At 65.4% G+C, this 56264-nt stretch carries 62 protein-coding genes and 5 pseudogenes (2 of these 67 cut by a window edge); 7 read left to right on the forward strand and 60 right to left on the reverse strand.

Features of this window, described 5'->3' with window-relative positions; translation table 11 throughout:
- Window positions 1-75: the 3' end of a DsbA family protein gene (locus tag IPK85_04480; GenBank protein MBK8246640.1), read on the forward strand. It extends 579 nt beyond the left edge of the window; the window shows 75 of its 654 coding nt (coding positions 580-654); its start codon lies beyond the left edge, outside the window; the stop codon is at window positions 73-75.
- A 437-nt stretch (window positions 76-512) separates the two neighbouring features.
- Here IPK85_04480 and IPK85_04485 read toward each other — a convergent pair whose 3' ends face one another.
- The 8 genes from IPK85_04485 to IPK85_04520 all read right to left on the reverse strand — a co-directional run bounded on the left by IPK85_04485 (window position 513) and on the right by IPK85_04520 (window position 7987).
- Window positions 513-854 (reverse strand): nuclear transport factor 2 family protein, encoded by a 342-nt coding sequence (locus tag IPK85_04485; protein MBK8246641.1) that lies wholly within the window; start codon window positions 852-854, stop codon window positions 513-515.
- 325 nt (window positions 855-1179) lie between these two features.
- Window positions 1180-1827 (reverse strand): hypothetical protein, encoded by a 648-nt coding sequence (locus IPK85_04490; GenBank protein MBK8246642.1) that lies wholly within the window; start codon window positions 1825-1827, stop codon window positions 1180-1182.
- A 480-nt stretch (window positions 1828-2307) separates the two neighbouring features.
- A complete protein-coding gene (locus tag IPK85_04495; protein MBK8246643.1) occupies window positions 2308-4473 on the reverse strand; it encodes a phage infection protein in 2166 nt (721 codons plus the stop codon).
- Window positions 4474-4921: 448 nt separating this feature from the next.
- Entirely contained in the window at window positions 4922-5497 is a 576-nt protein-coding gene (locus tag IPK85_04500; GenBank protein ID MBK8246644.1) for a hypothetical protein, read from the reverse strand.
- Window positions 5494-5751 carry a hypothetical protein gene (locus IPK85_04505; protein ID MBK8246645.1) on the reverse strand — a complete coding sequence of 86 codons (258 nt, stop codon included), beginning with the start codon at window positions 5749-5751 and terminating at the stop codon, window positions 5494-5496. The genes IPK85_04500 and IPK85_04505 overlap by 4 nt, the downstream gene beginning before the upstream one ends.
- Before the next feature lie 50 nt (window positions 5752-5801).
- On the reverse strand, window positions 5802-6188 hold the full coding sequence (locus tag IPK85_04510; protein ID MBK8246646.1) for a DUF5343 domain-containing protein: 387 nt from the start codon (window positions 6186-6188) through the stop codon (window positions 5802-5804).
- Between the two features lie 305 nt (window positions 6189-6493).
- Window positions 6494-6748 (reverse strand): hypothetical protein, encoded by a 255-nt coding sequence (locus IPK85_04515; GenBank protein ID MBK8246647.1) that lies wholly within the window; start codon window positions 6746-6748, stop codon window positions 6494-6496.
- Between the two features lie 825 nt (window positions 6749-7573).
- Window positions 7574-7987 (reverse strand): hypothetical protein, encoded by a 414-nt coding sequence (locus IPK85_04520; protein ID MBK8246648.1) that lies wholly within the window; start codon window positions 7985-7987, stop codon window positions 7574-7576.
- A 1086-nt stretch (window positions 7988-9073) separates the two neighbouring features.
- Here IPK85_04520 and IPK85_04525 point away from each other — a divergent pair.
- Together IPK85_04525 and IPK85_04530 are read left to right on the forward strand one after the other, a co-directional pair.
- Complete coding sequence (locus IPK85_04525; GenBank protein ID MBK8246649.1) at window positions 9074-9538, forward strand: hypothetical protein; 465 nt, start codon at window positions 9074-9076, stop codon at window positions 9536-9538.
- Window positions 9539-9641: 103 nt separating this feature from the next.
- Entirely contained in the window at window positions 9642-10616 is a 975-nt protein-coding gene (locus IPK85_04530; protein ID MBK8246650.1) for a hypothetical protein, read from the forward strand.
- Between the two features lie 1508 nt (window positions 10617-12124).
- Here the strand turns inward: IPK85_04530 and IPK85_04535 are convergent.
- The 16 genes from IPK85_04535 to IPK85_04610 form a co-directional block, all read right to left on the reverse strand.
- On the reverse strand, window positions 12125-12547 hold the full coding sequence (locus tag IPK85_04535; GenBank protein ID MBK8246651.1) for a hypothetical protein: 423 nt from the start codon (window positions 12545-12547) through the stop codon (window positions 12125-12127).
- 279 nt (window positions 12548-12826) lie between these two features.
- A complete protein-coding gene (locus tag IPK85_04540) occupies window positions 12827-13714 on the reverse strand; it encodes an alpha/beta hydrolase (GenBank protein MBK8246652.1) in 888 nt (295 codons plus the stop codon).
- Between the two features lie 363 nt (window positions 13715-14077).
- Window positions 14078-14347 (reverse strand): hypothetical protein, encoded by a 270-nt coding sequence (locus IPK85_04545; protein ID MBK8246653.1) that lies wholly within the window; start codon window positions 14345-14347, stop codon window positions 14078-14080.
- A gap of 396 nt (window positions 14348-14743) precedes the next feature.
- On the reverse strand, window positions 14744-15418 hold the full coding sequence (locus IPK85_04550) for a hypothetical protein (protein MBK8246654.1): 675 nt from the start codon (window positions 15416-15418) through the stop codon (window positions 14744-14746).
- A 333-nt stretch (window positions 15419-15751) separates the two neighbouring features.
- Window positions 15752-16606, reverse strand: coding sequence for a DUF2971 domain-containing protein (locus IPK85_04555; GenBank protein ID MBK8246655.1), 855 nt, complete (start codon window positions 16604-16606; stop codon window positions 15752-15754).
- 141 nt (window positions 16607-16747) lie between these two features.
- Window positions 16748-17053 carry a DUF2442 domain-containing protein gene (locus IPK85_04560; GenBank protein MBK8246656.1) on the reverse strand — a complete coding sequence of 102 codons (306 nt, stop codon included), beginning with the start codon at window positions 17051-17053 and terminating at the stop codon, window positions 16748-16750.
- Window positions 17034-17270: a DUF4160 domain-containing protein gene (locus IPK85_04565; protein MBK8246657.1), complete on the reverse strand. Its 237-nt coding sequence runs from the start codon at window positions 17268-17270 to the stop codon at window positions 17034-17036. The genes IPK85_04560 and IPK85_04565 overlap by 20 nt, the downstream gene beginning before the upstream one ends.
- A 512-nt stretch (window positions 17271-17782) precedes the next feature.
- Window positions 17783-18400, reverse strand: coding sequence for a hypothetical protein (locus IPK85_04570; GenBank protein MBK8246658.1), 618 nt, complete (start codon window positions 18398-18400; stop codon window positions 17783-17785).
- A 28-nt stretch (window positions 18401-18428) separates the two neighbouring features.
- Complete coding sequence (locus IPK85_04575; GenBank protein ID MBK8246659.1) at window positions 18429-18758, reverse strand: DHCW motif cupin fold protein; 330 nt, start codon at window positions 18756-18758, stop codon at window positions 18429-18431.
- A gap of 147 nt (window positions 18759-18905) precedes the next feature.
- The gene (locus IPK85_04580) at window positions 18906-19277 is read right to left on the reverse strand and encodes a hypothetical protein (protein MBK8246660.1); all 372 of its coding nucleotides are present in this window, start codon (window positions 19275-19277) and stop codon (window positions 18906-18908) included.
- Window positions 19274-19738: a pyridoxamine 5'-phosphate oxidase family protein gene (locus IPK85_04585; GenBank protein ID MBK8246661.1), complete on the reverse strand. Its 465-nt coding sequence runs from the start codon at window positions 19736-19738 to the stop codon at window positions 19274-19276. Before IPK85_04585 ends, IPK85_04580 begins: the two co-directional genes overlap by 4 nt.
- Window positions 19739-19906: 168 nt before the next feature.
- Window positions 19907-20857, reverse strand: coding sequence for a hypothetical protein (locus IPK85_04590; protein MBK8246662.1), 951 nt, complete (start codon window positions 20855-20857; stop codon window positions 19907-19909).
- Between the two features lie 612 nt (window positions 20858-21469).
- Window positions 21470-21625 (reverse strand): hypothetical protein, encoded by a 156-nt coding sequence (locus IPK85_04595; GenBank protein MBK8246663.1) that lies wholly within the window; start codon window positions 21623-21625, stop codon window positions 21470-21472.
- Window positions 21626-22542: 917 nt separating this feature from the next.
- Window positions 22543-23193, reverse strand: coding sequence for a DUF3800 domain-containing protein (locus IPK85_04600; GenBank protein ID MBK8246664.1), 651 nt, complete (start codon window positions 23191-23193; stop codon window positions 22543-22545).
- Window positions 23194-23334: 141 nt separating this feature from the next.
- Window positions 23335-23574 carry a DUF2442 domain-containing protein gene (locus tag IPK85_04605; protein MBK8246665.1) on the reverse strand — a complete coding sequence of 80 codons (240 nt, stop codon included), beginning with the start codon at window positions 23572-23574 and terminating at the stop codon, window positions 23335-23337.
- Window positions 23549-23791 (reverse strand): DUF4160 domain-containing protein, encoded by a 243-nt coding sequence (locus IPK85_04610; protein ID MBK8246666.1) that lies wholly within the window; start codon window positions 23789-23791, stop codon window positions 23549-23551. The genes IPK85_04605 and IPK85_04610 overlap by 26 nt, the downstream gene beginning before the upstream one ends.
- Before the next feature lie 395 nt (window positions 23792-24186).
- Here IPK85_04610 and IPK85_04615 point away from each other — a divergent pair, with 395 nt between their 5' ends.
- A complete protein-coding gene (locus IPK85_04615; GenBank protein ID MBK8246667.1) occupies window positions 24187-25203 on the forward strand; it encodes an IS110 family transposase in 1017 nt (338 codons plus the stop codon).
- Window positions 25204-25683: 480 nt separating this feature from the next.
- On the opposite strand, the gene IPK85_04620 is transcribed toward IPK85_04615, so the two are convergent.
- From IPK85_04620 to IPK85_04710, 19 genes and pseudogenes are all read right to left on the reverse strand, one after another.
- A complete protein-coding gene (locus tag IPK85_04620; protein MBK8246668.1) occupies window positions 25684-25881 on the reverse strand; it encodes a hypothetical protein in 198 nt (65 codons plus the stop codon).
- Between the two features lie 355 nt (window positions 25882-26236).
- On the reverse strand, window positions 26237-27337 hold the full coding sequence (locus tag IPK85_04625; protein ID MBK8246669.1) for a hypothetical protein: 1101 nt from the start codon (window positions 27335-27337) through the stop codon (window positions 26237-26239).
- A gap of 636 nt (window positions 27338-27973) precedes the next feature.
- Window positions 27974-28696, reverse strand: coding sequence for a hypothetical protein (locus IPK85_04630; GenBank protein MBK8246670.1), 723 nt, complete (start codon window positions 28694-28696; stop codon window positions 27974-27976).
- A 587-nt stretch (window positions 28697-29283) separates the two neighbouring features.
- A complete protein-coding gene (locus tag IPK85_04635; GenBank protein MBK8246671.1) occupies window positions 29284-29595 on the reverse strand; it encodes a helix-turn-helix domain-containing protein in 312 nt (103 codons plus the stop codon).
- A 23-nt stretch (window positions 29596-29618) separates the two neighbouring features.
- Window positions 29619-30047, reverse strand: coding sequence for a hypothetical protein (locus IPK85_04640; GenBank protein MBK8246672.1), 429 nt, complete (start codon window positions 30045-30047; stop codon window positions 29619-29621).
- 207 nt (window positions 30048-30254) lie between these two features.
- Complete coding sequence (locus IPK85_04645) at window positions 30255-30818, reverse strand: hypothetical protein (GenBank protein ID MBK8246673.1); 564 nt, start codon at window positions 30816-30818, stop codon at window positions 30255-30257.
- The gene (locus IPK85_04650; GenBank protein ID MBK8246674.1) at window positions 30815-31255 is read right to left on the reverse strand and encodes a hypothetical protein; all 441 of its coding nucleotides are present in this window, start codon (window positions 31253-31255) and stop codon (window positions 30815-30817) included. The genes IPK85_04645 and IPK85_04650 overlap by 4 nt, the downstream gene beginning before the upstream one ends.
- 1244 nt (window positions 31256-32499) lie before the next feature.
- A complete protein-coding gene (locus IPK85_04655; GenBank protein ID MBK8246675.1) occupies window positions 32500-32856 on the reverse strand; it encodes a DUF5615 family PIN-like protein in 357 nt (118 codons plus the stop codon).
- Window positions 32857-33084: a DUF433 domain-containing protein gene (locus IPK85_04660; GenBank protein ID MBK8246676.1), complete on the reverse strand. Its 228-nt coding sequence runs from the start codon at window positions 33082-33084 to the stop codon at window positions 32857-32859.
- Between the two features lie 268 nt (window positions 33085-33352).
- Entirely contained in the window at window positions 33353-35023 is a 1671-nt protein-coding gene (locus IPK85_04665; GenBank protein ID MBK8246677.1) for an AAA family ATPase, read from the reverse strand.
- A gap of 155 nt (window positions 35024-35178) precedes the next feature.
- On the reverse strand, window positions 35179-35499 hold the full coding sequence (locus IPK85_04670) for a BrnA antitoxin family protein (protein MBK8246678.1): 321 nt from the start codon (window positions 35497-35499) through the stop codon (window positions 35179-35181).
- On the reverse strand, window positions 35468-35812 hold the full coding sequence (locus IPK85_04675; protein MBK8246679.1) for a BrnT family toxin: 345 nt from the start codon (window positions 35810-35812) through the stop codon (window positions 35468-35470). Before IPK85_04675 ends, IPK85_04670 begins: the two co-directional genes overlap by 32 nt.
- Window positions 35813-36068: 256 nt before the next feature.
- Window positions 36069-36314: a hypothetical protein gene (locus tag IPK85_04680; GenBank protein MBK8246680.1), complete on the reverse strand. Its 246-nt coding sequence runs from the start codon at window positions 36312-36314 to the stop codon at window positions 36069-36071.
- A gap of 151 nt (window positions 36315-36465) precedes the next feature.
- Window positions 36466-36822: a DUF5615 family PIN-like protein gene (locus IPK85_04685; GenBank protein MBK8246681.1), complete on the reverse strand. Its 357-nt coding sequence runs from the start codon at window positions 36820-36822 to the stop codon at window positions 36466-36468.
- A complete protein-coding gene (locus tag IPK85_04690) occupies window positions 36823-37050 on the reverse strand; it encodes a DUF433 domain-containing protein (protein ID MBK8246682.1) in 228 nt (75 codons plus the stop codon).
- Window positions 37051-37336: 286 nt separating this feature from the next.
- On the reverse strand, window positions 37337-37624 hold the full coding sequence (locus IPK85_04695; GenBank protein ID MBK8246683.1) for an XRE family transcriptional regulator: 288 nt from the start codon (window positions 37622-37624) through the stop codon (window positions 37337-37339).
- A 14-nt stretch (window positions 37625-37638) separates the two neighbouring features.
- On the reverse strand, window positions 37639-37983 hold the full coding sequence (locus IPK85_04700; GenBank protein MBK8246684.1) for a type II toxin-antitoxin system RelE/ParE family toxin: 345 nt from the start codon (window positions 37981-37983) through the stop codon (window positions 37639-37641).
- A gap of 292 nt (window positions 37984-38275) precedes the next feature.
- Complete coding sequence (locus IPK85_04705; protein MBK8246685.1) at window positions 38276-38632, reverse strand: hypothetical protein; 357 nt, start codon at window positions 38630-38632, stop codon at window positions 38276-38278.
- A gap of 675 nt (window positions 38633-39307) precedes the next feature.
- Window positions 39308-39523: pseudogene (locus IPK85_04710) on the reverse strand (hypothetical protein).
- Between the two features lie 719 nt (window positions 39524-40242).
- Here IPK85_04710 and IPK85_04715 point away from each other — a divergent pair.
- Together IPK85_04715 and IPK85_04720 are read left to right on the forward strand one after the other, a co-directional pair.
- The gene (locus tag IPK85_04715; GenBank protein ID MBK8246686.1) at window positions 40243-40461 is read left to right on the forward strand and encodes a hypothetical protein; all 219 of its coding nucleotides are present in this window, start codon (window positions 40243-40245) and stop codon (window positions 40459-40461) included.
- A complete protein-coding gene (locus IPK85_04720; GenBank protein MBK8246687.1) occupies window positions 40458-40898 on the forward strand; it encodes a type II toxin-antitoxin system VapC family toxin in 441 nt (146 codons plus the stop codon). The genes IPK85_04715 and IPK85_04720 overlap by 4 nt, the downstream gene beginning before the upstream one ends.
- A gap of 130 nt (window positions 40899-41028) precedes the next feature.
- On the opposite strand, the gene IPK85_04725 is transcribed toward IPK85_04720, so the two are convergent.
- The 17 genes and pseudogenes from IPK85_04725 to IPK85_04805 form a co-directional block, all read right to left on the reverse strand.
- The gene (locus IPK85_04725; protein ID MBK8246688.1) at window positions 41029-41775 is read right to left on the reverse strand and encodes a hypothetical protein; all 747 of its coding nucleotides are present in this window, start codon (window positions 41773-41775) and stop codon (window positions 41029-41031) included.
- Between the two features lie 630 nt (window positions 41776-42405).
- On the reverse strand, window positions 42406-42699 hold the full coding sequence (locus IPK85_04730; GenBank protein MBK8246689.1) for a hypothetical protein: 294 nt from the start codon (window positions 42697-42699) through the stop codon (window positions 42406-42408).
- Between the two features lie 1000 nt (window positions 42700-43699).
- Window positions 43700-43948, reverse strand: a complete 249-nt coding sequence (locus IPK85_04735) for a DUF4411 family protein (GenBank protein ID MBK8246690.1) — start codon at window positions 43946-43948, stop codon at window positions 43700-43702.
- A 31-nt stretch (window positions 43949-43979) separates the two neighbouring features.
- Window positions 43980-44165: pseudogene (locus tag IPK85_04740) on the reverse strand (DUF4411 family protein).
- 140 nt (window positions 44166-44305) lie between these two features.
- Window positions 44306-44803, reverse strand: a complete 498-nt coding sequence (locus IPK85_04745) for an ImmA/IrrE family metallo-endopeptidase (protein ID MBK8246691.1) — start codon at window positions 44801-44803, stop codon at window positions 44306-44308.
- Between the two features lie 83 nt (window positions 44804-44886).
- Window positions 44887-45333 carry a helix-turn-helix transcriptional regulator gene (locus tag IPK85_04750; protein MBK8246692.1) on the reverse strand — a complete coding sequence of 149 codons (447 nt, stop codon included), beginning with the start codon at window positions 45331-45333 and terminating at the stop codon, window positions 44887-44889.
- Between the two features lie 284 nt (window positions 45334-45617).
- Window positions 45618-46208, reverse strand: coding sequence for a hypothetical protein (locus IPK85_04755; GenBank protein ID MBK8246693.1), 591 nt, complete (start codon window positions 46206-46208; stop codon window positions 45618-45620).
- A 157-nt stretch (window positions 46209-46365) separates the two neighbouring features.
- The gene (locus IPK85_04760) at window positions 46366-46677 is read right to left on the reverse strand and encodes a helix-turn-helix domain-containing protein (protein MBK8246694.1); all 312 of its coding nucleotides are present in this window, start codon (window positions 46675-46677) and stop codon (window positions 46366-46368) included.
- A pseudogene (locus IPK85_04765) lies at window positions 46674-46992 on the reverse strand (hypothetical protein). The gene IPK85_04760 and the pseudogene IPK85_04765 overlap by 4 nt, the downstream one beginning before the upstream one ends.
- Before the next feature lie 1993 nt (window positions 46993-48985).
- Window positions 48986-49207 carry a DUF433 domain-containing protein gene (locus IPK85_04770; GenBank protein ID MBK8246695.1) on the reverse strand — a complete coding sequence of 74 codons (222 nt, stop codon included), beginning with the start codon at window positions 49205-49207 and terminating at the stop codon, window positions 48986-48988.
- Window positions 49208-49533: 326 nt separating this feature from the next.
- A complete protein-coding gene (locus IPK85_04775) occupies window positions 49534-49902 on the reverse strand; it encodes a hypothetical protein (GenBank protein ID MBK8246696.1) in 369 nt (122 codons plus the stop codon).
- Window positions 49903-51440: 1538 nt separating this feature from the next.
- Window positions 51441-52277 carry a hypothetical protein gene (locus IPK85_04780; protein MBK8246697.1) on the reverse strand — a complete coding sequence of 279 codons (837 nt, stop codon included), beginning with the start codon at window positions 52275-52277 and terminating at the stop codon, window positions 51441-51443.
- A gap of 669 nt (window positions 52278-52946) precedes the next feature.
- Window positions 52947-53485: pseudogene (locus IPK85_04785) on the reverse strand (hypothetical protein).
- A gap of 32 nt (window positions 53486-53517) precedes the next feature.
- Window positions 53518-54123 (reverse strand): DUF5343 domain-containing protein, encoded by a 606-nt coding sequence (locus tag IPK85_04790; GenBank protein MBK8246698.1) that lies wholly within the window; start codon window positions 54121-54123, stop codon window positions 53518-53520.
- Window positions 54124-54361: 238 nt separating this feature from the next.
- A complete protein-coding gene (locus IPK85_04795; protein ID MBK8246699.1) occupies window positions 54362-54811 on the reverse strand; it encodes a hypothetical protein in 450 nt (149 codons plus the stop codon).
- 267 nt (window positions 54812-55078) lie between these two features.
- Window positions 55079-55399: a BrnA antitoxin family protein gene (locus tag IPK85_04800; GenBank protein ID MBK8246700.1), complete on the reverse strand. Its 321-nt coding sequence runs from the start codon at window positions 55397-55399 to the stop codon at window positions 55079-55081.
- The gene (locus IPK85_04805) at window positions 55368-55691 is read right to left on the reverse strand and encodes a BrnT family toxin (protein MBK8246701.1); all 324 of its coding nucleotides are present in this window, start codon (window positions 55689-55691) and stop codon (window positions 55368-55370) included. The genes IPK85_04800 and IPK85_04805 overlap by 32 nt, the downstream gene beginning before the upstream one ends.
- A 302-nt stretch (window positions 55692-55993) precedes the next feature.
- Between IPK85_04805 and IPK85_04810 the strand changes: the two are divergent.
- Window positions 55994-56264, forward strand: a pseudogene (locus IPK85_04810) (type II toxin-antitoxin system RelE/ParE family toxin) (it continues 78 nt past the right edge of the window).

The following is a 56264-nucleotide window of genomic DNA, read 5'->3' on the forward strand; positions in this document are numbered from 1 at the left end:
AGGGAGGAGCTCGTGTTGGGGGCCCCTGGACTCGCAGCACTGGGGCGAATGGTCACACGATCTCTCGCCAAGTAGGGTGTCTCTTGGGCGCGGTCAGCGACTGGTGCAGCCCGCCAGCGCACACCTCGCAATGCATGTACGCGGGCGACACGACACTCCGACGCGGAGCCAGCCTTCAGGCGAGTCGTCGATATCAGCGGTACTCGTCTTCGGTTCTCGCCGTGCTGCGGTTGCTCGCGCTACCGGAGGCACCGGACCGCGGGCGGACTGGGCACGGGGTCATGCGAACCTACCGTCTCTTCTTCAGACAGCATAACGACCCGCGCTCACATGCGGGCCATCTAAATAGATGCCGGCCCGCCCGGGCCGTACCTTCATGATCTTACGGCGGCCCGGGCGGGACGGCCACCCTGAGCGGCCCGACTTGTGCAGCGCTTTGTTATGCGGCCCCCGCCGCCCACTGCAGCGCTTGAAGGACCGCCGTCACGGACACCGCGTGCGAGCACCCGACCTTACGGCTCCGCAGGGTAGTACCACGCGCGCTGCACCAACCCGGCCCGCACCTCATACACGACGACGCTCGACTGCCCACCCGCCCCAGCCGGCGGTGCACTCCAGCGCGTCCGCTCGTGCGTGGTGACCCACGGTCCAGTGGCGCGCACGACCAAGAGCTCCGACCGGGCGGTGGGTACTTCGCGAAAGTAGCCGGCCAGCAGGCGCCGAAAGGCGTCCACACCTCGTCCGCCGAGCGTGGCCGAGTCTCCCCCGACGTTCAGCCACACCAATCCTGGGGAGACGTGCGCCATCATCGCGTCGAGGTCCTTTGCGTTGAACGCCGCCACGTACGCGTTCACGACCGCGATCGGACTGGTGCTCGTGGCACGCCCACAGCGACGGCCTGGGCGGGCGTGTTCGTCGCGCCCAGCACCATCAGCATGAATCTCGTCGTGGCTCGGATCACGTAGACCGTATCAGAAGGATGGGGAGCAACGCACCGGTCCGCATAACGTCCCACGCTCTCAGGCGGGGCCTCTCATAAAGCCGCCGCACCCGGCGGCGGCCCTTGCTCTTACACTACTAGCCGCCGGGTGCGGCGGCCACCCCATCGGCCCCGACCTGAGCTGCGTGCTGTTAGCCCGCGCTGCTCGGCGTCCTGCCATCGCGCGTGCGCTGTTCGCTTCAGGGCGGCCGCACGGGCCGGTTTCGCAGGAAGACCTCCTGCGGAGTTGGTCCGGAGACCCGTCCGTGCTTGCGTGCCTCGCGGTCGATCCATGAACGGTGCGGAAGGTGCGGGCCATAGGCATACGAGATCTCAGCGACGTAGACGTCGAAGGTCGCACGTCCCGCACTCCAGAGCGAGTCGGGCCGTAGCTCCGCGACGTAGACACCTACTGAGTCGGGCGTACTCCACTGCGCCGATCCGCGCCAGAAGTAGGGGCCGCAACCGGCGTCGTAGCCCCAAGGCACCAGAACAACCTCCCTCGAGCCCCGTTCTTGGTTCGCTCGGCGGACGCGCTCCGCGCCGGCGCCCTCGATGCGCTCAAGTTGCATTGTCTGTCCGAAGATCTTCCGCGGGTCGCGACGCAACCACGCCGCTCGGTCGAAGACCAAGCCCGAACCCACCTCCACGGTATCTGCACCTGGGCGCGCGAGAATCAGTGCGGCGCTCGCTTCTGGCGTCAACAGGGGCGTTCCGGCGTTCGCAGGAATCGGCAGCCCGGGGCCAGGGGAAGCGAACGGCACGGTGGTCAGGCCGATCGTGCACAAGACGACCGGGTGGCTGGCGGCGGCGGTCGCCGGCTCACCCACTCGACCGAGGGCTCCCATGATGAGCAATCCAGCGAGCAACCTTCGCCAACGCCGATCTCGTTGGTGCATCAATGGGCCCGTGCTTGAAGGCAGCGGCAAGTTTGAACTTCTGCGCATCCCGGTTCGCCCTGGCGCCCTGTTTGTTCCGCACACGAAGGGTCGCCCAGGCGACGGGCTAACGCCACGGTTCAAATGCAGCCGCTTAAATAGTGCGAGCGCAGCGAGCCTTCAGCGGCGCGGCTGTCTTTTGCAACCGTTTGTTAGACCGAACCGCGCGCGATGAGGCCAGACCAGGCCCTCCTGGATCCGATGGGGAGCGACGCATGCCAGCGGCGGGCGTGATGGTCGCTGCACACGTGCGTGAGTTACTCCGAAACCTGAAGCACCACGCGCGATAGGGAATGAGTGGACTCTCTCCCGTGCTGCTTGATGGGTGACGCGCGTCGACTGATGACTTGCGGCCCCAGGCCCGACGTTGACTCTCGCGGCACCGGACCATCAGGTCAGCACCCGAATCCGCAGGTAGAGCGACCGGAGATGATCGTCGGCCATGTCTAGAATTGGCTCGTACATGAACGCATTGAGGTGGATGTTCTCAGGTGTGACCAGCACAACTTCGTCGAGGAGCTGAATCGCGTCGGAAGTCGCGGTCGGCTGCGTTTTGTACTTTGCCAACAAGCGCGCCGTCTGATTGGCCCCGATGGACATCAGAAACGCGGGGTCAGAGATGACGCCCGCCATGTGGCGTTCGGCATGCAACCGCGCGGCGATGGACAGCACGATCTTGTTCTCGAGATTGAGGCCCTCCGGGGCGTTCAAGCACAGTTCTGCTTCGGCGCGCACCGTATCGATGACGCATCCTGTTGGATCCGGCCAAGCTGTTCCCGCGCCGAAGAGTCGGCCGTAGATCTGATCGAGTTCGGCGTGTGTGATACTGGATGAGTCCGGACGCCAGTGAAGCAGCTTGGTAAGGGTCAGATAGTCCGCGTCATCCACCCCACGCGTGTATTCGATGATATTGCGGAGAAAGGACACGGCGGCCACGCGCTTCCGAGCGTTGTCGTGGAAATGTGGTTTCCAGTCGTTGACGAAGATGTTCTTGATTCCTACCGCCGGGACCAGGTCCAACCCCGCCGCTGTGCGCTGGACCATCAAGCAGTCCGAGTACCTGACGAAGCGACTCTGAACGGTTCGAAAGAAGTCAAAATTGTGCGTCAGGATGAGCTGGCGGAAACAGGTCTCATCAGCGATGTCCTTCAGGTACTGAATGATGGCATATTTGTTCTTGTAGTCGAATGAGTCGGCGATGTCGTCGACCACGAATAGGGTGTCCTGCCGCGCCTGGCGACGGACTTCCACCTGAAAGATCACATTCAGGATGTAAAGCGCCTTCCGTTCTCCCGTGCTCAGAACTCTCAGAAGGTCGACTCGTGAGAGATCTGCGGAGTCCTCGCCATCCCGAAAGGTGAAGCCGAGTGCTGGAACGGTCTCGTCCCCAAGGATGACGGACACGCGGTTGGTGACGCTGAGGCTGAAGGGCACGAAGAAGCGCCGGTTGAAAAGCTCAATCACGGCCTCCCACTGAGTGCGCTGGCGCGCTGCTTCTGCCTCGATTTCCTTGCTACGCTTCTCCGCAGACGTGTACCGCGTGAGCAAGTCCTCTAGCAGCTCGCTGTGTGCCCGTAGGTATGAAAGCAGCGTTTTCCGCTTAAGCCCGTTGAGATCGGCCATCAGAGTCAGAACCTCCTCATGTTCCGCGAGGAAGGCCTGAAGGTCACGAAGAAGCTCGTTCTTCGTTATTCGCTTCTCGACCTCATTGAATGCTTGGCGGAGCTGCGCATCCTTGAGGATCGCCTCCTTCTCCTTGGCAATCACCTCGTCAAGTTGCTTGGCGTTGGTCACCTCGACTCTTGTGTCGGACACGAGTGTGACGCTGTGCTTCGCCTCGAAAAAGCCACTCGTAGCCAACGTCTTGCCAACTGTGGAAGCGTTGTGGTATTCGAAGGTGCCCTTCTTAAAGTACTTCGAGGCGGCGAGCAACTTGTTGTACGTTTGGATGTACGTTTCGATGGTGGTCTTGATGTCTTGCGTAGCCAGAAGAGCGGCCACTCGCTCGTCTGAAATGAGATCGTACGGGACGTTGGCGAAGGACGGCCCCTCATACGACGCTATTTCGTTCCGTATGCGGTTGAGGAGCGCGTACAGGTCCGTCTCGCCGTCTCCGAGAGCGGTGGTGATTTCGACGGCCATATCCTTCTTGGTCGCGGCGGAAGTCGAGACGGCGCGAAGGAGCAGCGCCTTCGCCTTGTCGATGTCGGCGAACAGGCTCTCGTACTCCTTTCGGAGTCGTGCATCTACCAACAGTGTCGCGGTCTTGTCCGCGTCCCCAAACACCTCCTCGTAAGGAGGTAGCACGAGCACGCTCTCGGGGCCGAGTTCCCGACCATCCGGAAACGTGATCGTCCGAGTCGTGACGCGGTGGGGAAAGACCCGATCGCGGGAGTCATTGCCGTCCGCGATATCCTTGAACACCTGAGCCAGGGACGACTTCATGACGCCGTTCGGTGCGTAGATGGCGATGGCCGGCGACGTCGAAAAGGCAAGCTCCGTCCGAAGCCGCTTGATCCCGTAACAATGCTGAAGATTCAGAGTGAGAGAGTCCATCGGGTAAACGGTGCGACGCCTCGTGACGGTGCGGTATGGCCTGGGCCCCGGCAAGGTCGGCGGCGAGCTCGGTGCGAGGGAAAGGTGCGGTTTGTCTGAGTGCGAAGTGCTGATCGGCTGGCCGGGTGCCTATTCCACTATGGCGGTCACCAAAGTGCGAATCAACGGAAGGTCTCTCTTCAGGGTTGAGCGTCGCGCTCACCTCAGACGTGGACATCTGGGTGGCACGCCGGCGCGGCCGTGATGTCTCCCAGGCTTTCGGTCTAACGTCCGCGGCTCAGCTGCGGGCCACCTAAAACAAAGCTGTTCCGCCCGGGCCGCTCCCTTCCATGCTACCACGGCCCGGGCGGAACAGCCAGCCCCCAGGCCCGTCAGTCTGCAGCCGCTTGTTAGACGTCCTGCGCGCTGTACTGCCATCGAGCGACCCGGCAACTCGCGCGAAGGCACGTCACCCTACTTGCTTGATCCAGTCCGACACGATGAGCTCTAGCCGAGCTAGCTCTTCACTGCTGAGACGGTTGGTATGGGCAATGACGTTGCGGGTGCGCTCCGCGTCGCTCAGGCGACTCACTGCCCAAGCCTGAGTCGGCAGCAAGTCACGAAACTCGGCCCAGTGGTTCTGGATAAGGAGGCCCAGGTCGCCGAAGTCGACGTAGTTCACCGGATGGGTGTTTCTCCCTGCGTGCCACTGATTGCGCGTTTCAGTTTCCCTCCTGTCATCGACCTTCTTCATCATCGGCTGACTCGCTCTTCGCTCGAACCACTCGGGACCATCCTTCTCCTGCAGGACGTCTTGAACGAACTCTCGAACGAGGTTCTCTAACACAAACAGAAGTCGATAGCATCGCTGCATGTAGACGCTACCGCTCCTTATGGCTTCAGAGACAGACGAGAACAGCTCCGCGTCGTCGCGCTGCGTCGGATCTGCGCGCTTCGGCCTCAGTCGGCCCGTCGCCTCCATATCGCGAACCGCATGACTCGTGATCAGGCCACGGAACATGAAGTCCGAAAGGTCGCGGCTCACACCAGCTCCTCGCGAAGGGCGCGGAAGATTGCTCGGAACGTGTCAACATTCTGCGTGTCTGGCAGATGGATCTCGAAACGATACACAAGGCCAATTCCCGCACCCTTGGGCGAGAGGGCGGCAGCGTCGTCAAGTCGGCTGCTGCTGTCGGGAGCCTTGGACGGCTCCTCTGTGGGAGTCTCTGTCAGCGGCGCCGCTGGTGCCTCGCCGGTGAAGTCCGCGTAGCCGCTCAGAGTCTTGAAGGTCCGGGCCATCTTATCGGCCACCGAATCACCAACGCCGGTCTTCGTCTTGAACCACCCCTTTAGTTGCTCTGCGCTCCTCTCATTGGCCTTCTTGTCTGCGGTGAACAGGTCGTCAAAAGCCGTCCTGAGCGCGTCGCGAGCACCTTCCGCGCCTTCGTGTGATCCATGAACTCCTTGTAACTCGCGGTTGGATGACCGTTGCTGTCGAGTAAGCCGATGTATTTGAGGAGTTTCGGCGTTGGTCGGTCGTGGGAACTCGTGAAACCTAGATCTTTGAGGAAGTCTAGGTTGAACGTCTCCGGAGCCCCGGCGTTCTGGATCTTGTCGAGGATCTTTGGGAGGTTGCCAACCGCCATCAGGTAGGGCACATCAGTTTGCATCGACTCAGTCTCCGACAGGTACAGGTGAATCAGTAGGCGTCGCGTTTCGCCGACCGGCTTGTTCACCGCGCAAGATATGGTTAACCGCGAAGTCCTGAAGGACGTCTAACGACCACGCCTCTGTTGCGGACGCTCGTATAGAGCCCCCGCCCCGCGCGGCCCTCCCACCACAACCTGCCGCGCGGGGCGGGGGCACTCAAGGAGCGGCCGACGACAGCTGGCGATTGTTAGGCATCACATCACCCTGAGCCAGCTCACGCTACCCACTCAGTGGCATCCGCAAGTGAAGCGACAGCACGGCCGGGACAACGTTGCATCCGTCTGTGCCAATCTGCACCGACGTGGAGATGAGGCTGCATACGGCGGGCGGGTTACTCGCACCGTGTAGGTCCCTCCCGACCCGCAGAGTTCGGCGTGGCGAGCCGTTGGGCGTTGAGGTCAGGTCGGTTGGGTGGCACGGACACCGAGTCGCGAAACGCACCGTCTTGTAGCACGAGCGTCGCTCCGGAGCCGATGTACTCCTTCGTGACCCAGTCCTGCACAGTCACCACGACCGCCGGCCGGGGATCCAGCTCGCAGAGCGGCTGACGAAACCCGACGGCCTCATCCGAGGCACAGCCAGCCAACAGTAACCCGCTGAGTGCGGGTACGCAGCGACATCGCGAGGACAGCCAAAAGACGCACATGCGCATGGCTCCTTTCAAACACGGCCTGCCGTCAGGACACACTCGGATGGGCGCACTGCCACGCGCCCTTGATCAAGAGCAATACTGCCCTGACCGTGGGTTCGCGCAAGAGGGTACCGGCGCGCGGGCATCTTCCTTTCGGCCATTTGGGCGACCAACGGGTCAGACCCTCGTATTGGGGTGCCGAGCGGCGGTCAGTCCGTCCTGAGGCGCGCATCCGGTACCGCAAAGGGTCGCGCCCGTCTGCGGTGCAGGAGCCCGACGAGACGCACCGCGCAGGACACGCGACTGTCCACCAGGACGACATTGCCGGCCATCTTGCAGCGAGCCGCGGTGGTAGCATGTAGGCTTGCCCGCTGATCATTGGTAACCAGGGAGCCAAGCAGCGGTCTTCGAGAGAGGGCGCTTCTGGCGACCGCGTCAACCGCGATGGCTCCTGTGAATGCCTAACGTCCCACGGTCACTTGCGGACCGGGTAAACAAGAGGTCGACCCGCCCGGGCCGCCTCCCTGATCAGTCTACCACGGCCCGGGCGGGTCGGCCAGCCCTATGGTAGGTCCGCCAAGTGCACCGTGTTGTTAGGCGCCCTTTTGGCGATGCCGTACTGCCCGGTTCGGCTGCGGAAGTGGACCAGACTCGATCATGGCTCCCCAACCCCGAATGCTCCACTGTAGCGCGTAAGGTATCCTGACGCAGCAGACGCATCCTCCACTCCGTGACTGATATCGCAATCGGCGGGGCCGCCGCCGACCTGACCCGAGTCTGTCAGCTGCGGACCGCATCTGCGGCTTTCCGGAAGGCGTCGAACGCCGAGTCGATGCGGGTGCGGAGGTCGTGGCCGCTATTGTCAATGCTGCGAAGACAGTCCTGGTACTCGCGCCACAGTGCTTCGAGCCTGCCAGCCCCGCTTTGCCGACTCGCCGTTCGGACGTCGTGCGAAGCCACTTCGGTTCCCACGATGATGGTAGCGAAGAGATCGCTGGTGACTAGCGCCTGAGGCGCAACGCCAGCGAGCGCTCCCCGCAAGCGCCCCCAGTAGAGGTCGAGATGACGCACGTGGTGCGCGACGCGCGCGTCCAAGGACTTCGCCGACTCGGCCTCCCTCCGGTAGCTGGCGCGCAGCTCTCGGTTGCGCTCGCGACGTCGGATCCACTGTACAGCCCGCGTAAGTAGCGACATTCTGATCGTCGAGGAGCGCCTAACGACCGGCGGTTCGCCCGCAGGCCAGAATACAAAAGCCGCCGCACCCCGCGACGACCCTGCCCTGTGATCTACTAGTCGCGGGGTGCGGTGGCCAGCACGCCTGTCGGGCGCTACCGCTTGTTATGCTCCCCGCGGGGCCGCTGACGCCGAGCGAGCGGCCCGCCGCCCCTCCGTTCGGCCCCGGGCACCCTCGACCGACGCCAGGTCTCGGACGGACGCGAGCGGCGCCGCTCCTGGGTGACCACCCTGGTACCCGCGGCACTCCCTCCCGCCGGGCACCCCCCGAGCACCGTGTTCAACCGGCGGCCGCGTTATCCGCTGGTGACGGTTGCTCCCGGTGTGCTGTGTGGACGTAGCGGATAACGCGGTCGCGACCCCGCCGCCGGTCGTGCCGTTGAAACAACAACGCCAGTGCTGGGGACAGAACCACCACTGCCCCAGTGAGCATAACGCCCATGGCTCACAAGCGGGCGCTCCAATCAAGCCGTCCCGCCCGCCGCCGCACCCCGCTTAACTGTATCAGGCGGCGGGCGGGACGGCCAGCCCCTCGCGCCCGACTGGTGCAGCCACCTGTTAGGCAGCGCCCCGTAGCTGTAGGCGCCCTCCCCGTCTATGGCTTTAGGTCCAGTTGCTTATGGCTCGGCTCGTCACATTAAGCTTGACAGGAGCACGCCTCGCGCGCATACTGCAACTGCACACCCCTAGGGTCTTGCGTTTCGTAGCATTCCACGCATGGAGGGAGTGATGAGAAACCTCAAGGCAGTGGTTCAGCGCATCGTGCTGGTAAGCGGCGTGTGCGCGCTCGGTACGGCGCTGCTGGTGAGACCGGCGCACGCCACATCATACCTGGTCGCGTACCCCGGCGTCGTTGAGTGCGATGCCCCGGTCTCTCCTCGGCCGTGCTGAGGCGGACGGCAGGCGGGCTCGCCCGCCTGCCGTTCCGGTGCCGCATGTTACGCGAGCCACGGATGGTCGCAATACGAGCCGTTCTCTATGGAGCCCTTGCCTTGTAGCTGCCAAGCGAGTGTTCCAGCCCCAGAGCCTTTGCGTGCGCTGGTCGGAGTGACGCTTCCCGAGGTGCAGCTCATTGACTCGAGAGGGAAGTCGGTCCTTCTCAGCGACGTATTGGGTGGGCAACCGGCGCTGTTGCTCGTAGCTGGCTCCGAGAACTGCTGGGCGTGCAGCGATGTGGCAATGCAACTTCGCATCATTCGTGAACGCATCGGTATCAAGACCATACCGATCGCGAGTGGCACAGATACCGCGATCATGCGAGAGCACTTCGCGGAGAGTCGCCTTGAATCCGTGGGCCTCTACGACCCGGAGCGCCGAGTCTTGAAGTCGATGTCGCTCGGTCAGGAGCCTTGGGCGCTTCTGGTCGATGGTCGGGGAAGGGTGCTATTTCTCGACGGCGGAGTAGCGAGGGCAAGCGTCGGATACAGCCTCTCCGAGGTCATTACCTCCTTGCGGGACGTGCTCATCGGTGAAGGGCGGTATATGCCTGGCGTCAACCCGGATGCTTCATGAACAAATCGACTTCGGTAGCCATCTCGCTCGTCCTAACCTCGTAGCTTGCGAACCAGAAGTGCGACAAGTCCGATCGGACCTGCCGCGAACCGAATTCGCCGACGTGCCTGTGGTTGCCCTTGATGACCTGATTGCGCCGATCACCTCGACGCCATTGAAAGCTCCGGGCGGAGACCCGATCGGGACCGCAACCTCCTTGGCGGTACTTGGGCACCGGGTGTACATCGCTGATCTGTTTCAAGCCGTAGTTGAGGTGCTTGATCGTTCCACCGGGGTGCTTGTCCGCAAGTTGGGTCGGCCGGGGGACGGCGCAGGGGAGCTCGGTCGACCAGTAGTAGTCGAGGTGGACACGTTGACCGGATCAGCTCGCCTGTTGATTCTCGATCGCACACGGCAGGGCATCACCATTCTGGATACGCTCGGAGCTTTCCTCGCGCAGGTACGCGTGCCAGGAAGCTGGACGACGATGACCGGGCACGGAGCTCGGGGAATGGTGATCGTCGGCGGTGTCGCGTCCGCCACGAACGATGCTGCTGCACAAGCCAGCACCAAGATGGACATCGTCCATGAGGTTGATCTTACGACGGGCGAGAGCCGGGCATCATACTACCGGTTCACTCCGCCGTCTCGGCTCTACGAGGAGGTGTTCAACAACCCTGCGGTAGCCGCTGGCACCAACATCGTTGTTGCCGGTGCCTTCAACACCAACCGGCTTTACATTCGCGCACGGGGTACTGGAGAGGATCACTACTCGGATATCGGAGCACCTTGGTACCGTCCGATTGAGTGGCCAACCGCGGAGACCCCACTGCCTGGCACCAGCCTTCCTGACAAGGTAAACAGGTGGTCGCGCCGACAGCAGATGTTGGTGCGATTGTTCGTTGGCGCTTCGGATGCGATCGTCGCTCAGTTCAGGTGGGCAGATGAATCCGGTGAGGCGACGTACGCATACATCCTCGCGGATGAGCGAGGTGCTCCTGTTCGCGCGACTTCCTTTAGCCGATTTCAGCTGCTGCGAATGAGCGGTGACACTGCATTTGGCGTCGTCGCCGATACTGCCACGGGGACTTCACCCTAGAGACGCGGCTGCTCAGAGCGCCCCGTTAGGTTCACGGGGCGGTAGTCTGGCGTCCCACGTACAGGGACGAACGAAGGGCACTCCCTGCCTCAGCTGCGCTCGGGTACTTGGTCATGCGCTGGCAAGGCTGTCATGGACAGGGCGGTGGACTGACGCCCCTCCGGTCCTATTGAGCCTCCCGTACACAGTGCCACACCCGGACACATTCTGAGCGGTGCTGCCTAACGACCCGTGTTCTCGCGCGGGCCATCTAATTAGAGCCGCCGCACCCGGCGGCGGACCTTGCCTTACACTATCAGCCGCCGGGTGCGGCGGCCAGCCCTCCGGCCCCGCCGCGAGCAACACACTGTTAGGCAGAACGATGCCGCACCCTTGTCGCGTTCTCACCCACTCCTCCATCGTTCGCCCGCCTCGCCCCCTGCCTACGTAGGCTTCGGCAGCTCACGATACTCGCCGAGGCGCATCGCCAGGCCTGCGACGGCGACACCGGCCGCATGTGGCCGGAGATCCGGCCAGCTCGTGGTCCAGAGCCTAGGATCGCAATGCGCCGCGTGCTCAGGTCCTGCTGATAGCGCAGATTCTTATCCGTCGTCACGAATAGCTCGAAGCCCTGCGCTTCCGCAGCGCCGAGCAGGGCGCCGTTCTGGAGTGCGGCCCACCCGCGCTCGAACGCCGTCTCGACCTCATGCGCCCCAAACGACCGCCGGAGCGGTGCGGGCGTGCCCTGATCGAAGAGGATCCTCACACCGCGTTACGCGGAGACCGCGAGGCTGCGGCTGGTGTGCTCAAGCACCGCGTCAACCTGCTCTCGCGTCACGCCCGGGAACCACCAGGAACTCGGCCACGGACGCACCGCCCTCAAGTTTTCGAAGAGCGCACGGACGGGCACCCGGGTCGAGCGGAACAGCCACTCCCGCTGACCTTCCCGGAATCCGTTCGACGGCAGGACAGTCGTTCCAGTCGAGCATAAGGTAAGTGTACCGCGGCGGCTCGCCGACGGGAGGGCCTCCAGCCCGCGGGCGCCGGTCCCGATGACTGGCCTCGGCCACCTCCGAGACTGTGCCCGGGTTAGCTAGCTTGGTCCGCCCGCCACACCGCTCGCGACATGGTGGGAGGTGCGCCATTGCTCGCGTTGCTGCCTAACGTTTCACGTTCACTTGCGGACCGGGTCAACAAAAGGCGCGCCCGCCCGGGCCGTTCCTCCAAGAGTCTACCACGGCCCGGGCGGGCGTGCCAGACCCTAGAACAGGTCCGCCAAGTGCAACGTGTTGTTAGGCCGACCCCTCTGTGGCGGGCCTGGTCGCGTCCATGCGGAGACGCTTGGCCCGGAGGCCTCCTTCTCTCAATGCTCGAAGCCACGCTTGGTCGCGTGACACCGTGCTACGCAAGTCGCGATGAACGCAGCTCCGACAAAGTCGGCAGGGTCGCCCCACACGTGGCAGACGCGAGCGCGGCACCCCGACTTCCCGAGAGGCGTCGGCCCACTTCCACCGCTGCCGGGCCACAGGCTAGTCGTCGAGCCGGCCGACTCGCAGGGTGAGGTTGGCCTGTTGAAGGCCACCTCTCTTTGCGACTACGGTCACCGAGTCGATCGCAGGGGCCAGCCCCGATCCGGTTCTCGGTTCGACGGTGACCCGAAACCGCACGACTGAATCGATGAAGAAGCCGTAGTAGAAGGGCGCCATCGAGAAGCGGCCGAGAGCGTCCGACGTCCGGATCAGCGTATCGAACGCCGTCGGGCCCTGCGGCATGAGGACAAGAGCCTGGGCACGCACACGCGCCCCCTCAACCGGCGCACCGGCGGCGGTCAACACTGTGCCTGAGAGCTGAGCACCGCGTGGCGGCGACTCCGAAACCACGTCTTCGCTGTTGCACGCGAGCGCCGTAAGCGCCCAGGTGATCTTGCAGCGCCAAGGGGTTTTGCGAGCCATCAGTCTCCGGCGAGTTGGGGGAAGAAGCTGCCAGGTACGCTGACACTTGCCATACCCACCCACCCCCACGGTTCGGCCTAACGACCCACGTTCACCCGCGGGAGCGCCACCAACGGCTGCGCGCCCAAAGGATACAAAGGCGGTTGGCGCCGCCCCCCTCGCCCTGAAGCTGTACTCCCGCCACCGGCGGCGCCAGCCGCCCGACCGCGGGGCGCAGGACTGGGCACCGGCCTAGCGGGCGCTCCCGGCGGGTGCAACGTGCTGTTAGGTGGCGACCAGTTACCTGGCAGAGTGGGTCTGGCGTATGAACGCGCTCAGCACAGTCGCCACACTATCCGGGCGATCCCGATGGATGGCGTGCCCCGCCTGCGCGACCAGCGCGTACGTGCCCTGGCGACGTGCCGTCCACGCCCGCTGCTCCCGATGCCAGATCGGCTCCAGCACATCCAGATCCTCGCGCGCAGCAGAGAGCACCACCAGCGGGCCGTGCCATGAGGCATCTGACTTCTGCGCTTGTCCGAGACTCGCTAACCAGCCTGCATCTTCCGCTCGTTCGCCGGCTGAGCTGCTCGGCGCGACGCTGTCGGCTGCACTCAGGCGACGATACACCTCCGGGTACTCCCGTTCCGCAATGCCATAGAAGGTGTCTGGAGAGGGATCGATCAGCAGCAGCCCCCGCACCTCATTCGGATAAAGCCCAGCGAACACCCGTGTGTGGAGGGCTCCTGCGGACCAGCCGACCAGGAGGTAGGGCGGCGGAATCTTCGCCGCTCGCAGCATCAGGCGGAGCTCCTTCGCAATGGTGAGCGCATCCCGGACGTCGGGACAGATTTCGGAGGCGCCGAGGCCGGGACGATCGTACGTCACCATGCGAACCGAAGGATCGACGAGTGGGCGCAGCGTCGACCACGTACGCTGCGACGTGGCAAAACCGGCTTCGAACACCACCGTGGGTCCGGGGCCACCGGATGTGAGCAGCTGGATACGGTGCCCGTGGATCACCACCGTCGTCGTGTCGATCGACTGAGCACTGCCTCCCCGGGCGATCAGGACGCAGGCTAGTAGGACGCGTATGCCGACCCGAACACAGGACATCGTCTCGTCACAAGGATAGAGCCACCTAACGTCACGCTTCTCCCGCGCGGCATCCAATACGATGGCCGCCATGGCGAAGCACATGGCGGCCTACACTATTGCCAAGCCGCGTCGGGAGCAAGCGTCTGTTAGGCATCGCTGGCGTCGCGATGTCTATTGCCGTCCGCGACATAAAGTCACACCCAAGCAGCGGCCCTGCCTCACGATCAGGCTCCCGGGGCGCCGGTACCAAGTCCGGCGACCCCTGCGATGCGTGTCTGGCGTTGTAGCGGCGAGCGGACTCCGGAGCCTTGACGAGATCGAGCGCGGCCCACGCGAGTACTGCTACCCCCGCGAGCGCGAGGGGTCGCGTTGGCGGCATCCTTGTTACATGGCCTAAGATTTGGCACTGGTCGAAATACACGGCGAACCCAGCCGCCGCGAGCCCGGTCCTCCCTAGTGCTCCCCAATCGCACGGCGGTAGTTGTCGGCATACAAATGCCCCAGCGCCGGGCCAACGATCACGCCGGCAACCAATGTTTGGCCCTTTTCCGGATGATCCGACGCCGCCGACCAAGCCCACGAGAGGGCAACGCCGGAGAGGCCAAGGAGGAGCGCCGTTCGCTCGGATCGCGGGCCCTCGTGTCTCGGCTCCTGGCCGATGGCAATGGGGGGAGCGACGGCAAAGAGACTGCCAACGACGACAACGTAGCGCAGTGACCGCATGGCTACCCCCGCGGGTGGGTGAATCTCTCAAGCCATTCGCAGGATGGCGGAAGTGGGGCGCCAAAGGCAGTCGGGGATTCGCGAAGGCGGAGTCGGTGGTCTCCCAGAATCCACGGGCACGACCCGCGCGAGGACAAAGGCCTATTGTGACCTGAAGGAACGCTCGCGCGGCGCGAGCGACGACATGACGCCTGGTAGGCGATGCCTAACGTCCGGGTTCTGCTGCGCCGCATTCAACCAAAGCGGGGTGGGCCGGCGCCGGACCCTTCCCGTACAATGAAGGGCGCCGGCCCACCCCGCCAGCCCGCGCGGCGTCAGCAGCAACCCACTGTTATGCGGACGCAGGAACGCGTCGACTCAGCCAATGTGCGTCAACGCCCCACCGGTGCAAAGTTTCTACCCTGTGTTGGCACGCCGCGCCGCCGGCGACGCCTTGTCGTACGCAGCAAGTTCCCACCGAGCGAGCGAGTACGATCCGGCCACCCCGCGCGCTTCAGCGACTAGGGCCAGGTATGTCTCTGGCGCATCGAGGTCGGTCCAGTTGCATCGCACTTGCGTAGGCAGTTGGCCGATGATGATTGCATCGAAGGGGCAATGAGGTGGCTCCGGAATCCAGCCGGCGGTCCACTGGTACTTGAGGAAGAGATTGAGTGCCTTCTGGGCGGGACCAATCCGAAACCTTCCGTCCCGGAGGGCCGCTCTATGCCCGTTCGAGAGGGTGTCGGCAAGCGCCGCGATGTGGCGAACGTGCACGTCATCGGAGACACGACCATCGTAGCACTTGGCCAGGCGGTCGAGCTCCTGTCGGAGGCCCACGCGGAAAGCCTCACGCGCCTGCTCGGGTGCTCCCGGCGCGTAGATGCGGGCGCGCTGCACCGTGGCTTGGAGCACCATTCCGTGGAATTGATCGTGAAGAAAGGTGCGCGGGCTGATCTGGCTGAGGCGATCACCTGTCAGCACGAGGCTATCCCGGGTTGTCTCTTCCTCAACGGCGGTCATGAAGTCACAGAGGTAGGCCTCGACATCGCCATCGAGGCCCGCCAGCTGGTACGCTTCGATGGCCTTGGTCACGCGTGCAAGTACACAGTCCGTGAAGGCTCTCGCGGCGTGCAGATAGCGTTTAGTCTCTGGCATAGGCGCAGGTGCGCTCAACGTTAGCAAGGGACACCAGATTGTGGTCTTCACCATCACCTCTGCTGCGCCGCCCCTTCTTCCCGGCACAGATCGTTGCGGGTGCGGTTCGGTCAGAGTGCCGCATAACGTCTGGGTTCTGCTGCGCCGCCGGTAAACAATGCGGAGTGGGCCGGCGCCGTGCCCTGCCCATACAAAGAAAGGCGCCGGCCCACTCCGCCAGCCCCACGCGGCGTCAGCAGCAACCCACTGTTAGCCAGCATATGGTAGCACTCATCTTCTCAGCGGAGCCACCGACCTGGTGACTTCGACGTCGGGCAAGTTGTTCTTATCCAAAAGCATTCGCACTGCCGCCGAGGCGGCCTCGTCACGCAACGTTGGGCCGCACCGCACTCCCCTGATGTCCAGCCTGCCGTCGCTCCTCTTGGGGATGGTGAGTTCCACGTACGGCACAAGCATCCCTGCAGCCTCGCGAAAAAGGAGGTCGTCGAGCTTCGAGAAAGGGCTGACGAACAGGATCCGCCACTCGCGTTCGTGATGGAAGATCTCGGCTTTCGCAGCCACAGCGATGAGGAGCAGGCCAATCGTCAGGCTGGACGCCAGGTCCTCATGGGAGGCGTTTCCCGACGCCTTCGAGGCTTGCTCGACAATCCAATCGATGGCGGCCCCGGCGCGAGCGCGGGTCGCCTGCTCGCCATAAGCGACAGGAAGCAACAGAACCTCTCCATCCTGACTCAGCGTTGCGCTGTTGAAACCGATCGCGTAACCGGCGCCTCGCTCAGCGTAGCCTCGCCATTGTGGCAGCAAGTCACCGTCCTCGCAGAAACACGCGGCAAACAGCTCCGCTCCAAGTCTGTTGGAAAGCGCCGTCGCAGTCCTGTCAATAAGGCTACGGTTCTCCGGCGTTGCCTTCGCACGTAGCTCACTCTGGATCGTGTCGAGGCCGAAGCGCCACTCACTGCGGTCATCGAAATGATCTACATGCGTCGCGAAAACGTTGCCGGTGGCTACGATGCCTGCAAGACCGGTCGCAGACGTGTAGTGGTAAAGAGTTGGCGGTGCACCTGCAGCGTCGATACCGACGGCCGAGAGTATCGCGCGCGTTGTCGCGAGCTCTGCCTCCGTCACTTTGCCAACAGCGTCTCGCGGATTACCCGTCACGACAACATGAGTTGGAATGCTGGCTAACGTCCCGTGCTGAGCGGCAGCCGCTGTACAACCAAGCGGCGAAGCCGCCACCAGAACGCGGCTGTCCGCTCCTGCACGCTGTTAGGTGGCACCACGTGCGGCCAACCACCGCTTGAGGGACACCTGGCTCTCGGCAGATCCTCGACCCGCGACCAAACCGTCCACGCTGATGTCCTCGTCGAGGGGCTCCCAATGAATGCCTTCGCCGCGGCCGATCAGGCGCCACGTCGCGCGTTCCTCGTCGGTCCCGTGCTGCAGTCGAGGGAACCACCCGAGAGGAACCGTCAAGGTTCGGCCGTCCAGCAGCTCCACCACGAGGCTCTCCGCTGTGACGCTCACCGCCGTCGCCAGCGGAGGTCGCAGGAGTTCATGCGCCGAAGAAGTCATTCCATGCTCCGAGAAGGGTGTCGCGGTGCTCACGAACAAGGGTCTCAACGCGCGCCAGCTCGGCGCGCCGCAAGCCCCCGCTTGTTTGCAGTCGAACGGGATCGAGCCAGAACTTTGCGCGATTGTCGTCGCGCTCCACGTGAATATGCGCGGGCTCTCCTCCGTCCTGAGAGTAGAAGTAGAAGCGGTAGGGGCCAAGCCGGAGGACGGTAGGCATCCTGAAAACTGCCCCGGAGCGGGCGCGCGGGCAACGTCCGATGGCGGCGAATCAGGACTGGCTCATCTTCCCAGCCTGATCGCTTCCTGGCGGAAAAAGGGACTCGTCCTCCAGTGCGGCCCTTGTCGAGCGCCCGCTCCACCACGGCGCATAGGGGACCGTTGCGTCCAATGGGGTCCTCCGCGATGGCTCGGGTCTCGAGCCGAGCTGGGCCCAGGGACGGGTTGATCACACTCGCAACGATCTGCTGTGCATCCAGCGACCTCGCGACGAGTTTCCGGGACCTTGAGTCGGCGCAGCGCGCCACATCCGGTATGCACACGAGAGCTCTTTGACAATCGCGAACTGGTCGGGTCTTCGGACGTGCCACCTAACGACCGCGCCTCTGTTGCGGACGCTCCAATAAAGCCCCCGCCCCGCGCGGCCCTCCCGCCGTAACCTGCCGCGCGGGGCGGGGGCACACAAGGGGCGACCGGCAACAGCTGGCGACTGTTAGGCCGCGCGGCGCGCGCTCAGGGTGGCCGAGTGCCGCGCGCAACCCATGCACCCCATGGAGCCGCGGCGCCCTTCGCACGTAGGTAGGCTCTGGCCGTGGTTCGCGAAACGACGCGGCGACCGGCCCGTCGCCCGCGCGCATCATCCGCATGGCCGTAAGCATGCGTCAGCCACGCCGAGCCTATCCACGGGAGCTCAATCGCCTCTTGAAAGCTGCCCGCAACGACCGCCGCCACCAGGTCCGTGAACGCGGCGCCGACCTCCGCTGGATCCTCGTCGCACGCGTCGCAGCCACACCCAGGGAAGACCGCCTGATGCCAGCGCCCCGAGCGCACCACCAGCCCCGGGAAGGCGAGGAACCCAACCGTGAGCGGCGCCCCCATGCTATCCGCAGGCGTCAGACGGACGAGGCGTCCGATCCCCGGCACACCCGCCAGCTCAGGGTCGATCGCGGATCCCTCGGCGCGATCCACGGCATACGTATCGGCGAGGCGCTGCAGCGTGGCCTCACCAAGCGTGTGCAGCGCGGCAAAGCGTTCCGGCGCCGTCACCCGCCCGTACGGCCTCTGGTCCGTCGACGTGATCGGTTCGGACCGCGCCCCGCCATGACTGTAGAACCGCCGGAATGAGGTCACGTTGTGCCGTTGGGCGGACGGACTTCGATCAGTCGACGATAAAGAGTTTCGCGCCGATCTGCGTATGAGACCGGTGCGGTTCGGCGGCGTCGGCCACCTGATAGCTCATGCCGGGGCGCAGCGTAAACCGGCGGCCGTCAGCGAGGTCCGTATGCAGCTCGCCCTCCAGACACAGCAGAATATGTCCCTTAACGCACCAATGATCCGCGAGGTAGCCGGGAGTGTACTCGACCATGCGTACGCGAATCGCGCCAAAGACCTGCGAGCGCCAGTAGGCTCGACCTGACTCGCCCTGGTGCTCGGTGGGCTCAACGAGCGACCAGTCGGTAGTGCCGAACGGGATAGCGGTCATCTCCATGCAGCGGACTCTCCTAAGGCGGCCTAACGTTCACATTCACCCGCGGGCGCGCCACCAACCGGAGCGCGCCCAAAGAATACAGGGGCCGTTGGCGCCCCAGACCTTCCACCGGAAGCTGCACTCCCGCCCTCGGGGGCGCCAGCGGCCCTACCGCTTGGGCGCGGGGCTGGGCACCGGTACGTCGGGCGCGCCCGCCGGGTGCAATGTATTGTTAGGCGCCCCATTGCCGGAGTCGCTCCAGGGTTGCGCGACCCCGAGGGTGAGGAGGCCCGGGAGATAGAAGACCCCGATGGTCGCACTGGCCACGGCAGCGAAGAGCCATAGGGCGACGTACGCCGCGACGGCACGCGCACGGTGCCAGCGCGAGGCTACCACCGGCCGCCACAGCACGAGGCTCAGGAGAGCCACCGGCAGGATGAACGCGATGGGCGAGAGCGCGAGCGTCGCGCCAGCCAGGGAGATGCCCAGCACCCAAAGGGCACCGCTCAGACGCAGCCCGACGCGGAGCCGAGGGCTCATGAGAGGTGGCTTCCCGGTACGGGGCGACCCTCGATGTCCCACCGAAACTCGTGCATCGTCGCGGGGTCCGTCGCGAACGAACTGTACCTGACTCGGCGCGGCCGCACGCGAGTGTGCAGAATGCCGGGCCAGGAGAGCCGCGCCTCGCCATCCGGGAAGGCGCGCAGGTAGGCCGCCCGCGTCTCAGCGAGCGCAGCGCCGGTCGGGAAGATCGCCTCACCCTCGTATTGGACAGTGATCAGGGCATTCGGTTCGAGGCTCCCGATGGTCAGGGCGATCGCCGCGTTCGCCCGCAAGGTCGCCACCTTCTGCGTCGTGGCCAGGGTGTCAAATATCACGTCGCCCGCGTCGGTCAGGGCGATGCCCACCGTCGCCCCATGGGGTCGCTGGTCAGGGCTCACGGTCGCCACCACGGCGTACCGATGGCGGCGGATGAAGGCATACAGCTCATCGAGGCTCATCGTGTGTCGCTCCTCTTCCTCGGGCGCCTAACGACCGCGCCTCTGCTGCGGGCGCTCCCATAAAGCCCCCGCCCCGCGCGGCTCTCCCACCACAACCTGCCGCGCGGGGCGGGGGCACACAAGGGGCGCCCGACAACAGCTGGCGTTTGTTAGGCTGCCGACCGCGCACTAGACCCTAGCCGCCCACTTCCGCCATATCTCAATCGGGGAGAGCCCCCTCTCTAGCCGAGGCTCGTCAGCCTGCACGTGGAAACGCTGCAGGCCCTCCGTGGCGGAAAGGGTCAATACATTCCGCTCGTGGCCTAGGGGATTGTGAATTGCGTAGCACACCGGCGCAGGGTCGCTGATCCCCCCGCCCAAATCGAAGCCCATCACCGCGCCCAGACGACGATTCTTGTTGGGCTGTACAAACATCTCGCGATGTGTCGATGTGAGGGAGAGCTCACCGACGGACGTCCCGTCGAACGGGGCTCTGAAGACCGTTTCGCCGAAGAATGCCTGGAATAGGTCGCCGAAGCGGATGCCGTACGGTATCTCAAGAATGATCCCGCCGTGAGCCACAATCACAACGCAGTTCGCGCGCTCGTCATCTGGAAGCTGCCGGTAGGCTCCTTTCAACAGCTGGTGAAGTCGCGGTATGAAGTGAGGCCGCGAGAACACACCCGTTGTCGGATACTCGGGCTCTGATACGCTCTTGACCTCCACGAAGACCACTTGACCGTCTGGTGTACGGAACTGCCAGTCGCCTTTGTAGTCGCGGTGGCCCCTCGGTTCGTGGTGATCGAATTCCCAGTGCAGCACCCTCTCCAGAAAACTGGCGACGAGTAGCTCATCCGCAACGTTCCAGATCGGGGCGGTGACTGAGCGCAGCTCAGCCCTTGCTTTCGCGGGGCTTAGGTCTCGAAGAGCGATGCCGCCGAAGCGCGACAGAAAGGGGCGTTGCAGGTCGTGCGCTTCCGCGTACGCGAGAGCAGTGTTTAGAAGGTCATGTTGCGCCCGATGCTCCGCCATCTTCGCCAGATACCACGCTGACGCTTCACCATGGCCGGGCTCCTCTAGAGCTCGGTACCAAGGTAAGTCTTGGAACCACTGTGCGCGTCTGTCGGCGATTCGCTTCACTGGTGGCAGCCTAACGACCCACGGTTCGCTTGCGGGCCATCAAATAGAGCCGTCGCACCCCGCGACGCCCTTGCCTGTGATCTATCAGTCGCGGGGTGCGACGGCCAGCCCCCGGCCCGGCAGGCGCAACCGCGAGTTATACCGTCGCGGGGGCGGCGACGCGCAGCGAGCCACCGACCGCCATCCAATCGCCCCCGTGCACTGACGACCCCCGCTGTCCGCCGGCGACGGCCACGGGCGCCGCTGGCCAGGACGCACCAACGGGACCCGGGCGCGGTTCTGCCGCCCCTGGAAGGACACGGTGTCCAACCACGCGGGCGCGTTATCCGCTGGTGACAGTTGCTCCCGGCGTGCTGTGTGGCCGTTGCGGATAACGCGCCCGCGCACCGACAGCATGAAGTCAGTAGAAACCAGAGAGAAGAAGCCGGCGATGCACCCACGACTCTCCCAGTCGGTATAACGACCCGTGTTCTCGCGCGGGCCATCTCATCAAGCCGCCGCACCCGGCGGCGGCACTTGCCTGTACACTACTTGCCGCCGGGTGCGGCGGCCAGCCCAACGGCCCCGCCGCGAGCTACACGCTGTTAGACCGCGCATCCGCTCGGCGCCCGTCTAGCGCCCGCGAGGATCTCCGGTCCGACGCCAGCGCAATTCGTTGAGGATTACACGCACCGTCGCGTAGATGGCGCCCAGCGCACAGAGGAGCAGGAGCGCGCCAAGCGCCTTGAATGTCAATGATCCCTCGGTGCGCCCAAGTTCAGCTGCCAAGGGGTCGGGTTGCCTCCCGGGTCGCCTCCGGCAAAGAGAAAGGCCAGCCCCAACACAGCCGAGGCAACACACACGACACCGTACGCCACCAGCAGATGCGGAATCCACTCCCACTCCAATGGTGATCGCCAGGCTGGCTGGCGCCGCCCCGGCTCGGAGCCGCCCCCTTCGGCGCGTGCGCCACTCCGGCTCATCTGTACCACCGACGCCGTTCAGAGGCCTCAGCGGACACCGAGAGGGTGTCTAGAACTTCGGGTTCGAGTACCAGCTCAACCGGGCGCGCCCACGCCGGAGCCATTCGTTGCTGGAGCGCACTAGGAAATGAATGTCCGACCCAATCGCAGTACCTCATGACTTGATCACCCCTCCAACGTCTTCCACCCCCTCGCACCCTCGCCAGTCGATCGGACCGCTCCGATATGGCTTCTGCGAGGCCCCCCGATGAAGGTAGATCTACACGGGCAGGAGCGTGCGGTCCGAGCGCTACCATGGCCACGGTCGCAGTATCGCGAGCTGCCACCGTCAGCGCGCACACGGCGCCTCCAGTCGCTGAAGTGAGCGTATGAGGTCTCGGTTTGTGTCGACATTCTCGCGCGGTCTAACGTCTGCGGTCACTTGCGGGCGCTCTAAACAAAGCCGAGCCGCCCCGCGCGGGCCTTTCCTAGTCTACGGAGCGCGGGGCGGGTCGGCCACCCCGCGCGCGTCCGCCAAGTGCACCGCATTGTTAGGCGCCGCCGGGTTCGCCGTCGCGTCTGACAGTGGGGTAGACATGGGTTGACGTGGGTATACCCCAGTGTTACCGTACATGCAGATCGAGCGTCCTATGATGACTCGCAGAGCAAAGGTTCCTCCCCAGCAAAAAGAACCCACGGGGTTCTTCCGAAAGGATAGCTGGGGAGGTCGCTTTTTATGCCACCTCAGTAGTGAGTTTCAGTGCCGGAGGCGAAGATGTTGAATTCGCTTCGCACAAACTGACTGACAGCATTGAAGGGGCGTAACTCGTTGTCCTTCCACTTCTTATGCACCGCCCAGGTACAGTAGTCTGCGGCCTGCAGACAGGGATGGGCAGCGGACGCATGGTGGAGGACCGAGAAGGACCGGTCGCCAAGCTCCGTCCGCATAAAGGTCTTAAACGCCTTCTCGACGGCCTGCTCGCGCTTCTTCACTGGAATGCGATCGGTGATGAGAATCACCGGCTCCCCAGGATCGGAGTAGCGCCTGAAAACGTAGCGGAGCAAGTACGCGGCGAACTTTGGATAGAAGCGAGCCGCGTCGTAGAGGGACGGATGCGCCTTTCGCTTCTCGACCACGACGCAGTCGAACTCGAAGCCGCCACACGCACCTAGCGCGGCGAAGACTCGATCGCGCACGTGCTGCTTGTCCTCAGTTGCATGGAATCGCTCGAGCTCCAAGCCGGTAGGGATCAGCTGGTACCGGACTTCGGTGAGCGCATGCGAGATCGGCAAAGGGTCGCGAGTCGTCAGGGCACCGAAGTAGTAGTAAGGAGAGCCGCGCGGCGAGAAGTTGAAGTCGCCCGATTCGTCGAAGAAGAGATAGATGGCGCTCACTTGCTGTACACTCTCCGAAAAGGCGCCTAACGTCACTGTTCAACTGCAGGCGCTCCCATAGAGCGAGCGCAGCGAGCTGTCACCAAGGCGCCTGGCGGTTGCAACAGTTTGTTAGCGCGCGTCGGACACGAACGGAGGCCCTTACGTGGCAAGCAGACTCGCCGTCGAGATATCCTCGTCGACGTCAGGCCAGTGGACCCCCACGCCGCCTCCAATGAGGCGCCAGTTCCGGCGTTGCTCGGGTGACGCGTCGCGCAAGCGGGGGAACCATGCGAGTGGGACGGAGATCTCCCGCCCGTCGGCGAGTACGGCGCGCAAGGCGTCGGCCGAGCAGGAGACCTCGACAACCAGAGGCTCAACCTTGATGGCGGAGGTGCTCATTCCACTTCTCCTCGAAGAGTGCGCGGTGGGTCATGACCAAACGGGTCAGTTCCGTCAGCTCGCTGCTCCGGAACCCGTGCGTATGGGCCAACGCCACGGGAGTGAGCCAGAACTTGGCGAAGCGTTCGGCCTGCTCCACGTGAATGTGGGCGGGTTCCTGCCCCTCCCGACGGAAGAAGAAGAATCGGTACCCTGCGACCCGCAAGACCGTCGGCATGCGTCAAAGGTAGCGCCCCACTGGCGGGCTCGACAGCCAGCCCCCCCGCCGCCGGAACGGGCTCCGCACAGAGCCATCTGCCGAGGCAAGCGCACGTCCCGTCGTGAGGACGCGTCTCTGCCCTGGCGGTGTCGCAAGCCCAGGGTCCGGGCAACGAGCCTTACGCAGGCACCTGCCCAGCTTAACGCGCATCCACTCATGTTGTCGCGCTAACGCCCATGGCTCACAAGCGGGCGCTATGATAAAGCCGTCCCGCCCGCCGCAAGCCCTTGCCCTATCGTATCAGGCGGCGGGCGGGACGGCCAGCCCCCGCGCCGGCCTTGTGCAGCCATTTGATATTCCCAAGGAGCCCAAACTATCGAATACTCTCGCTACCCTCCTCGGGAGTCGCACACATGCTGTACTCGGGCCTCGACCTGCACAAGCGCACCATCGCCATCCACACCGTCGACGCCGCCGGTGCCCTCGTCCGTCGCTCCACCCTCCCCACCGAACGCTCCGCCATCACGGCCTACTTCGACGCCCTGCCCGGCCCCCATCAGGCGGTGGTCGAGTGTACCGGGATGTGGTACTGGATCCGGGATCTCCTCGTCGCCCAAGGGGTTGATCTCCGCCTCGGCCACGCCAAGTATCTGAAAGCCATCAGTTACGCCAAGGTCAAGACGGATGCCGTCGATGCCGCCACACTCGCTCAGCTGCTGCGGGCCGCGCTCATTCCCGAGGCGCACATGATCAGTGACGCGCAGCGCGAACTGCGCGACCTGCTGCGCGCCCGCCTGCTCCTGGTGCATCGCGCCGTGCAGGCGCGCCGCAGTGTGACCGCCCTCCTCGACAAGTACAACGTGCCGACGCCAGACGCGCTCCCGCCGCTGCCGCAGCTGCAGGCCGATCTCTTCCAGGCCCAGCGCGTCCTGCTCGTCACGCACATCAAACGCCTCGAGGCCGAACTCCGCGGACAGATCCTCGATCGCCCCGAGGTGCAACGGCTCGTGTGGATTCCCGGCATCGGCGCGCGGGTCGCCTACACCCTGCTGCTCGAGATCGATGACATCCACCGCTTCCCCACCGTGCGGCACTTCCATTCCTACTGCCGCCTCGTGCCCGGCTCCAACGACTCCGGGGGCAAGACGCGCCACAAGCGGTCCCGCGACGGCAACCGCTATCTCAAACTCGCGTTTCATCACGCGGCCATCCGCGCCGTCCAATACTTCCCGGAGATCCAGGCGGTGGCGCAGCGCTGGCAACGGCGGAAGGGGAAGCACATCGCACGCGCGCTGGTCGCGAAGGAGCTCGCCCAGATCGTCTATGCTGTCCTCACCAAAGGAGTGCCCTACAATGGTCGCTTTGCCGATATCACGCTGACCCAGACCAAGAAACCCGCGTGGCCTCGTCGGGCAAACCCGCCCGCCTAACTGCTGCTCTCCGAAGCGCGTCCATTTGATTGGGGAGCCCGACGGGCCGTCGACCGTGAACATCTGAGCCACCCGGCTCGCAGGACTGTGTGACCGCCACGGGGACCGTGGACGATCGAACCGATGTTGCGCGCGACTGCCACCAGGTCGTAGGACCGCCGTCTATTCAGGAGCCCTCTCGCGGGGCCCCCAGGCTGAGCTACACCCGCTTGACAACAATCTCCTTAGGACTGTTAGGCTGCATCCAGGCCTCGCCTGCCTGCGGGTGCGGCCCGGTCCACCATGCCTCATCGGCCAGCGAGGCCGAGGGGTCTCCGGCCCAGCGGCGCCGACAGGGCCCCAGACGATCACACCCGATCAGCTCAAGCGCCAAGTGAGCCGGGAACAGGTCGTGGTCCGCCGCCCTGCCGACAACGCGGAGAAGGCCGGCCGGACGCAGAGGGCCTCGCCGGGCGTCAACGCGTCGTAGGCACGCCGGCGCTAAGGGACCGGAAGCGTAACCACAGCCTGCCGACAGGTCGGCTCGCAATGCTCGCCGTTTGGGCGGGAGACGATGTACGTCGGCGTGACCGTCGTGTCACGCACGCGGCCCGCCACGAGGAGGCGGAGCTGCACGCGCGTCGGGAAGTAGTCATCGAGGAACGCCGTCCCACAGCCGCCAGGTCCGGAGCATTCCACGACGAGAGGGGTCGGACTTCCGGCAGGTATCGAGCGAGCCTCCAGTCGATAGGAGGATGGCGGCGGCACGAGGTTGATCTGGAGGCCACTGCTGCAGCCAATCAGCGTGCACGTCTGATCGAACGCCTGTCCGCACCCCTGCGGTGCACCGCAGAGGCACGCGGTAACTGCAAGCGCTCTACTCAGTTTCACGGCCATTCCTCCGGATGCTCCCTGGTTATCACTGACAGCCTAACGTTTGCGGTCACTTGCGGGCTCTCTAAACAAGCCGACCCGCCCGGGCCGCACCCTGAGCATTGTACCACGGCCCGGGCGGGTCGGCCATCCCCCCGAGCCCGCCAAGTGCTCCGCGCTGTTAGGCTGCATGCGTCTGCTCACCGTGACCGACGGAGCTCCGCGCGTTGGATGACCACGCGGACCACCCCGTCCGCGCCCAGTCGCACGGTGTACGGAAGCCCCGCCCCGCCAACCCGTCGAACGGCTCCGGCTCCCGCGCCTGGGCCACGACGGTTCCCGTCCGGACATCCAGCACCTCTAGAATGCCGTCGTAGAGCTGCGACGCACCCACCGGGATCGGTCGCACGCGCCCTTCCCCCCGCCGGCCAGGCTCCCACTCCGCTCGCCCCCACTCAGCGCCCGCGGTGCGACCTACGATCCACCGGTAGCCATTCGGATCGTTCCAGACCCCAACGATCTGCGACTGTGGTGCACGCCCGCGCTGCTGCTGCTCGAGCGTGTCGTATGGCGCAAACCACGCACTGGAGGGCCGCAGCGTTCGCACGATCGCTCCCGTGCCATTCCGCTCCTCGACGCGATACTCGTGGTGGGTGCGGACGCTCCACCAGTTCCCGACGGCGCCCACCGCGAGGGCGCGGCCGTCGCGCGCAACGCAAGCGCTCATCGAGCGACAGCCCGCTCGCGCTCCGGGCTCCAGGACGGCCTCCGTCGCCCCGCTGCCAAGCACGCGTAGAAGGGCCGGATCTCGGGACAGGGGATCACGCACTGCAGGCTCGATCACGATGGCGCCGTTGGCCAGCAAGAGCGCGTTCCGGCTCGGCGGGAATGGGCGGCTCCGCAGCGACTGACCGTCCGCGCCGAACCAGGTGGCGCGACGCAGTCCAGGATCCAGGATGGCGAAACTGTCGCCGGCGCTCAGCAGGACCCGCGGCATGCGGAACTCACCGGGCCCCTCGCCCGGCCGCCCAACCCGACGGAGGAAGCGGCCCGCAGCGAACATCAGCACTTGAGGTGTGGAGCCCCAGATGTCGGCGACCACGACGCGCCCCCGCCGATCGACCGTGACGCTGCTCGGATGGCCGAAGAGCACCCCATCACCCGCGCTATCGCCCACCGTCACCAACGGGGCCAGCGTGATGCGACATCCGGCACACGGGTCCTGAGCCGCAGAGGTGGCCAAGGAGATGAACATCGCCGTGCCAATCAACACCGAGCGCATGAGTCCTCCCGTGCAGCCTAACGCCCACGGTTCGCCCGCGGGGCATCAAATAGAGCCGTCGCACCCCGCGACGACCTCCACTGTGATCTACTAGTCGCGGGGTGCGACGGCCAGCCCTCCGGCCCGACGGGCGCAACCGTTTGTTATGCTGCCCCGGGGGCGGCGACGCACCGCGAGGCCACCACCGGCACCCAAGCGGCCCCGGGCACCTTCGACCGACGCCAGGCCGGACCGGCCGCACGGGGCGCTGCGCGCGAGTTGGACACAGCGGGACCCGAGCGCGGTAATTCCCCTAGCAGTGGGACGCGAGGTAACTCGGGCGAGCCGGTGGGGACGACCAGCACCCCGAGCACGGTTGCCATAAAGCAGGCCGCGGGGAGCACGCGCGGGCCAGCCTCCCAGTACTCACCAGCCTTCATGCGCGTGGCCCCGCGGCCGGTCCCGACAGCATGATCGCAGACAAAAGCGATCTCGCCGGGGAGGCACTCACCACTCTCCCAGTCAGCATAACGACCCGCACTCTCGTGCGGGGCGGGTAATAAGAGCCGCCACACCCGGCGGCTGCTCTTGCTCTTACACTACTGGCCGCCGGGTGTGGCGGCCAGCCCCAACAGCCCCGGCACGAGCTGTGCGCTGTTAGGCCGCACCGCTTTCAGATTCGCCAAGATGCACGTGCCTTTGGATCATCAAGTCATTGAGCGTGCTTGTTGCATTCGGGAACTGCTTTCGTAGTGTTCTTTCCCAGACGCCCGCCAGTCGGCCGACTGCTCCATGGGTCACCGTCAGGTCTACCTCGCAGCCCGCGGCGTGCAGCACCACGGTCGGTACGTCGTCCGTGACCGGCTCAGGGATTCGCACCAGCGGCCTGAGGCCATCCGTTCCTGCAAGCGCGCCGAGGCGCAAGGCACCCATGACGAACTCGGTGCGCCCGGGGTCTGTGGCCACCGCCCACGTCAGCGCTCCATGCAGTGGGACCTGCTCTTCCAAGGTTCGACTGACCTCTCCGTCAAGGTGCTGGACCGCGTTGCGAAGTCCGGTGACGCTGGCCGTGCTCCGTAGAAAGATCTCCTTCGAGGGCGCTCGCGATGAGTAGTGCTTCAATCGCTGCACCAGACCGCGCAGTCGCTCAGTAGCATCGATCACTGTCCAGGCGTCCAGCATCAAGGTAGCATGCTCACTGGGGCTGTTCGCAGCCGCTGAGCGCGCGTACGAGATCAGCAACGAACGCAACCGGTGGTATGAGACATCCACGAACTGCATGGCAACACGCATACCCTCCAGACACCGCTTCTGCGCGGGGTCTACATTGTCGGGAAGCAGCAGCAGTGGTGACTTGTCGGTAATCAAAGGTGCATCCATATCGTTGGCGGCCTAACGCCCACGGTTCGCCCGCGGGCCATCAAATAGAGCCGTCGCACCCCGCGACGACCTTCCCTGTGATCTACTAGTCGCGGGGTGCGACGGCCAGCCCTCCGGCCCGACGGGCGCAACCGTTTGTTATGCTGCCCCGGGGGCGGCGACGCACAGCGAGGCCACCACCGGCACCCAAGCGGCCCCGGGCACCTTCGACCGACGCCAGGCCGGACCGGCCGCACGGGGCGCCGCGCACAAGTTGGACACAGCGGGACCCGAGCGCGGCAATTCCCCTAGCAGTGGGACGCGAGGTAACTCGGGCGAGCCGGTGGGGACGACCAGCACCCCGAGCACGGTTGCCATCAAGCAGGCCGCGGGGAGCACGCGCGGGCCAGCCTCCCAGTACTCACCAGCCTTCATGCGCGTGGCCCCGCGGCCGGTCCCGACAGCATGATCGCAGACAAAAGCGATCTCGCCGGGGAGGCACTCACCACTCTCCCAGTCAGCATAACGTTCGGGTTCAGCCGCGAGGGCCTATCATAAGACGCGGCGAAGCCGCGCACCATAGCGCCCTCGCCGGATGCAACCCTCTGTTATGCCGCGCCGCGGCGCGTGCCTTGATGCAAGGCGGCCGCCACCGCCTGGGGATTCCGGGCCGCCACCCGGAGTAAGGCCAGTGCCGGACCATCTGGCGTGCGACGGCCCTGTTCCCAGTTGCGCAGTGTGGCCACGCTGACGCCGATCATCAGCGCGAATTCCGTTTGCGACGTACCCAGCTTGTCCCGCACCGCCTTCACGTCAGCTGGCCGAAAGACCGTCACCCGACTGGGCTTCTGCTTCCCGCGTCGGATCCGACCCGCCTGCCGCACACTCGTCAGTAGTGCCTGAAACGCGGCGTCTTTCATCGGAACTCCTCCTCGACCGATGATCACATGCCCAGCACGCACACCCAGTCCTCCAGCGCGTAGAACCGCTCGAACGCGTCCGCCAGCTCCAAGAGCAGGTCCGCGACCTCGCCGCGGTGTTCGTAGACCTCGTCGTCCATGCGTGTACTGAAGGTAGCCACCAGGTGGAGGGCATCGCTCGCCTCGTCTGCCGTCATGCTGGGCAGCGCCTCGGCGACCCGGCGCCACTCAGCCGCTACGGCGAGCCCGACGGACCGTGGCACGTCGTTCATGCCGAAGTGGTCGTACTCTGGCAGGTATCTGGCCAAGATGCCCTCGGCCATCCCGAAGGCGTCCTCCCACACGAAGAGGAAGCCGTCCTGCCAGTGGCGCCCATCGTACCGGCCCGGCCCCACCTCCATGTAGCCGGTGGAATCAAGTTCGCTGGCGCGACGGCGGATCACGTAGTCCATGGTGGCGGTTCAGACGCGTCTCGGTGCGAACCCTGATTCAGGAAGAAGCCCGTGGCGGCATAACGACCCGGGCTCACTTGCAGCCGAGGTAAACAAAAGCCGTCCCGCCCCGGGCCAGCCTTTGCCATTCTACCGCGCCCGGGGCGGGACGGCCAGCCCCGAGCGGCTGACAAGTGCAGCCCGCTGTTAGACGGCACGCACGCACACCTACAGCCCATCGGACCGGGGCGAGGTCCAAGAACTGAACTGAATCGCCGCCCGGTCTCGCTCCCACTCGTGAGGGAAGATGAGGTCTGCTCCACCATCGTAGGGCGCCCACACCGCACCCGTTTCCGCATTCATCAGAAGGAAGGACGACCGATCCTCCGCGACTTCCATCAGGGCGGCATCGAAGTCGGCTGCACGCCACTGCACCAGCATGGCGAAGACAGACAGGTCGGGAAGGTCGTCGTCGTGGTCCGCTGGCCCCCACATCCCGGCGGGGCGAGCAGGTCCGATCCAGGGAAACAACGGATGCGCTGGCGCAAGAGCCTCCGTCGGGTCCCAGCTCAGTGCCACGAGCCAGGCGAGATCTTCGCCGACTATGGCTGCGGCGACCGCGTGGTGGCGGGCGAGTAGGATGGCGCGATCCTTCGTCGTCTCGGGATAGCGCCGGCCCTCCGGTAGCGAATGAATGCGGAGCCAACGCTCGGGGTAGGCCTCCCGAAGGCTATGGCCTTCTGGTCGCGTGTCGCCGAAATGTGAGTGCCAGGCGTCCGCGAACGTGCTCACGGACGAACTGCTACATCTCGCCAGCAGACCTCAAGATCGAAGTGCTCCGGGTGCGTGGGATCGCCCAGGGGGGCTCGTCGGAATTCAGCACTTGCGAAGATCGGATCCAGTGGCGGCTGCGACAGAATGGGGTCGAGCACGCGGCGTAGCTCTTCGGAGCGTCCTCTCTCCGGAGGAAGTGCGGGCCAAGGGTTCCCGGTGACGACGCCGGCTCGGTGTGCTTGCTGCCAGCGTCGCCAGATCTCCCAGTCCTCGCAGGCAAGGGCAAGCACTTCGGCAGTCACGAACTCCAGTTCGTAGCGCGGGCCAGACTCGTCGCTGTCGTCGTCCCAACGGGAGAAATAGCGCGCGGGCCGACCTCGACAGTCTGCGAAGCCGGCGCGCGGGCCGTCATGCCAATCGTTCACCGTGTACACGCGCTCGAACTCGTCAGGCATAGTACGAAGACTGGGTGCCGTCTAACGGCCACGGCTCTCTTGCAGCCGCTCAAATAAGAGGCTCCGCCCCGCGCGGTGCCCCTCGCTCTACCAACGTACCGCGCGGGGCGGAGGCAGCCAAGTACGGCTGTCAAGCGCTGCCGTTTGTTAGGCGGCACCCTGCGGGTCACTTGCGCCAAGTGACATGCAGCCACGCTGTGCTTCTACTCGGCACCTCTCGCTTGCTCGATGGTGCCTTCCGTCACACCGGTCGGCCGTCTACCCGACGCAGCTCCGGCAAGAGCAAGGTCCAGCAGGGCTACCACGACACAAAGGATAGAGAGTCTCGCCATGTCGACGGTCGTCGTCCAAGTCCCGGTACCAAGATCCGCGGCTACATCGGGACGTGCAGCGGGAGGGTCCCAGATGGGCATGAGTGGACCGAACTTGTGTTCAGTGAACACTTCGTGGTTGCTGTACGCGATGACTGGGCGCGGCCAGGGAAGGTCCAGAGTAATTAATGGCAAAGTCGAGTCGTCGAACGGATGATACGTCGCCTTCCACGGCGGGAAGAGGCAGATCGCCGCGATGGCAACGAGCGCTGCTCGCGAGAGCGGCCCTGCTCGGCGACCCAATCCCGCTCCGTAGGCCCCAGCCCACCGCCACGCTTTCGACGCCACCCGCGAAGCGGGAGCCAAGCGACTGCGCTCGGCGCCGGACGGAGCTGACGGCTGAGCGACTTCAGGCGCGCTCACCTCAGATAGAGCAGCGCCCTCCCGAGCGAGCTGCAGATCGATTAGCCCGTCCAAGAAGCGGCGCGCACCGTAGAGAAGAAGCCCGATAAGGACGACAAATTGCCCACCTCCACGGGCCTCCTCGTAGCTTCCTATGGACGCCGCTATCGCACCAATGACGCACAATGCTCCTATGATCGTCCCTCGGAGTCCCTCCGTGCGTTGCTGCTCTACCCTAGGTGGCTGCATAGTCTCGACGAGGCGCGGAATCCTACTGACTGAAGGAGCACGCGAGTATGTGTTACCTGTTGCTCCGGCGACAGGCCCACCGGACCCTCTTGCGGCGATTCTCACTCCTACTGCGTCGCATCGCCGGCGGACGCCGCCTGCCCAGTGGGCTCGCGCTCCAGCTCTCGGGAGCACACGCTCCCTTCCCACCGTGCCGCCTAACGACCTGTGCTGAGCGGCAGACGCAGTATCACCAAGCGGCGAAGCCGCGTCCTTGATGCGGCTGACCGCTCCTGCACGCTGTTAGGCATCGCCCGGCAGTCGTCCGAGGGGGAGAAACGCTGCGTCCGGGTGTGCCACGAACTCGCGAATCTGCGTCATACTGCCCCGCAGCAGGGCCGCGACGGCTCCCGTCGACGCATTCCCCTGCCGGATCCAAATCACTTTGGGCGGAAACCCGCGCCAGACGCTGAACCGCTGAAAATCTTCGTCCTTGGTGATGATGACGAACCCGTGAGCGCCGGCGTACGTCCAGATGGCCTCGTCCGACGGCCGGGCACCAAGCACGGACACGACGTCACGCGAGTCGGGGAACTCCGGCGCGAGGTCGCGGACCAGACGTGCCGACAGATTCTCGTCGAAGAGGAGCCGAACGGCCACTTAGGCCGCGGGAACGGGCATGACCCGGCGCTCGCGCTCCGCTGCAAAGGCCAAGCACGCCAGGATGTCGTCGTGCGTGAGCTGAGGAAAGTCCGCCAGGACGGCCGCCTCGCTCATCCCGCCGGCGAGATACCCGAGGACGTCCCCCACCGAAATGCGTGTGCCCCGGACGCACGGCTTCCCGAATCGGATCGCCGGGTCGATCGAGATGCGGCTCAGACGTTCCATGCCTGCACGCCAGAGCCGCCCAGTCGGGCCGTCAAGCCAGCGCCGGCGGTAAGCGGCCCCGGAGAACGCGCCCGGGCCCTTTGCCCGCCTCGCTCGGGTCATGCCCGTGCCGCTGAACGCAGCCAGAAGGCGACGAGTCGGGGCATCCCTCGAAGCGATGCCTAACGTCCGGGTTCAGTAGCGAGGGCGTACATACAGTGCGGCGCAGCCGCGCTCCATATGGCCCTCGGCGACTGCAACCCTCTGTTAGGCCTCAGCCTCGGAGCGCTCACGCGGGGATGCCATGTCGCTCGGGGTCAACCAGCCACCGCTTTACTCCCGACACGAAGCGCCACACGTCGTCGTCCGTCGGGGCGACGTAGCCGGAGGCCGCAGGGTCTTCACCCATACGCTGGAAGATGTCCACGAGCCAGGATGGGCCATGCCCGGATGCACCGAGCGGCTTGAGCCATGACTCTAGCTCACCGGTGGGTACAACGAATAGGCCGTACTCCTTCAGCTGATTGAACAGCTGCACGGCCGCCTCGCGCTCCGAACCGACCAGGATGTCGAGGCCGCCGTCGCGCTTCATATCCTTCTTAGTCCCCTCCATGGCCGTTTTGACCGTGCTGCGTATGGTCGCCAGTCCGCCGTGGAGACCCGCGGGCAAGTTCGCGCTCTGAAGTAGGTTCGCCCAGTTCTGCCCCCCATCCTTGATGATGTCGACGTCAACGACCGCTGCTGCAGGTATGCCAAGCTTGCGGAGCGGGCGGATGATCGTCTGCACTGTTTGCTTGTTCTGAGCGTTAATGAACAGGCAGTTTGGGATTCCCCACTCGGGCTTGAATTGAAGCAGTCGCTCGTTGACTTCTTGATAGAATGCCCGATCTGCGTCCGACTCGGTCACGACAACGAATTCATAGAAGAGACCGCTCAGAACGCCAGTCGACCGCAGCAGCGGATGACGCATTAGCTCGAGGATCTCATCACTTGGCAGGACACGAGCCGTGGCAACATTCGCACGATAGGTCAACCGAACGATATTGATCGGGGCGCCGGACTGAATGCACCCCATAACGAACGCCGGGCTATGGGTCGAGACGAAGACCCGCTTGTCGGCCACCTTCGCGGCCTTGGATACCTCCAGCGCGAGTTTGGAGGCCAGCGCGGGGTGGAGGAATGCTTCCGGCTCGTCAATAAGGATGACCCTGGGGTCTCCAGCGATTACTTCGGTCACGATTCCCGCAAATGCTTTGACGCCGTCGCTTGCTTGATCTATCAACAGAGCTTGTGAGTGAAACTCCACTGCCTCCTGATGGAGTCCACGTTCCTCCCTGTCATCTGCTGGCGCTCGCCCCGCAAGGCGGGCACGCAGCTGGCCCAGGTTGGTTGGATCGAGGGCAAAGTAGACTCCGAAGGCCTCGTGGATGATGCGCCTCACTTCATGTCGCTTGGCATCGTCTCGAAATAGTGCCTGAAAGCTGGACTGAGGCATTTGCTGCAGGTCGCCAGCATTCTGCTGATTCACAAGTGCGATGCGATTCTGACCGTTCAGCATGAGCGTGCTGTGGACCAAGAACCACTGGCAGAACAGCCGCGGATCGCTCGAAGGAGCCTGGAGGCGCTGCAGTAGCTGCGCCAGCGGCACCTGCTGGCGACTGTATCTGCTTCCCAGCATCACGTGGTCGACTTGAAGCATCTCCCCAGCGCTCGGCACTTGGCGCAGTGGTTCGATCGCCTTCTCGGCAGCGTCAGGGCTAAACGCCGAGAATGTGATCTGGTCGAGGAGCGCAGCGGCCGCGTTCTTGGTGCCACCTCGACAGTACTGCTCTATCTCGGCTAGTACTCGGCTCTTGCCAGAGTTGTTCGGGCCCACAAAGACGGTGACGGGCGACACATGGATGGTGTCCGCGGGGACGCCAGGGGAGCGACCGAACTTCAGTTGCAGTGTAGAAATCATGCGAGTATGTGAAGTATCACGCTGAGGCCTAACGTCCATGGCTCACAAGCGGGCGCTCCTATCAAGCCGTCCCGCCCGCCGCGGAACCTCGCCTTAGCATATCAGGCGGCGGGCGGGGCGGCCACCCCACGGCGCCCGGCTTGTGCAGCCATTTGTTAGGCCTCAGCCTTTCGGCGGCGGCGCCGCCCGCGCTCGGACGCCACCCGCTCCGACAGGTACACCTTCAGCAGCGATTGATAGGGGACGTCACGCTGATTCGCCTGCACCTTCAACTCCTCCAGCAGGTCGGCCGGCAAGCGGAGCGAGATCGTCTCCGTGCTGGGCTTGAGGCCCGGCAGCCGCACGCGGCGCGCCTGACTCCAGTCGACGTACTCCGTCGAGTCATGCGTCGCCCAAAACGCCCGCTCGGCATCCTCCGACGCAAACCGCGGCACCGGCCGGCGCTTACTCGTCGCTCGCTTCTTCGGCTCGCTCATAGACCCTCCGTTCCCGTCGATTCATGTCCCGAGCCGATAGCACCCGGATCAGGCTCCCGCGCAGGGTGAACACCAGAAACAGCCGCCGCTCGCCGGCCGTGCGGCCGAGCACGTAATACCGGGCCTCCGACGCCGAGTGTTTCGTGTCCGCGACCACCACGAGCGGATCCCGGAAGAAGACCTGCTCCGCCTCCCCCGGGCTGACGCGATGGCGCGCCCAGAGCTTGGGCGCATTCCCGTCATCCCAGTCGAAGCCGTCGCACCGCGCCAGGTCGTCGTAGACATCGGCCACAGGAAGGTATACGATACTCATATACGGCAGCGCAAGCCCCGGCCTGGAGGTCTGCGCGGCCACGGCCGACGGCGCCTGCGGATCTGAGGTGGGGAGGCCTGACGATCCCGAGCCCTCGCGCTGAGGCCTAACGTTCGAGCTCAACTGCGGGCGAGTTACCATACAACGCGCGCACTCCTGTGCGCGCATTCCCTGAATCGCCCGTCAGTTGCAGCGCATGTTGGGCGGCGGGCCGCGCGACACTCGACCTGTGTCGGTCCAACCTCGACGATTCTCGTTAGGCGTTAGATGTCGACGCCGTGGTGCCGCGCCACGCGTCCGCCGCAGACCACAGCGTCAGCGCAGCCAGATCCACCAGCACCAGAGCGACGGGCCATCCCGCGATCACGAACGTCGGCCAGAGCAGGACCAGTGCGATGAACGGCCCGAGGAACCGGCGCCCGACTTTGGCGCGGCCCTGCTCAAACTGCCCCCATCCGGGGACCAAAAGACTGAGCATCATGCACCGCGTGCGCTGCGTCATCGATTGCTCCTGAATTGAGGTAGGATCTCACCACATGCGGAAAAGTATGTCAGCCAGCCCCGCCGCCCAACGACCTGTGCTGAGCGGCAGCCGCTGTATCACCAAGCGGCGAAGCCGCTTCCTTAATGCGGCTGACCGCTCCTGCACGCTGTTAGGCATCGCCCGGCAGGCGTCCCAGGGGGAGAAACGCTGCGTCCGGGTGTGCCACGAACTCGCGAATCTGCGTCATACTGCCCCGCAGCAGGGCAGCGACGGCTCCCGTCGACGCATTCCCCTGCCGGATCCAAATCACTTTGGGCGGAAACCCACGCCAGACGCTGAACCGCTGAAAATCTTCGTCCTTGGTGATGATGACGAACCCGTGAGCGCCGGCGTACGTCCAGATGGCCTCGTCCGACGGCCGGGCACCAAGCACGGACACTACGTCACGCGAGTCCGGGAACTCCGGCGCGAGGTCGCGGACCAGGCGTGCCGACAGATTCTCGTCGAAGAGGAGCCGGACGGCCACTTAGGCCGCGGGAACGGGCATGACCCGGCGCTCGCGCTCCGCCGCAAAGGCCAAGCACGCCAGGATGTCGTCGTGCGTGAGCTGAGGAAAGTCCGCCAGGACGGCCGCCTCGCTCATCCCGCCGGCGAGATACCCGAGGACGTCCCCCACCGAAATGCGTGTGCCCCGGACGCACGGCTTCCCGAACCGGATCGCCGGGTCGATCGAGATGCGGCTAAGAAGTTCCATGCCTGCACGCTAGAGCCGCCCAGTCGGGCCGTCAAGCCAGCGCCGGCGGTAAGCGGCCCCGGAGAACGCGCCCGGGCACTTTGCCCGCCTCGCTCGGGTCGTGCCCGTGCCGCTGAACGCAGGCAGAAGGCGAGGAGTCGGGGGCATCCCTCGAAGCGATGCCTAACGTTTGCGTTCATTTGCGGGCGACCACAACCAAGCCGACCCGCCCGGGCCGCCCCTCAGCAAGTCTACCGCGGCCCGGGCGGGTTGGCCAGCCGCTCAGCCCGCCAAAAGCAACGCTCTGTTAGGCAACCCGCTTCCGCTTCTTCGTTTGTACGGTGACTGCGACCCCGAGCCGGGCCAGCAACTCGACCAATGCATCAATGCTGAACTGCTCGATCTTGCCTCGCCGGAGCGCACTGACCCGCGGTTGAGACACACCCAGCACCTTGGCGGCCCGGACCTGGGTCAGGCCGCGATCTTCGAGTGCCTGATTGAGCGTGATCATCAGATCGCTGCGAATGAGGAGGTGCGCCGCCTCCTCCAGCGGGAACCCCAGGTCGACAAACACGTTGCCCGAGCCACGACGCATGCGCACGGCCATGTCTACTTGCCTCCCTTCGAGCGTTCGCGCAGCACCGCCTGGTACCGCGCCCGGCCGAGCTCGAGATCGAGCCGGGGAGTCTGTTGCGACTTCTTCTGGAACACGTGCAGGACGTAGACGGCCTCCGCGAACTTGGCCACAAAGAAGAGTCGGAAGGCTCCGGCGACCCGGACCCGAATCTCCCACACCCCGGCACCCACGGTGGCCATTGGCTTTCCATCGCGCGGCTCCCGCCCCCGCTGCACTTGGCGGAGGTCGTATCCGAGCTCGCGCCGGACTTCGGCCGGAAGGGCCCGAAGGTCCGCGTGAGAGCTGCCCACCCAGGTGACAGATTTCTCGTGCACCACGGACTATACCAGAACCGATATACGCGCGCAAGGCGCGGGCGCGCTCAGCACGCTCTTCGTCTCCGCGAGACGGGATCCCGGCAACGGTCTCCTCTCACGTGCCGCCATCTGCCTCAGGGTTGCCTAACGTTCGGGTTCTGCCGCGCCGCATCCAACCAAAGCGGAGTGGGCCGGCGCCGGACCCTGCCCGTACGATGATAGGCGCCGGCCCACTCCGCCAGCCGCGCGGCGGCGGCGGCAGCAACCCACTGTTATGCCGCAGGCCATGGCAGGCCCCCCGCATGGACACGGATCACAACGCCCAGACTAGGACGCCACTGACATAGCGGACCGGTGCGTTGCGCCACACGGGGGCATACCGCGCCCGCACTTCCGCGAGAAGGCGCGGGAACGCGGGCGTCGGACGCCAACCAATCCCGAGATGCGACGCGACGGTGTGCCGCAGCGGCCTGATCCCCTCGAAGCCCCAGCCGTCGATCCGCGCGGCTCCCGCCAACACGTACCAGTGGCCTCGATCCATCACGGCGCGGCTGAGAACAACGCTGCCGCCGAGCATAACCAAGTGCCGGTATCCCCCCGGGCCGCCAATACCACCGCCGCTAGTGGAGACCGCGTCGTTCTCCACGTTGGGCGAATAGGACCAACCCACTTCAGGCCGTATGGCGACAGAGCCCGCCACGCCGAGCCGGACTCCGAGCTAGGGTGATCCCAGTCCCAAACGTTCCTCCCACCGTCTGTCCGTGGAGCCCCCCACCCAGCTCAAGTCGCGGCACTTGCGCCGCAACACGGCAAGCGTTCAGCGGCACACTGAAGGCCAGAAGCCCGCGCAGGACTAGGTGGTGGCTACTCATGCGGATGCGGACACGCCTCCAAGGTGCTCACCACGACTAAGGCGGGCGTGAGTGTTCATTCTGACGGCATAACGTCACGCTTCTGCGGCGCGGCGTCCAACAAGAGGCCGCCATGCCGCAGGGCATGGCGGCCTACAATAGCACATCGCCGCGCCCGCAGCAAGCGACTGTTAGGCACCAGTAGCGCGACCCCCGTCGGCCTGAGGCAACCCGAGCACACGCGGACTGTGGTCTAAGATCGGAGCGTCTCCCAGCATGTAGAATGCTGCCTCGGCCTCGAGGTCGATCGTCACCGAGAGCTCCTCATGCCTGACGGCATAGTCCGTGAATGACCCGTCGGCCGCGTACACTCGAAAGAACGGGAGCCCGTCAGCGAAGCTGCGACAGAGCACACCCCTCGCCCCCGCAGCCGGGCGCGCCTCCACCGCGACCCCACCGTACTGAACCACGTCGGAACGGTCAGGGTGTCGAGCGAACTGTTCGCGGAAGGCATCTTCGGCCGCCTTCAGGCCCTGTTCAGTAAGCGTGACCGACTTGGCCTTGTTCACAGGGTCGTATATGAGCCCTTTCGCGTGCAGGCGGCCCATGGCGTCCCAGTCGAACGACTTCCAGGCCCGTCGTTCTTCATGAAGCGTCAGGTACAGCAGGCCGAGGATGGCAGCGTCGACTCGTTCGGTGTCGATGTTCATGGGCCAAGAACGCAAATGTCCGACTGGGTGCCTAACGCCCACGGTTCGCCCGCGGGCCATCTAATAGAGCCGTCGCACCCCGCGACGACCCTCCCTGTGATCTACTAGTCGCGGGGTGCGGCGGCCAGCCCACCGGCCCGGCGGGCGCAACCGTTTGTTATGCTGCCCCGGGGGCGGCGACGCCCAGCGAGCCGTGCGCCGCCAGCCGGGCGGCCCCGGGCACCCTCGACCGTGGCCGCGCGCGGACGGCCGCCCCAGGCACCGCTCGCGGTTGGGCACAGCGGGCCCCGAGCGAGGCACCTCCCCGTGCAGTGGGACCCGAGGTAACGCGAAGGAGTCGGTGGGGGCGACCGACGCCGCGGACACGGTTCTTATAGAACAGGGCGCGGGGAGCACGCGCGCGCCGGAATTCCGGTGGGCGCCGTAATCCATGCGCGTGGCCCCGCGGCCGGTGCCGACAGCTTGACGTCCGTCAGAACAGCGCCCTGCTGCTGACGAGGCACCCACGACTCTTCCGGTCAGCATAACGTTAGGGTTCTGCCGCACCGCCTCTAAACAATGCGGAGTGGGCCGGCGCCGTGCCCTGCCCGTACAATGAAGGGCGTCGGCCCACTCCGCCAGCCCCGCGCGGGGTCGGCAGCAACCCACTGTTATACAGCCGACGGCTTGCTGGAAGCTGTATGCCGCCCTATCCTTCTCCGCACCCTCACCCCTATCCAATGTCGTCGACCCGCCCCGTGCTCAAGCGCAAGAACATGCTCATGGATCAGCGCAAGCTCGACGCCGCCCGCCGCGCCTTGGGGACAGACACGGAGACCGCCGCCGTCGATGCCGCCCTCGATCTCGTCGTGTTCCGGACGGAGGTCTTCGATGGACTCGATTCCCTCGTGGCGGCGGGGGGCCTGGCGTCGGTCGAGACCGGGCGGCGCGCGGGGTGATCTACACGCTCGACACGAACGTCGTGGTCGACGCATTGCGGCAACCCGACGAGATGGAGGAGCTGAAGGCCTTTCTCACGTGGGCCCTCCCGCTGACCGTCCTGTCCAGCGTGGTCGTTGCGGAACTCGCCGCCGGGGCGCGGACCGAGCGCGCCCGGCGCGCCCTCGACGAGGGGCTCGTGGGCACCTTCGAGCGCCGCGCGCGCATTCTCGCCCCCTCACGTCACGCATGGCATCGGGCCGGCGCAGCGCTGGGGCGCAGCGGCGCCAGCAGCGTGAGCGCGAGTCGACAGAATGATGTGTTGCTCGCGTTCCAGGCACGCGAGGTCGGCTGGACGCTCATCACCCGCGACCAGGATTTTGCGGCGCTCCGCTCGCTCGTGCGCGGGCTCAAGGTGGTGGCACCATTCCCCACGCGGCCTACGTCTCGGGACTGACTGTATAACGACCACGGCTCTCTTGCAGCCGCTTCTATAAGAGCCTCCGCCCCGCGCGGTGCTCTTCGCCCTGCAACGTTACCGCGCGGGGCGGAGGCTGCCAAGGGCGGCTGTCAAGTGCTGCCGTCTGTTAGGTGGCACCCCGCGCACGCCGCAGGGCGTCCAGCACCGCCGCCACCGTGGCCGCATGCTGGCGCGCCCGTGGCATCGCCGCCGCACAGTCGCCGAGCTGCGCCCCATACCAACCGAACTGCTGGTGGTTCGCACCCTCCAGACGCACCCAGTGGGTCGCCGCCGGCAGTAGCGACGCGTTCGCGAGGGTCGCCGTGGTGTCGGCCACACAGTCGCGCGTGCCGTAGACCTTCGTCACAGGCAACGTCAGTGCCGCCAGGCTAATCCGTTTGGGGTGGGTCGTGCCGATCAGGACCAGGCCCGCCAGGCCACTCGGAGCCTGCGCAGCGAACTGGGCGCTCAAGGCGGCGCCCCGGGAATGTCCAGCCAACACCCACGCCCGAGGGCCCGGCCCGGCCTGCACCGCGGCGATCCGCGCCCAGACGCGCGCCTGCCCGCTCGCCGTCGGGGCCGCGCGCCAGGGCAACCGCACCAGTACGGCCGCATAGCCGGCGTCCGCGACCGCGCGCAGCAGGGGAACGTACGCCACCGGATCGACGGCGGCCCCCGGGAGGAAGATCAACCCGGTCGGTGCCTGAAGCCGCTGGGGCGTAAAGCGGAGCGTGGCGCCGTCGTCGGTCACCGCCACCGCGGCCGATGACGCGAGCAGTGCGGGATCAACGCCCCGGGCTTGAGCATTCCACGCCAGCCACGCGATAAACGCGAGCCCACACGTGACCCAGATCCGACGGATCCACTTACGCAATGCCACCCCTCTTTCTGGTGCCACCTAACGACCCACGGTTCGCTTGCGGGCCATCAAATAGAGCCGTCGCACCCCGCGACGACCTTGCCTGTGATCTATCAGTCGCGGGGTGCGACGGCCAGCCCCCGGCCCGGCAGGCGCAACCGCAAGTTATACCGTCGCGGGGGCGGCGACGCGCAGCGAGCCACCGACCGCCATCCAATCGCCCCCGTGCACTGACGACCCCCGCGGTCCGCCGGCGGCGGCCACGGGCGCCGCTGGCCAGGACGCACCAACGGGACCCGGGGCGCGGTTCTGCCGCCCCTGGAAGGACACGGTGTCCAACCACGCGGGCGCGTTATCCGCTGGTGACAGTTGCTCCCGGCGTGCTGTGTGGCCGTTGCGGATAACGCGCCCGCGCACCGACAGTATGAAGTCAGTAGAACCAAGAGAGAAGAAGCCGGCGCTGCACCCACGACTCTCCCAGTCGGTATAACGTTCGGGTTCTGCTGCGCCGCATCCGATAAGAGCGGGATGGGCCGGCGCCGTGCCCGCTCCATACAATGAAGGGCGCCGGCCCACCCCGCCAGCCCCAACGCGCCGCCAGCAGCAACCCATTGTTATGCCGCCGGAAGATCCTGCGTCGTGGGCTTAAAGAAGCCCAGCGTCCGGCACTTCTCCAGCAGCCCACGAATGCAGCGTCTCCGGTGAGGTCAGGCTGACGAAGAAGTCATCGTGAAAGGACCGGAAGCGCACGCGATGCCCTTCTCCAGGGAGCATGGTCAGCCGAAGCGCACGGGGGCCTTCTTCCTCCGGATACATGCGCTGCGCGTAAGGCCATGACTCACCACGCTTCGCGTAGCGCACATATCGCCTGGCGTCATCGAACTGCGATTCCAGAGCGGTCTCCGGGCCGAGTTTCCACGCGAGGTAGTTGAAGGCCATGTGATAGAGGCCTCGCCGGAAGCGCAGGTCACTGTACTGTGGAGGGTCTTTGGGGCCGTGATCCGCAAGATTCCTTCCTCGACCACTACGTGGTCCTTCGGCGCCGCGATTCTGACCTTGCCATCGGCAAGCCGCTCGAGAGAGTCGGTCATTCGAGAGCGCTTCTTTCCTCGTTTCCCGGGGACCTGCCAGAGGACGAGCACCGGCCAGATTCGATTGTGATGCGCCACCGCCGCATCGTACTTGGACAGAGCGTTGCCGCATCCATCGCACTCCGCACCCTTCGGAAGCGTGAGGTCATTCTGCAGAATTGCCTCCGGGAGCACGTGTGGAGCGTGCTTCGAAGGCCTCGCCTCTCTACAGTAGATGCACGTCACGTCCGCACGGTCGGCATAACGACCCGCGGTTCGCCCGCAGGCCAGAATACAAAAGCCGCCGCACCCCGCGACGACTCCGCCCTGTGATCTACTAGTCGCGGGGTGCGGTGGCCAGCCCCACGGCCTGTCGGGCGCTACCGCTTGTTATGCTCCCGCGGGGCCGCTGACGCTGAGCGAGCAGCCCGCCGTCCCTCCGTTCGGCCCCGTGCACCCTCGACCGACGCCAGGTCTCGGACGGACGCGAGCGGCGCCGCGCCTGGGCCGACCACCTTGGTACCCGAGGCACTCCCTCCCGCCGGGCACCCCCCGAGCACCGTGTTCAACCGGCGGCCGCGTTATCCGCTGGTGACGGTTGCTCCCGGTGTGCTGTGTGGGCGTTGCGGATAACGCGGTCGCGACCCCGCCGCCGGTCGTGCCGTTGAAACAACAACGCCAGTGCTGGGGACAGAACCACCACTGCCCCAGTGAGCATAACGACCCGTGCTCACTTGCGCACCGGGTGAACAGAGCCGTCCCGCCCGGGGCGTCTCCTCACATTCTACCGCGCCCCGGGCGGGACGGCCAGCCCAGATCAGGTGCGCCAAGTGCAGCACGCTGTTAGGCGCCGACCAGCGAAGCTCGACCTAGTACTTCCACCCCAAGCTCGTGAGGAGACCCTTCATATCGGTACAGGGAATGCCGAAGTGTTGGCAGACATTGGGGATCTTCGCAGCGTTTGGTTTCATCACCTCCTCGGTGACTACCGACCACCCAAGGGCCTTCGCGCGTGCGATTAGGAATGGATCTGCCACAGGCTGCCCTCGAAGCCGCTGCTTCTCTCCGATGAGCTGTTGAAAGTGCGGCACCCGAAAGATCTCGGCGACCATTTCCATTTCGACCTCCGTCGGAGGGGGAACAGTACGGAGTTCCTGTTGCCCAGTTGCCGAGGTGCTCGCTTGCATCCTGCAGGTCCAGCTCCTTCTTCACTTCTCGCACTGAGCCGATGTGCCCGTCCCCCACCGCTTCGTCGAACTGGACCCAGAAAGTCGGGAAGACATCCGGATAGTAGTTGCCGAGCACACGCAATGAGCTGGTATCAACGATGAACATCCCCGTTCACCGCGTGGTAAAGAGGAAGTCTTCGAACTTGCCGATATTGCGCGCGCGCATGCGGAGATGCTCTGACATTTCTGCGAGAGAGATGCGGCCGCTCCGCAGCTGCGCGAAGGCTAGCTGAACGAAAGTCTTGCTCAGATATGCTGATTGCGTTGCGTAGTAACTCCCTCCCCCTCGTCGCCACCGTTGTCGCGCGCTGGCTCCGAAGCCCACACTGCGGCCTGTCTCAGATACTCGTCCGATGTGACTAGCTCTCGGTCTCGTAGCTTGCGGAGAATGACCTCGCGACTGACGCAATAGCGTTCAGCCATGTCGTCTACGATGGCGTCCAGGTTGCCTCCATGGAGTTGACTCCAAGGAAACGATGCGTCTGGCACGAGAGCCTCGGCGGCGTAGCGATTGCAGGCGGTTTCAACCTCACGATTCGCTGGGGAAAAACGCCCCTGAATGCTCAGATCGACCGTCGTCATCGAGCTCAGGCCGAACAGCAGGTGGGCCAGCTCGTGGAGTAGAGTGAAGGTCTGACGGGTGAAGGGCGTGCTGTTGTTGACAACAATGATGGGGAAGAGATCATCGTGGAGGCAGAACCCCGACACATCGCGGTCGTCGAACGACCGCTTGAAGACGAACACTCCCACTCTTTCCAACGCTGCTCGCCATGCGTCCATGCCCCGACGAGCATCTGGCCATCGCAGTTGCTCCTCAAGGGATACGCCTAGGTACTCGCGAGTTTCCCGAGCAACTCGCACAATGTCTGAGCGCCGCGTAAGCTGAAGGTCTCTGAGAACAAAGCGTTCCGCAGGATTGCGCCCCCAGAGAGCTCACGCAGCGAAGCCTGAAACGCGTGTGCGTCACGCAGGGCGTATCGCGTGTCAGGGCCGAGAGCCTCCAGGTCAGCATCGGGTAGAGTGCGAAACTCGCTGCGGACGGGCGCCTCCTCCGGTGGTGATGGGAGGAAGAAGAGGGCAACGGGGCGCTTGTAAAGAGTCTCGGCGAGCCGTTCGAGCTGACCGTATGCCGGGAACGCCTCGCCGCTCTCCCAGGCGGCAATCACCTCCGGCGGCTTTCCCAGCCGCTCAGCGACCTCAGCGACGCTGAGCCCGGCGCGTTCCCGTGCCCAGAGTAATACGCTTGGATTGACCGAGCTTGCCCGTTGGACCATACCGCTAAGTCGTTGAGAGCTTTGATGTTACGGGAGGGGCGCCGTGGGATTCAGCGGGTGCGACACGACCCAAAAGGGCTTCGCTGAGGGCGAATCATAGCTGCTGGAGGCCGGGGACCGCGAGGGTACCCTCAGACGGGCCGCCTCTCTTCGCTGGGGCAAGGAGGCTTAGCACCCTGATGCATGCACATGGGCCCTCGGCCCATCGGCGCCTAACGACCCACGCTCACGGGCGGGGCCTTCAATAAAAGCCGCCGCACCCGGCGGCTGCCCTTGCCTTTACACTACTGGCCGCCGGGTGCGGTGGCCACCCCCGGCCCCGTCCCGTGCTGCGTGCTGTTAGGCCACAGCGCCGCTCGGCCATCTGGTCGCTGCGCCGCCCCCAGTCCCCAGCCAAAGGCCACCGAGAAGTACGTCGGCCACGCCTTCCGGTCGCGGTAGAAGCCCACCCCGACCTCGACCTGCTTGCGCCATCCCCGGTACTGCAGGCCAACGTCGCCCCCGTACACCGCCCTACTCTGTGAGAGGTTGCTGTTGGTCATCAAACCGCCACCACTGACATACGGCCACCACCCCTGGCCACCGCGTGTCCGCGCGACCACAGGCGAAGCAATCAGCCGGCCGCTGATCCCTCCAATGCCGACGCCCACCCCCACACCCCAGTGCTCGACGGGCCGGTGCACATACTCAAGCCCAGCGCCCGCTCGGGCCCCTCCGAATCCCACCAGCAAGGTGGAGCGATGGTGGGGTGCGATGCGCTGGGTCGACGATGTGTCCTGGGCGCCGAGGGCCCACGGCCTGAAGAGCAGGATCACGATCGCTCCTCCCAACCCCCAGGGCCGGCGCGATCGCGCACGAAACGACATGAGTCGCATGTACTCCTCCACTCCATATGATTCGCCACCACCTCAGCAGAGCGCGGCTTCACTCGCTCGTTCCATGTGGCCTAACGTCTGGGTTCAGACGCGAGGGCTTATCATAAGACGCGGCGAAGCCGCGCACCATAGCGCCCTCGGCGACTGCAACCCTCTGTTATGCTGCGCCGCGGCGCGTGCCTTGATGCAAGGCGGCTGCCACTGCCTGGGGATTTCGGGCCGCCACCCGGAGCAAGGCCAATGCCGGTCCATCTGGCGTGCGTCGGCCCTGCTCCCAGTTGCGAAGCGTGGCCACGCTGACGCCGATCATCAGCGCGAATTCCGTTTGCGACGTGCCCAGCTTGTCCCGCACCGCCTTCACGTCCGCTGGCCGGAAGACCGTGACCCGGCTGGGCTTCTGCTTCCCGCGTCGGATCCGACCCGCCTGCCGCACACTCGTCAGTAGTTCCTGAAACGCGGCGTCTTTCATCGGAACTCCTCCTCGACGATCCGTCGAAGCAGTTTCAGTTGCGCGGGCGTCAGATCGCCCTGCTCATTCTTGGCGTACAAGTACAGCATGTAAAACGTCTCCACTCGGGGCGTCCCAGTAGTAGATCACCCGGACGCCACCGCGCTTCCCCCGATCGCCGGTGCCCCACCGCAGCTTCCGCAGCCCGCCCGAGCCGACCAACACCGGGCCCTGCTCGGGGCGGAGGAGCAAGGCCAGCTGCAGCGCCCGGTACGTCGCGTCATCCAGCGTCCGGCGCAGACTCGCCGTGAAGACGGGCGTCTCGATGAAGCGCATGTGGAATGGTACGCCATTGGCGCACTGCCGTCAACGCCCGCCGCTGGGAGGAACCCACCTGGGCACATCCTGATTGCTGGCGACCCCCAACCGGCAGCATAACGTCCTGGCTCACTTGCCGGGCAGGTCAACCAAGCCGGCCCGCCCGGCGCGGACCTCGCATATCCTACGGAGCGCCGGGCGGGACGGCCATCCCTTCCGCCCGGCCAAGTGCAGCCACGGGTTAGGCAGACCCTCCCGCTCCCGTTCCCACCTAGCACCCGCTGATGCCCGCCATCGCTCCGCCCGACAGCAGGTTGTACGTTGGCACAATGCGCCATGCCTGGCCCACGCGCACCATGGACAACACGGCTGGTGACACTGGGCCTCTGGCGGCCCTCCACTCGATTCGCCGCAGTCTCCGCTAATACGTACGCCCGGGCACTATCCGCCACCAGTGCCCCTAGTGTCCTCAGTCGAAAGAGATGCGCTTGGATGGACTCGAAGCTTCGTGTGTCGCAGCCGCGCTCTCGCAACATGCGACGGATCCGACTGGTCGGGTCCACCGCCTCCAACCATCGCGCCCCGGCCTCTTCAACCGTCAGGGCGAGCAGCGCCTCGAGGCTGCTGATTCCCGCATACTCGTCTGAGTAGTCGCGGAACCTGCGCTCCGGCCATCGCGCCATGTCTCGAATCCGCCATTCCGCGACGGCACGCGGCAACGTCGTGTCTGCGGCCATCAGGGACTCCACCGTTGGGCGGCTCATCGGCAATTCCGCTCGTGCATGCTGAATCCGCTCGCGAAGCCGCCGCCCGACCGCAGCAGAGTCGAGAAGGCGCGCCGCACCGGCCCAGTCGGCGCGATCGACCGCCGCGTAGAAGCTATCCGCGACCGCGCGCACCGCAGCCGGCTGCGCCTCGCCTCGCTGGCTTTGCCACGCGATCGCCATCAGCCACACGACACGTACTCGCATGTCTCCTCTTGTTCTGCCTAACGCCCACGGTTCGCCCGCGGGCCATCAAATAGAGCCGTCGCACCCCGCGACGACCTCCCCTGTGATCTACTAGTCGCGGGGTGCGACGGCCAGCCCTCCGGCCCGCCGGGCGCAACCGTTTGTTATGCTGCCCCGGGGGCGGCGACGCCCTGCGAGGCCGCCACTGCCACCCGAGCGGCCCCGGGCACCTTCGACCGTGGCCTCGCGCGGACGGCCGCCCCAGGCACCGCTCGCGGTTGGGCACAGCGGGCCCCTGAGCGAGGCACCACACCGTGCAGTGGGACACGAGGTAACCCGCGCGAGTCGGTGGGGGCGACCAACGCCGCGGACACGGTTCCAATAGAACAGGGCGCGGGGAGCACGCGCAGGCCGGACTTCCGGTGGGCGTCGGCGTTTATGCGCGTGGCCCCGCGGCCGGTGCCGACAGCTTGATCGCCGTCAGACAAAAGAGATCTCGCCGGGGAGGCACTCACCACTCTCCCAGTCAGCATAACGACCCGTGTTCTCGCGCGGGCCATCTAATTAGAGCCGCCGCACCCGGCGGCGGACCTTGCCTTACACTATCAGCCGCCGGGTGCGGCGGCCAGCCCTCCGGCCCCGCCGCGAGCAACACACTGTTAGGCAGAACGATGCCGCACCCTTGTCGCGTTCTCACCCACTCCTCCATCGTTCGCCCGCCTCGCCCCCTGCCTACGTAGGCTTCGGCAGCTCACGATACTCGCCGAAGCGCACGCCAGCCTGCGACGGCGACACCGGCCGCATGTGGCCGGAGATCCGGCCAGCTCGTGGTCCAGAGCACCCAGGATCGCAATGCGCCGCGTGCTCAGGTCCTGCTGATAGCGCAGATTCTTATCCGTCGTCACGAATAGCTCGAAGCCCTGCGCTTCCGCAGCGCCGAGCAGGGCGCCGTTCTGGAGTGCGGCCCACCCGCGCTCGAACGCCGTCTCGACCTCATGCGCCCCAAACGACCGCCGGAGCGGTGCGGGCGTGCCCTGATCGAAGAGGATCCTCACACCGCGTTACGCGGAGACCGCGAGGCTGCGGCTGGTGTGCTCAAGCACCGCGTCAACCTGCTCTCGCGTCACGCCCGGGAACCACTCCAGGAACTCGGCCACGGACGCACCGCCCTCCAAGTTTTCGAAGAGCGCACGGACGGGCACCCGGGTCGAGCGGAACAGCCACTCCCCGCTGACCTTCCCCGGAATCCGTTCGACGGCAGGACAGTCGTTCCAGTCGAGCATAAGGTAAGTGTACCCGCGGCGGCTCGCCGACGGGAGGGCCTCCAGCCCGCGGGCGCCGGTCCCGATGACTGGCCTCGGCCACCTCCGAGACTGTGCCCGGGTTAGCTAGCTTGGTCCGCCCGCCACACCGCTCGCGACATGGTGGGAGGTGCGCCATTGCTCGCGTTGCTGCCTAACGACCACGCCTCTGTTGCGGACGCTCGTATAGAGCCCCCGCCCCGCGCGGCCCTCCCACCACAACCTGCCGCGCGGGGCGGGGGCACTCAAGGAGCGGCCGACGACAGCTGGCGATTGTTAGGCATCACATCACCCTGAGCCAGCTCACGCTACCCACTCAGTGGCATCCGCAAGTGAAGCGACAGCACGGCCGGGACAACGTTGCATCCGTCTGTGCCAACCTGCACCGACGTGAGGATGAGGGCTGCATACGGCGGGCGGGTTACTCGCACCGTGTAGGTCCCCTCCCGACCCGCAGAGTTCGGCGTGGCGAGCCGTTGGGCGTTGAGGTCAGGTCGGTTGGGTGGCACGGACACCGAGTCGCGAAACGCACCGTCTTGTAGCACGAGCGTCGCTCCGGAGCCGATGTACTCCTTCGTGACCCAGTCCTGCACAGTCACCACGACCGCCGGCCGGGGATCCAGCTCGCAGAGCGGCTGACGAAACCCGACGGCCTCATCCGAGGCACAGCCAGCCAACAGTAACCCGCTGAGTGCGGGTACGCAGCGACATCGCGAGGACAGCCAAAAGACGCACATGCGCATGGCTCCTTTCAAACACGGCCTGCCGTCAGGACACCTCGGATGGGCGCACTGCCACGCGCCCTTGATCAAGAGCAATACTGCCCTGACCGTGGGTTCGCGCAAGAGGGTACCGGCGCGCGGGCATCTTCCTTTCGGCCATTTGGGCGACCAACGGGTCAGACCCTCGTATTGGGGTGCCGAGCGGCGGTCAGTCCGTCCTGAGGCGCGCATCCGGTACCGCCAGGGGGTCGCGCCCGTCTGCGGTGCAGGAGCCCGACGAGACGCACCGCGCAGGACACGCGACTGTCCACCAGGACGACATTGCCGGCCATCTTGCAGCGAGCCGCGGTGGTAGCATGTAGGCTTGCCCGCTGATCATTGGTAACCAGGGAGCCAAGCAGCGGTCTTCGAGAGAGGGCGCTTCTGGCGACCGCGTCAACCGCGATGGCTCCTGTGAATGCCTAACGCCCACGGTTCGCCCGCGGGCCATCAAATAGAGCCGTCGCACCCCGCGACGACCTCCATTGTGATCTACTAGTCGCGGGGTGCGACGGCCAGCCCTCCGGCCCGGCGGGCGCAACCGTTTGTTATGCTGCCCCGGGGTCACCGGCGCCCAGCGAGCCGAACGCCGCCGCCCGGTTGGCCCCGGGCACCTTCGACCGCCGCCGGACCGGGAAGCCCGCCGCATGAACCGCACCTCCCGCCGGCGAAGTGGGACCCGAGCGAGGCAGTGCCCTCTACAGTGGGACGCGAGGTAACTCCGGCGAGCCGGTGGGGGCGACCAGCACCCCGAGCACGGTTGCCATGAAGCAGGCCGCGGGGAGCACGCGCGGGCCAGCCTCCCAGTACTCACCAGCCTTCATGCGCGTGGCCGCGCGGCCGGTGCCGACAGCATGATCGCCGTCAGACAAAAGAGATCTCGCCGGGGAGGCACTCACCACTCTCCCAGTGAGCATAACGACCCGCGGTTCGCCCGCAGGCCAGAATACAAAGCCGCCGCACCCCGCGACGACCCTGCCCTGTGATCTACTAGTCGCGGGGTGCGGTGGCCAGCCCCACGGCCTGTCGGGCGCTACCGCTTGTTATGCTCCCGCGGGGCCGCTGACGCTGAGCGAGCAGCCCGCCGCCCCTCCGTTCGGCCCCGTGCACCCTCGACCGACGCCAGGTCTCGGCCGGACGCGAGCGGCGCCGCTCCTCACCGACCACCTTGGTACCCGAGGCACTCCCTCCCGCCGGGCACCCCCCGAGCACCGTGTTCAACCGGCGGCCGCGTTATCCGCTGGTGACGGTTGCTCCCGCTGTGCTGTGTGGACGTAGCGGATAACGCGGTCGCGACCCCGCCGCCGGTGGTGCTGTTGAGAACAACAGCGCGACAACTCAAGGAAGCGCCACCACTGCCCCAGTGAGCATAACGTTTCGGTTCAAATGCAGCCGCTTCGATCAAGCGAGCGTAGCGAGCACTCAGTACCGCGGCTGACTTTTGCAACCGTTTGTTATGCCGCAACGTTCGACGCAGCATGTCGCAATGAAGTATGGAACAGGAACGGCAAGTGGTGCCAGCCCCATACTGCCTCGGCAATCGTACCGGAAAGTGTCACCGCCCGGCCGACAAGGCTTCGTGCTTTGAGGAAGTCCTCGCGGGTGAGGAACAGTTGAAGCTCGCGCACGTTGGTCCGCACTGACCTGTCCGCAGAGCCATGTCGCACACAGACGGGTCGCGTGACTCGAAGGACAATCACCGAATCCGGTTCGTCGCCCTTCGCCAGACTTTCGTAGTTCGGGCGACCTGGATATACGCGCGCAATCACCTGCCCCTCCAGTCGCACGCTGTCAGTTTCGAGGGCGATGCATGGCGCACCATCGTCGCTCTCACCCCTCGGCTGTTCCGCCGGTTCGCGCCCTAGCGACGCCGCGGCTGAAGCTGAATCCGGTACTTCCAGAGGCGCCGGAGGGATCCGTTGGAGCGCTCCTTCGATGTCTAACGGCTGGCCCCGCAGGTAGCTGCTCCATAGATCGAGCACGATCCCCGATGCGTCGTCCGGGTGAGGGTGACCGCGCTGCCTCAGATACTGCATGACTTCACGTCCCGCTGACTCCCGCAGAAACCCGTTTCGCAGAAACAGCCCCAACGAGAAGTGATACTGCCAAAGGGACTCGGGGAGCACCGCTCTAAGACGCTCCCGTTCAGCGGGCTCGACCAGGGAATCCAATGAAACGAACGCTTGCCGAAGGCTGCTAACCGGCAGCCGCGCGTCGCTGAGCTGCACCCCGGTCAGCTGGGAGAAGTCGTCGTCGATCGGCCCCCACAACTGCCAGCCGACGAGCAGCACAGCCAGAGATGCACCCGCTGCGAGAACGCATGCCCTTCTCTTCATTGCGGATCTAGTGGCCCGGCTCAAGTTGCGGCATAACGCCCACGGTTCGCCCGCGGGTGATCATATAAAGCCGTCGCACCCCGCGACGACCTTGCCTGTGATCTACTAGTCGCGGGGTGCGGCGGCCAGCCCCGACACCCGCGGGCGCAACCGTTTGTTATGCTGCCCCGGGGGCGGCGACGCCCGGCGAGACCGCCACTGCCACCCGATCGGCCCCGGGCACCCTCGACCGTGGCCTCGCGCGGACGGCCGCCCCGGGCACCGCTCACGGTTGGGCACAGCGGGCCCCGAGCGAGGCACCACCCCGTGCAGTGGGACCCGAGGTAACGCGAAGGAGTCGGTGGGGGCGACCGACGCCGCGGACACGGTTCTTATAGAACAGGGCGCGGGGAGCACGCGCGGGCCGGAATTCCGGTGGGCGCCGTAATCAATGCGCGTGGCCCCGCGGCCGGTGCCGACAGCATGATCGCCGTCAGACACAAGAGATCTCGCCGGGGAGGCACCCACCACTCTCCCAGTCAGCATAACGTTACGGTTCACCTGCAGCCGAACAGATAGAGCGCGCGAAGCGCGCGCTCAATAGCTCGGCTGACTGGTGCAACCGACTGTTGGGCAGCCGCGCTCTCACAGGCCGATGACCCGATTCCAGTCGCTAATGTACATATAGAGGCGCTGGAACTCCATAGCAGGAGCATGCGATTGTGCGCGATGAAGTTGCGCGCCTTCTCAAGCTCTTCCATCCGCTGCTTAATCCAGTGCTGCGTGGGGACAATGTCCTTGAAATGGTCCCACTTGGCAACGATGATCTGCGCCAGGTGACCGAAATCAATGAAGCCGAGGTGGTCGCTCTTCTCGCCCTCCAACCACGTGTCCTTCATGGCCGCCTCGCGTCGGCTCTCCGCTTGCTCCCTGATCTTCGTGGGGAGCTGATTCTGCCAATCAGGTCCTTCCTTCTCTTGGAGGGCCTCACGTATGAAGTCTCTGATCTCATTCTCGAAGCAGAAGAGAACCGCATAAAGACGCGCCATTTCGAGGGCTTGGTTACGGCGAGCCACTCCGAAGGGGGCGAGGGCCTCCCGAAGAAGATTCTCTTCCGCCTCAGTGGCATTGCTGCCGATCTGGATGCCGGCCTTGCGAAAGACCTCGGCTTCGGCTTCGAACATGAGCCCGCGAAACAGGAAGTCGCGCACGTCCTTCAAAAGAGATGCTCCTTCAGGGACTTGAAGATTGCATTGTAGACCTCTACGTCCTTCGTCGCAGGCAGGTGGATCTGGATGTTGTAATGAAGGGTTGCACCCTTCTCGACGTAGCCTGTGATGTCGTTCTTGCCCTCGTTCTTGAGCGGCGGGACCGTCGGAGGAACCTCGGCGGGGGTGGCCTTCGCGCGCAGATCAGCGTGCGTGAGGAGCCCCAGGAACGTCTTGGTCATCAGGCCAGCGACGTTGTCACTCACGTTGTGGAAACTCTTGAACTTTCCTTCGATGGCAGCCTTGTCGGAGGATGACGGATGTTCTTTGATCAGGAAGAGGTCTCCGTATGCATCGCGCAAGGCCTGCGCAAGCACCGTCTTCGAACGCGAGTGGTCGCGATAGTCGTGATACCGCTGGGTCGGTACCCCATCGGCCGTCAGAAAGCCGAGGGCCTTGAATAGCGCGATGAAGGCTCTGTCGTTGGTCGAACCAAAGCCCCAGTCTTTCAGCAGCTGCTGCGTGAATCGTTCAGGCGCCTGACCATCTCGGATCTTGCCGAGAATGTCGCCGATGCGATTGGTCGGAAGCACGTAAGCGTTCGCTAGTCCCACAGTGGCTCTCCTCTGCGTCTTGGTGCGGCGCTGCGATGAATGTCGTCACGATCTAGGTCTGCCCAACGTCCCACGCTCTCAGGCGGGGCCTCTCATAAAGCCGCCGCACCCGGCGGCAGCCCTTGCCTTTACACTATAGGCCGCCGGGTGCGGTGGCCAGCCCTCCGGCCCCGTCCTGAGCTGCGTGTTGTTATGCCGTACGCGCAGCTTGCTGGTCGCTTGTCACCTTTGTGGAATGCTACCTGGCCTGCCAGAGAACGAGGTCAAGCTTCTTCGTGGCGGTCAGCGCTTCGCCGCCGAGGGCGTCGTCGAATTGTCGGATGAAGGCACGACCTTCCCGTGTAGCGAGAAAAGTGGCGAACAGATCGCGAAGCTTCGAATGCACGTCTGTGGCTCGCTGGAGCCGGGTGGCGGCGTCTCCGTAGGTTGCAAGCCGCAGGTGGACATTCTTCAGCACCAGCTGATCGATCACTGGCTGAGCAGGATCGAGTGTTGCTACGAGCTTGCTCGCGAATGAGGCTTCCACGCGACCAGTCGCGGCGTGGAGGTCCCGGATCACTTGGTCGAACTGCACACCCCGCTCCTTCCGCTCTTCGAACAGGCGATAGAGCGCCGTGCGCCATGTTGCCGCGCGACGTACCCGATAGTAGCCGTTGAAGGTTCGTTGGAACGCCTCATCGACGGACACATCGCGCCGTAGCGCCTCGCGCTGCAACCATCGATACTTCGCGATTGCGGGCTCGAGTCTCCCGAGCGCTCGCGCGATCGTAGGCTGCGTCAGGACGATCGCTGGCGTTCTAGGTGTCGGCTTCATGTCAGGCGATCGGCATAACGTCCATGGCTCACAAGCGGGCGCTCCTATCAAGCCGTCCCGCCCGCCGCGGAACCTCGCCTTAGCATATCAGGCGGCGGGCGGGGCGGCCACCCCACGGCGCCCGGCTTGTGCAGCCATTTGTTAGGCCTCAGCCTTTCGGCGGCGGCGCCGCCCGCGCTCGGACGCCACCCGCTCCGACAGGTACACCTTCAGCAGCGATTGATAGGGGACGTCACGCTGATTCGCCTGCACCTTCAACTCCTCCAGCAGGTCGGCCGGCAAGCGGAGCGAGATCGTCTCCGTGCTGGGCTTGAGGCCCGGCAGCCGCACGCGGCGCGCCTGACTCCAGTCGACGTACTCCGTCGAGTCATGCGTCGCCCAAAACGCCCGCTCGGCATCCTCCGACGCAAACCGCGGCACCGGCCGGCGCTTACTCGTCGCTCGCTTCTTCGGCTCGCTCATAGACCCTCCGTTCCCGTCGATTCATGTCCCGAGCCGATAGCACCCGGATCAGGCTCCCGCGCAGGGTGAACACCAGAAACAGCCGCCGCTCGCCGGCCGTGCGGCCGAGCACGTAATACCGGGCCTCCGACGCCGAGTGTTTCGTGTCCGCGACCACCACGAGCGGATCCCGGAAGAAGACCTGCTCCGCCTCCCCCGGGCTGACGCGATGGCGCGCCCAGAGCTTGGGCGCATTCCCGTCATCCCAGTCGAAGCCGTCGCACCGCGCCAGGTCGTCGTAGACATCGGCCACAGGGAAGGTATACGATACTCATATACGGCAGCGCAAGCCCCCGGCCTGGAGGTCTGCGCGGCCACGGCCGACGGCGCCTGCGGATCTGAGGTGGGGAGGCCTGACGATCCCGAGCCCTCGCGCTGAGGCCTAACGTCCATGGCTCACATGCGGGCGCTCATATCAAGCCGTCCCGCCCGCCGCGAACCCCCGCCTTACGGTATCAGGCGGCGGGCGGGACGGCCAGCCCTCTGCGCCCGTCTTGTGCAGCCATCTGTTAGCCCGCCCCTTGCCAGTATGTCAGCTCTGACATATGTTCCGCCATGGCCACCGCCGACAAACCCGTCGTCTGGCTCCACGGGGAGGTGAAGTCGCCGCCCTTCTCGCCCGCCGCCCGCGTTGAGGCGGGAACCCTGTTGCGCCGTCTGCAGCGGGGCGAGCGGCTCGGCATGCCGGCCTCCCGGCCCATGAGTCGGATCGGTGCCCGCGTTCACGAGCTCCGCGTGGTGGATATCGACCGAACCTGGCGGCTGATCTACCGGGCCGATCCGGATGCCATCATCATCGCCGAGGTCTTTCCCAAGACGACCGCGC

It is taken from the genome of Gemmatimonadota bacterium, from assembly GCA_016712265.1.
GTDB lineage: Bacteria > Gemmatimonadota > Gemmatimonadetes > Gemmatimonadales > Gemmatimonadaceae > RBC101.

Excerpts from the sequence above, each read along its gene's own strand:
- IPK85_04605 (MBK8246665.1), bottom strand. The coding sequence starts at position 23,574 with ATGAGCACCTCCGCCATCAAGGTTGAGCCTCTGGTTGTCGAGGTCTCC.
- IPK85_04540 (MBK8246652.1), bottom strand. The coding sequence starts at position 13,714 with ATGGCGGCCATCGTATTGGATGCCGCGCGGGAGAAGCGTGACGTTAGG.
- IPK85_04610 (MBK8246666.1), bottom strand. The coding sequence starts at position 23,791 with ATGCCGACGGTCTTGCGGGTCGCAGGGTACCGATTCTTCTTCTTCCGT.
- IPK85_04560 (MBK8246656.1), bottom strand. The coding sequence starts at position 17,053 with ATGACTTCTTCGGCGCATGAACTCCTGCGACCTCCGCTGGCGACGGCG.
- IPK85_04800 (MBK8246700.1), bottom strand. The coding sequence starts at position 55,399 with ATGAGCGAGCCGAAGAAGCGAGCGACGAGTAAGCGCCGGCCGGTGCCG.
- IPK85_04690 (MBK8246682.1), bottom strand. The coding sequence starts at position 37,050 with ATGGAACTTCTTAGCCGCATCTCGATCGACCCGGCGATCCGGTTCGGG.
- IPK85_04665 (MBK8246677.1), bottom strand. The coding sequence starts at position 35,023 with ATGATTTCTACACTGCAACTGAAGTTCGGTCGCTCCCCTGGCGTCCCC.
- IPK85_04495 (MBK8246643.1), bottom strand. The coding sequence starts at position 4,473 with ATGGACTCTCTCACTCTGAATCTTCAGCATTGTTACGGGATCAAGCGG.
- IPK85_04695 (MBK8246683.1), bottom strand. The coding sequence starts at position 37,624 with ATGCGTCGTGGCTCGGGCAACGTGTTTGTCGACCTGGGGTTCCCGCTG.
- IPK85_04640 (MBK8246672.1), bottom strand. The coding sequence starts at position 30,047 with ATGGACTACGTGATCCGCCGTCGCGCCAGCGAACTTGATTCCACCGGC.
- IPK85_04730 (MBK8246689.1), bottom strand. The coding sequence starts at position 42,699 with ATGGCCTTCAACTACCTCGCGTGGAAACTCGGCCCGGAGACCGCTCTG.
- IPK85_04670 (MBK8246678.1), bottom strand. The coding sequence starts at position 35,499 with ATGAGCGAGCCGAAGAAGCGAGCGACGAGTAAGCGCCGGCCGGTGCCG.
- IPK85_04615 (MBK8246667.1), top strand. The coding sequence starts at position 24,187 with ATGCTGTACTCGGGCCTCGACCTGCACAAGCGCACCATCGCCATCCAC.
- IPK85_04750 (MBK8246692.1), bottom strand. The coding sequence starts at position 45,333 with ATGGTCCAACGGGCAAGCTCGGTCAATCCAAGCGTATTACTCTGGGCA.
- IPK85_04545 (MBK8246653.1), bottom strand. The coding sequence starts at position 14,347 with ATGCGGTCACTGCGCTACGTTGTCGTCGTTGGCAGTCTCTTTGCCGTC.
- IPK85_04490 (MBK8246642.1), bottom strand. The coding sequence starts at position 1,827 with ATGGGAGCCCTCGGTCGAGTGGGTGAGCCGGCGACCGCCGCCGCCAGC.
- IPK85_04565 (MBK8246657.1), bottom strand. The coding sequence starts at position 17,270 with ATGCCTACCGTCCTCCGGCTTGGCCCCTACCGCTTCTACTTCTACTCT.
- IPK85_04735 (MBK8246690.1), bottom strand. The coding sequence starts at position 43,948 with ATGGAAATGGTCGCCGAGATCTTTCGGGTGCCGCACTTTCAACAGCTC.
- IPK85_04660 (MBK8246676.1), bottom strand. The coding sequence starts at position 33,084 with ATGGAACGTCTGAGCCGCATCTCGATCGACCCGGCGATCCGATTCGGG.
- IPK85_04650 (MBK8246674.1), bottom strand. The coding sequence starts at position 31,255 with ATGCCTGACGAGTTCGAGCGCGTGTACACGGTGAACGATTGGCATGAC.
- IPK85_04535 (MBK8246651.1), bottom strand. The coding sequence starts at position 12,547 with ATGGCTCGCAAAACCCCTTGGCGCTGCAAGATCACCTGGGCGCTTACG.
- IPK85_04575 (MBK8246659.1), bottom strand. The coding sequence starts at position 18,758 with ATGGAGATGACCGCTATCCCGTTCGGCACTACCGACTGGTCGCTCGTT.
- IPK85_04715 (MBK8246686.1), top strand. The coding sequence starts at position 40,243 with ATGTCGTCGACCCGCCCCGTGCTCAAGCGCAAGAACATGCTCATGGAT.
- IPK85_04625 (MBK8246669.1), bottom strand. The coding sequence starts at position 27,337 with ATGCGCTCGGTGTTGATTGGCACGGCGATGTTCATCTCCTTGGCCACC.
- IPK85_04505 (MBK8246645.1), bottom strand. The coding sequence starts at position 5,751 with ATGGCCCGGACCTTCAAGACTCTGAGCGGCTACGCGGACTTCACCGGC.
- IPK85_04585 (MBK8246661.1), bottom strand. The coding sequence starts at position 19,738 with ATGAGCCTCGATGAGCTGTATGCCTTCATCCGCCGCCATCGGTACGCC.
- IPK85_04580 (MBK8246660.1), bottom strand. The coding sequence starts at position 19,277 with ATGAGCCCTCGGCTCCGCGTCGGGCTGCGTCTGAGCGGTGCCCTTTGG.
- IPK85_04770 (MBK8246695.1), bottom strand. The coding sequence starts at position 49,207 with ATGCTCGACTGGAACGACTGTCCTGCCGTCGAACGGATTCCGGGGAAG.
- IPK85_04630 (MBK8246670.1), bottom strand. The coding sequence starts at position 28,696 with ATGGATGCACCTTTGATTACCGACAAGTCACCACTGCTGCTGCTTCCC.
- IPK85_04680 (MBK8246680.1), bottom strand. The coding sequence starts at position 36,314 with ATGACGCAGCGCACGCGGTGCATGATGCTCAGTCTTTTGGTCCCCGGA.
- IPK85_04760 (MBK8246694.1), bottom strand. The coding sequence starts at position 46,677 with ATGAAAGACGCCGCGTTTCAGGAACTACTGACGAGTGTGCGGCAGGCG.
- IPK85_04520 (MBK8246648.1), bottom strand. The coding sequence starts at position 7,987 with ATGTCGCTACTTACGCGGGCTGTACAGTGGATCCGACGTCGCGAGCGC.
- IPK85_04675 (MBK8246679.1), bottom strand. The coding sequence starts at position 35,812 with ATGAGTATCGTATACCTTCCTGTGGCCGATGTCTACGACGACCTGGCG.
- IPK85_04755 (MBK8246693.1), bottom strand. The coding sequence starts at position 46,208 with ATGCGACTCATGTCGTTTCGTGCGCGATCGCGCCGGCCCTGGGGGTTG.
- IPK85_04635 (MBK8246671.1), bottom strand. The coding sequence starts at position 29,595 with ATGAAAGACGCCGCGTTTCAGGCACTACTGACGAGTGTGCGGCAGGCG.